Origin of the sequence: Vibrio harveyi (genome assembly GCF_030060435.1) — a bacterium.
Taxonomy (GTDB): Bacteria; Pseudomonadota; Gammaproteobacteria; order Enterobacterales; family Vibrionaceae; genus Vibrio; species Vibrio harveyi.
Genome location: NZ_CP125875.1, coordinates 1 through 57,671 on the forward strand (window position 1 = coordinate 1; position 57,671 = coordinate 57,671).

Below are 57,671 nucleotides of genomic sequence, written 5' to 3' on the forward strand. Positions count from 1 at the left end.
CAAAATCTTAAATTGAAGAGTTTGATCATGGCTCAGATTGAACGCTGGCGGCAGGCCTAACACATGCAAGTCGAGCGGAAACGAGTTATCTGAACCTTCGGGGAACGATAACGGCGTCGAGCGGCGGACGGGTGAGTAATGCCTAGGAAATTGCCCTGATGTGGGGGATAACCATTGGAAACGATGGCTAATACCGCATAATACCTTCGGGTCAAAGAGGGGGACCTTCGGGCCTCTCGCGTCAGGATATGCCTAGGTGGGATTAGCTAGTTGGTGAGGTAATGGCTCACCAAGGCGACGATCCCTAGCTGGTCTGAGAGGATGATCAGCCACACTGGAACTGAGACACGGTCCAGACTCCTACGGGAGGCAGCAGTGGGGAATATTGCACAATGGGCGCAAGCCTGATGCAGCCATGCCGCGTGTGTGAAGAAGGCCTTCGGGTTGTAAAGCACTTTCAGTCGTGAGGAAGGTAGTGTAGTTAATAGCTGCATTATTTGACGTTAGCGACAGAAGAAGCACCGGCTAACTCCGTGCCAGCAGCCGCGGTAATACGGAGGGTGCGAGCGTTAATCGGAATTACTGGGCGTAAAGCGCATGCAGGTGGTTTGTTAAGTCAGATGTGAAAGCCCGGGGCTCAACCTCGGAATAGCATTTGAAACTGGCAGACTAGAGTACTGTAGAGGGGGGTAGAATTTCAGGTGTAGCGGTGAAATGCGTAGAGATCTGAAGGAATACCGGTGGCGAAGGCGGCCCCCTGGACAGATACTGACACTCAGATGCGAAAGCGTGGGGAGCAAACAGGATTAGATACCCTGGTAGTCCACGCCGTAAACGATGTCTACTTGGAGGTTGTGGCCTTGAGCCGTGGCTTTCGGAGCTAACGCGTTAAGTAGACCGCCTGGGGAGTACGGTCGCAAGATTAAAACTCAAATGAATTGACGGGGGCCCGCACAAGCGGTGGAGCATGTGGTTTAATTCGATGCAACGCGAAGAACCTTACCTACTCTTGACATCCAGAGAACTTTCCAGAGATGGATTGGTGCCTTCGGGAACTCTGAGACAGGTGCTGCATGGCTGTCGTCAGCTCGTGTTGTGAAATGTTGGGTTAAGTCCCGCAACGAGCGCAACCCTTATCCTTGTTTGCCAGCACTTCGGGTGGGAACTCCAGGGAGACTGCCGGTGATAAACCGGAGGAAGGTGGGGACGACGTCAAGTCATCATGGCCCTTACGAGTAGGGCTACACACGTGCTACAATGGCGCATACAGAGGGCGGCCAACTTGCGAGAGTGAGCGAATCCCAAAAAGTGCGTCGTAGTCCGGATCGGAGTCTGCAACTCGACTCCGTGAAGTCGGAATCGCTAGTAATCGTGGATCAGAATGCCACGGTGAATACGTTCCCGGGCCTTGTACACACCGCCCGTCACACCATGGGAGTGGGCTGCAAAAGAAGTAGGTAGTTTAACCTTCGGGAGGACGCTTACCACTTTGTGGTTCATGACTGGGGTGAAGTCGTAACAAGGTAGCGCTAGGGGAACCTGGCGCTGGATCACCTCCTTATACGATGATTACTCACGATGAGTGTCCACACAGATTGATAGTTCACAAGCGCAAGCTTGTAGCTAACATAGCTCTTTAACAATTTGGAAAGCTGACAAAACAAACTTTTAAGTTTGTTTGTAAAGTTCTCAATGTTTGTCTTTATGACAAACACCAATACAACACATTCAAGTGTTCTTGGAATTTGAGTCCGGCAAAATCGAGTCTGCATCATGTATAAAAATTGCAGACAACTTTGGTGACTTGTTCATCAACTCGAAACTCCTTCGGGTTGTATGGTTAAGTGACTAAGCGTACACGGTGGATGCCTTGGCAGTCAGAGGCGATGAAGGACGTATTAACTTGCGATAAGCCCAGATTAGGTAGTAAAAACCATTTGAATCTGGGATTTCCGAATGGGGAAACCCACTAGCATAAGCTAGTATCGCTGCGTGAATACATAGCGCAGCGAGGCGAACCGGGGGAACTGAAACATCTAAGTACCCCGAGGAAAAGAAATCAACCGAGATTCCGAAAGTAGCGGCGAGCGAAATTGGACTAGCCCTTAAGCTTTTTATGCGTCAGGTGAAACTTCTGGAAAGTTGTGCGATACAGGGTGATAGCCCCGTAACCGGCAACGCATTTAAAGTGAAATCGAGTAGGGCGGGACACGTGATATCCTGTCTGAATATGGGGGGACCATCCTCCAAGGCTAAATACTACTGACTGACCGATAGTGAACCAGTACCGTGAGGGAAAGGCGAAAAGAACCCCTGTGAGGGGAGTGAAATAGAACCTGAAACCGTGTACGTACAAGCAGTAGGAGCACCTTCGTGGTGTGACTGCGTACCTTTTGTATAATGGGTCAGCGACTTATATTCAGTGGCAAGGTTAACCATCTAGGGGAGCCGTAGGGAAACCGAGTCTTAACTGGGCGTTCAGTCTCTGGATATAGACCCGAAACCAGGTGATCTAGCCATGGGCAGGTTGAAGGTTGAGTAACATCAACTGGAGGACCGAACCGACTAATGTTGAAAAATTAGCGGATGACTTGTGGCTAGGGGTGAAAGGCCAATCAAACCTGGAGATAGCTGGTTCTCCCCGAAAGCTATTTAGGTAGCGCCTCGGACGAATACTACTGGGGGTAGAGCACTGTTAAGGCTAGGGGGTCATCCCGACTTACCAACCCTTTGCAAACTCCGAATACCAGTAAGTACTATCCGGGAGACACACGGCGGGTGCTAACGTCCGTCGTGGAGAGGGAAACAACCCAGACCGCCAGCTAAGGTCCCAAATTACTACTAAGTGGGAAACGATGTGGGAAGGCTCAGACAGCCAGGATGTTGGCTTAGAAGCAGCCATCATTTAAAGAAAGCGTAATAGCTCACTGGTCGAGTCGGCCTGCGCGGAAGATGTAACGGGGCTAAGTAGTAAACCGAAGCTGCGGCAATGTACTTTAGTACATTGGGTAGGGGAGCGTTCTGTAAGCGGTTGAAGGTGTGTGGTAACGCATGCTGGACGTATCAGAAGTGCGAATGCTGACATGAGTAACGATAAAGGGGGTGAAAAACCTCCTCGCCGGAAGACCAAGGGTTCCTGTCCAACGTTAATCGGGGCAGGGTAAGTCGACCCCTAAGGCGAGGCCGAAAGGCGTAGTCGATGGGAAACGGGTTAATATTCCCGTACTTCTTACAATTGCGATGGGGGGACGGAGAAGGCTAGGTGGGCCTGGCGACGGTTGTCCAGGTTCAAGTGCGTAGGCTTAAGAGTTAGGTAAATCCGGCTCTTTTTAAGGCTGAGACACGACGTCGAGCTACTACGGTAGTGAAGTCATTGATGCCATGCTTCCAGGAAAAGCCTCTAAGCTTCAGATTGTAAGGAATCGTACCCCAAACCGACACAGGTGGTCGGGTAGAGAATACCAAGGCGCTTGAGAGAACTCGGGTGAAGGAACTAGGCAAAATGGTACCGTAACTTCGGGAGAAGGTACGCTCTCGACGGTGAAGTCCCTTGCGGATGGAGCTATTGAGAGTCGCAGATACCAGGTGGCTGCAACTGTTTATTAAAAACACAGCACTGTGCAAAATCGTAAGATGACGTATACGGTGTGACGCCTGCCCGGTGCCGGAAGGTTAATTGATGGGGTTAGACTTCGGTCGAAGCTCTTGATCGAAGCCCCGGTAAACGGCGGCCGTAACTATAACGGTCCTAAGGTAGCGAAATTCCTTGTCGGGTAAGTTCCGACCTGCACGAATGGCGTAATGATGGCCACGCTGTCTCCACCCGAGACTCAGTGAAATTGAAATCGCTGTGAAGATGCAGTGTACCCGCGGCTAGACGGAAAGACCCCGTGAACCTTTACTACAGCTTGGCACTGAACATTGACCCTACATGTGTAGGATAGGTGGGAGGCTTTGAAGCACGGTCGCTAGATTGTGTGGAGCCGTCCTTGAAATACCACCCTTGTAGTGTTGATGTTCTAACGTCGACCCCTAATCGGGGTTGCGGACAGTGCCTGGTGGGTAGTTTGACTGGGGCGGTCTCCTCCCAAAGCGTAACGGAGGAGCACGAAGGTGGGCTAATCACGGTTGGACATCGTGAGGTTAGTGCAATGGCATAAGCCCGCTTGACTGCGAGAATGACGGTTCGAGCAGGTGCGAAAGCAGGTCATAGTGATCCGGTGGTTCTGAATGGAAGGGCCATCGCTCAACGGATAAAAGGTACTCCGGGGATAACAGGCTGATACCGCCCAAGAGTTCATATCGACGGCGGTGTTTGGCACCTCGATGTCGGCTCATCACATCCTGGGGCTGAAGTCGGTCCCAAGGGTATGGCTGTTCGCCATTTAAAGTGGTACGCGAGCTGGGTTTAGAACGTCGTGAGACAGTTCGGTCCCTATCTGCCGTGGGCGTTGGAAGATTGAAGGGGGCTGCTCCTAGTACGAGAGGACCGGAGTGGACGAACCTCTGGTGTTCGGGTTGTGTCGCCAGACGCATTGCCCGGTAGCTAAGTTCGGAATCGATAACCGCTGAAAGCATCTAAGCGGGAAGCGAGCCCTGAGATGAGTCTTCCCTGATACTTTAAGTATCCTAAAGGGTTGTTCGAGACTAGAACGTTGATAGGCAGGGTGTGTAAGCGTTGTGAGGCGTTGAGCTAACCTGTACTAATTGCCCGTGAGGCTTAACCATACAACACCCAAGGGGTTTTGATGGACTCGATGTAAGAACATTGAATGTGTGTAAGTAGAACTTAAAATCAGTTTTCCAGATTAAAGAATTTGCTTGGCGACCATAGCGATTTGGACCCACCTGATTTCCATTCCGAACTCAGAAGTGAAACGAATTAGCGCCGATGGTAGTGTGGGGCTTCCCCATGTGAGAGTAGGACATCGCCAGGCTTTATTTCCGACTTGTCTGAATACAGACGAGTCACCATAAAGTTCTAAATAAATTTAGAGTTTTATGTTGACTTTCAAAGTGGAAAGCGTATTATACGCACCTCGCTTAAGTGCTAAGGCACTGAAAGCCAAGCTCTTTAACAATATAGACCTATCAATCTGTGTGGGCACTCGTTGATGATAATCCAATTAGATACTTCGGTATCAAATTAGGTTTCAATGAAACGAAGTGACCATTGAATCGAAAGATTCAGCACAGTCAATTCAAACATTACTTATGTAATGTTCAGTATTCATTGAGCCGAACAAAATCTTAAATTGAAGAGTTTGATCATGGCTCAGATTGAACGCTGGCGGCAGGCCTAACACATGCAAGTCGAGCGGAAACGAGTTATCTGAACCTTCGGGGAACGATAACGGCGTCGAGCGGCGGACGGGTGAGTAATGCCTAGGAAATTGCCCTGATGTGGGGGATAACCATTGGAAACGATGGCTAATACCGCATAATACCTACGGGTCAAAGAGGGGGACCTTCGGGCCTCTCGCGTCAGGATATGCCTAGGTGGGATTAGCTAGTTGGTGAGGTAATGGCTCACCAAGGCGACGATCCCTAGCTGGTCTGAGAGGATGATCAGCCACACTGGAACTGAGACACGGTCCAGACTCCTACGGGAGGCAGCAGTGGGGAATATTGCACAATGGGCGCAAGCCTGATGCAGCCATGCCGCGTGTGTGAAGAAGGCCTTCGGGTTGTAAAGCACTTTCAGTCGTGAGGAAGGTAGTGTAGTTAATAGCTGCATTATTTGACGTTAGCGACAGAAGAAGCACCGGCTAACTCCGTGCCAGCAGCCGCGGTAATACGGAGGGTGCGAGCGTTAATCGGAATTACTGGGCGTAAAGCGCATGCAGGTGGTTTGTTAAGTCAGATGTGAAAGCCCGGGGCTCAACCTCGGAATAGCATTTGAAACTGGCAGACTAGAGTACTGTAGAGGGGGGTAGAATTTCAGGTGTAGCGGTGAAATGCGTAGAGATCTGAAGGAATACCGGTGGCGAAGGCGGCCCCCTGGACAGATACTGACACTCAGATGCGAAAGCGTGGGGAGCAAACAGGATTAGATACCCTGGTAGTCCACGCCGTAAACGATGTCTACTTGGAGGTTGTGGCCTTGAGCCGTGGCTTTCGGAGCTAACGCGTTAAGTAGACCGCCTGGGGAGTACGGTCGCAAGATTAAAACTCAAATGAATTGACGGGGGCCCGCACAAGCGGTGGAGCATGTGGTTTAATTCGATGCAACGCGAAGAACCTTACCTACTCTTGACATCCAGAGAACTTTCCAGAGATGGATTGGTGCCTTCGGGAACTCTGAGACAGGTGCTGCATGGCTGTCGTCAGCTCGTGTTGTGAAATGTTGGGTTAAGTCCCGCAACGAGCGCAACCCTTATCCTTGTTTGCCAGCACTTCGGGTGGGAACTCCAGGGAGACTGCCGGTGATAAACCGGAGGAAGGTGGGGACGACGTCAAGTCATCATGGCCCTTACGAGTAGGGCTACACACGTGCTACAATGGCGCATACAGAGGGCGGCCAACTTGCGAGAGTGAGCGAATCCCAAAAAGTGCGTCGTAGTCCGGATCGGAGTCTGCAACTCGACTCCGTGAAGTCGGAATCGCTAGTAATCGTGGATCAGAATGCCACGGTGAATACGTTCCCGGGCCTTGTACACACCGCCCGTCACACCATGGGAGTGGGCTGCAAAAGAAGTAGGTAGTTTAACCTTCGGGAGGACGCTTACCACTTTGTGGTTCATGACTGGGGTGAAGTCGTAACAAGGTAGCGCTAGGGGAACCTGGCGCTGGATCACCTCCTTATACGATGATTACTCACGATGAGTGTCCACACAGATTGATACGGTTTATAAAAAAGAGACGATACTGGGTCTGTAGCTCAGGTGGTTAGAGCGTTCGCCTGATAAGCGAGAGGTCGGTGGTTCGAGTCCACTCAGACCCACCAATTCCCTTCCCAAGGAATTGGCATACAGTATCGACACCTTGATGGGGCTATAGCTCAGCTGGGAGAGCGCCTGCCTTGCACGCAGGAGGTCAGCAGTTCGATCCTGCTTAGCTCCACCATCTTTAAGCGCATTCGATGAGTGCTTTTAAAAATGGTTTCGAAAGAAATCTAGCTCTTTAACAATTTGGAAAGCTGACAAAACAAACTTTTAAGTTTGTTTGTAAAGTTCTCAATGTTTGTCTTTATGACAAACACCAATACAACACATTCAAGTGTTCTTGGAATTTGAGTCCGGCAAAATCAAGTCTGCATCATGTATAAAAATTGCAGACAACTTTGGTGACTTGTTCATCAACTCGAAACTCCTTCGGGTTGTATGGTTAAGTGACTAAGCGTACACGGTGGATGCCTTGGCAGTCAGAGGCGATGAAGGACGTATTAACTTGCGATAAGCCCAGATTAGGTAGTAAAAACCATTTGAGTCTGGGATTTCCGAATGGGGAAACCCACTAGCATAAGCTAGTATCGCTGCGTGAATACATAGCGCAGCGAGGCGAACCGGGGGAACTGAAACATCTAAGTACCCCGAGGAAAAGAAATCAACCGAGATTCCGAAAGTAGCGGCGAGCGAAATTGGACTAGCCCTTAAGCTTTTTATGCGTCAGGTGAAACTTCTGGAAAGTTGTGCGATACAGGGTGATAGCCCCGTAACCGGCAACGCATATAAAGTGAAATCGAGTAGGGCGGGACACGTGATATCCTGTCTGAATATGGGGGGACCATCCTCCAAGGCTAAATACTACTGACTGACCGATAGTGAACCAGTACCGTGAGGGAAAGGCGAAAAGAACCCCTGTGAGGGGAGTGAAATAGAACCTGAAACCGTGTACGTACAAGCAGTAGGAGCACCTTCGTGGTGTGACTGCGTACCTTTTGTATAATGGGTCAGCGACTTATATTCAGTGGCAAGGTTAACCATCTAGGGGAGCCGTAGGGAAACCGAGTCTTAACTGGGCGTTCAGTCTCTGGATATAGACCCGAAACCAGGTGATCTAGCCATGGGCAGGTTGAAGGTTGAGTAACATCAACTGGAGGACCGAACCGACTAATGTTGAAAAATTAGCGGATGACTTGTGGCTAGGGGTGAAAGGCCAATCAAACCTGGAGATAGCTGGTTCTCCCCGAAAGCTATTTAGGTAGCGCCTCGGACGAATACTACTGGGGGTAGAGCACTGTTAAGGCTAGGGGGTCATCCCGACTTACCAACCCTTTGCAAACTCCGAATACCAGTAAGTACTATCCGGGAGACACACGGCGGGTGCTAACGTCCGTCGTGGAGAGGGAAACAACCCAGACCGCCAGCTAAGGTCCCAAATTACTACTAAGTGGGAAACGATGTGGGAAGGCTCAGACAGCCAGGATGTTGGCTTAGAAGCAGCCATCATTTAAAGAAAGCGTAATAGCTCACTGGTCGAGTCGGCCTGCGCGGAAGATGTAACGGGGCTAAGTAGTAAACCGAAGCTGCGGCAATGTACTTTAGTACATTGGGTAGGGGAGCGTTCTGTAAGCGGTTGAAGGTGTGTGGTAACGCATGCTGGACGTATCAGAAGTGCGAATGCTGACATGAGTAACGATAAAGGGGGTGAAAAACCTCCTCGCCGGAAGACCAAGGGTTCCTGTCCAACGTTAATCGGGGCAGGGTAAGTCGACCCCTAAGGCGAGGCCGAAAGGCGTAGTCGATGGGAAACGGGTTAATATTCCCGTACTTCTTACAATTGCGATGGGGGGACGGAGAAGGCTAGGTGGGCCTGGCGACGGTTGTCCAGGTTCAAGTGCGTAGGCTTAAGAGTTAGGTAAATCCGGCTCTTTTTAAGGCTGAGACACGACGTCGAGCTACTACGGTAGTGAAGTCATTGATGCCATGCTTCCAGGAAAAGCCTCTAAGCTTCAGATTGTAAGGAATCGTACCCCAAACCGACACAGGTGGTCGGGTAGAGAATACCAAGGCGCTTGAGAGAACTCGGGTGAAGGAACTAGGCAAAATGGTACCGTAACTTCGGGAGAAGGTACGCTCTCGACGGTGAAGTCCCTTGCGGATGGAGCTATTGAGAGTCGCAGATACCAGGTGGCTGCAACTGTTTATTAAAAACACAGCACTGTGCAAAATCGTAAGATGACGTATACGGTGTGACGCCTGCCCGGTGCCGGAAGGTTAATTGATGGGGTTAGACTTCGGTCGAAGCTCTTGATCGAAGCCCCGGTAAACGGCGGCCGTAACTATAACGGTCCTAAGGTAGCGAAATTCCTTGTCGGGTAAGTTCCGACCTGCACGAATGGCGTAATGATGGCCACGCTGTCTCCACCCGAGACTCAGTGAAATTGAAATCGCTGTGAAGATGCAGTGTACCCGCGGCTAGACGGAAAGACCCCGTGAACCTTTACTACAGCTTGGCACTGAACATTGACCCTACATGTGTAGGATAGGTGGGAGGCTTTGAAGCACGGTCGCTAGATTGTGTGGAGCCGTCCTTGAAATACCACCCTTGTAGTGTTGATGTTCTAACGTCGACCCCTAATCGGGGTTGCGGACAGTGCCTGGTGGGTAGTTTGACTGGGGCGGTCTCCTCCCAAAGCGTAACGGAGGAGCACGAAGGTGGGCTAATCACGGTTGGACATCGTGAGGTTAGTGCAATGGCATAAGCCCGCTTGACTGCGAGAATGACGGTTCGAGCAGGTGCGAAAGCAGGTCATAGTGATCCGGTGGTTCTGAATGGAAGGGCCATCGCTCAACGGATAAAAGGTACTCCGGGGATAACAGGCTGATACCGCCCAAGAGTTCATATCGACGGCGGTGTTTGGCACCTCGATGTCGGCTCATCACATCCTGGGGCTGAAGTCGGTCCCAAGGGTATGGCTGTTCGCCATTTAAAGTGGTACGCGAGCTGGGTTTAGAACGTCGTGAGACAGTTCGGTCCCTATCTGCCGTGGGCGTTGGAAGATTGAAGGGGGCTGCTCCTAGTACGAGAGGACCGGAGTGGACGAACCTCTGGTGTTCGGGTTGTGTCGCCAGACGCATTGCCCGGTAGCTAAGTTCGGAATCGATAACCGCTGAAAGCATCTAAGCGGGAAGCGAGCCCTGAGATGAGTCTTCCCTGATACTTTAAGTATCCTAAAGGGTTGTTCGAGACTAGAACGTTGATAGGCAGGGTGTGTAAGCGTTGTGAGGCGTTGAGCTAACCTGTACTAATTGCCTGTGAGGCTTAACCATACAACACCCAAGGGGTTTTGATGGACTCAATGTAAGAACATTGAATGTGTGTAAGTAGAACTTAAAATCAGTTTTCCGAATTAAAGAATTTGCTTGGCGACCATAGCGATTTGGACCCACCTGACTTCCATTCCGAACTCAGAAGTGAAACGAATTAGCGCCGATGGTAGTGTGGGGCTTCCCCATGTGAGAGTAGGACATCGCCAGGCTTGTATTTTATTTTCACTTTTTATGAAAAAGTGAAGACAAAAACTTAGACTTTAGGTCTAACCAGTGCGGAGCGGTAGTTCAGTTGGTTAGAATACCGGCCTGTCACGCCGGGGGTCGCGGGTTCGAGTCCCGTCCGCTCCGCCACTTATTCAGACAAAGCCCTAGCAGAAATGCTAGGGCTTTTTCGTTTGCGCTATTATTTTGGTTTACGACCAACGAGTCCCGCTCGTGTGCAGTCCAATTGAGTGCAAGTCCAACCGCTCCGCCACTTATTTAGAAACCCAGCCTCCGGACTGGGTTTTGTCATTTCTAGAGTACGATTCCCTCTTTCTAGAAAACGAGCCCGCAAAAGTTTCAGATAACCTGCAATTTCTTCCGATGTCCCTACCTTAATTACTGTTATTCAGAAAAACACCACACAACGATGTGGTTCGACAGAACAACTTTTGTTTTTAGATACTCATTGACTTTTCAACTAGAGCTCAGTGGCTCGTAAATTTGCTTGAGCATTAATGTTTGGACTTCGTCACACTCACATAGAGCGTCTTGTCCTCGCTAGTAAAGATCTCGAGGTTTGCAAAAGTGAATCTGATAGATTTTGCTAGCTATCTTTATGCATTCCTGTAGATTTTTCTCAAGTTGAAGCTATTCATTACCACTTTGGCTGTATTTGGTTGATCGAACTATAAAAGGTGCTGGGCTAGGGAATAGAGTATTGTCTAGAGGTCTAGTCGCGAACAAAGTATAAAAAAGGCAGCCAGTTGGCTGCCTAATTCTAAGAATTATCGTGGTACTTATTCTTGAGATGCTTTTGCTTCTTGTGGTTCCGATGAAACTTCTGCTTCCATGTTTTTCTCTGCTTGTTTCGCTTTCTCAATCATTGGTGTAATGGTTGAGCCTTGGATAAGGATTGAGAACACCACTACTGAGTAAGTCATTACCATGATGATCTCTTTTACATCAATCAACTTCTCTGGAATTACTAAGATGCCTGAGGGAATTGATAGTGCCATTGCCAATGCAAGACCGCCGCGCAAGCCACCCCAAGTTAAGATCTTAATAGACCAAGGATTATATTTTCTATAGCGCTTAAATCCGATGTAAGAAATGAACACGCTTAGATAGCGAGCAGCCAGTACTAGTGGTACTGAAATTGCCATCATGATCCAGTCTTCTTTGTGGAATTCGAACAGCAGCATCGACATACCAATAAGAAGGAATAGCACGCCATTTAAGAACTCATCGACCAATTCCCAAAAGTGGTCTAGATGATCTTCACTCTCTTTAGAGAAGCCAATGAAGCGCGTCCAGTTACCGATCATGATGCCCGATACCACCATCGCAAGTGGTCCAGATACGTGAAGGTATTCTGCAAATGCGTAACCAGCGGTTGGTACACCTATAGTAAGTAGTAGTTCCATTGAGTGGTCATCAGTTGCGCTGATTAGGTAATGGAAAATTAAACCTAGTACGAAGCCGTAAACGATGCCACCAATCGCTTCTTGAATGAATAGCATTGTCACACTACCTACCGTTGGAGCTTCAGTACCGAAGGCGATGGTGAATAGTGTTACGAAAATAACCAGACCAAAGCCGTCGTTAAACAGAGATTCACCTTCGATCTGTGTAGAGATTCGTTTTGGTGCATTAAGCTTTTTAACAATGGCGAGTACTGCAATCGGGTCGGTTGGGGAGATAAGCGCACCGAATAGCAGGCAGTAGACGAGGTCGAATTGAATGCCGATAGCTTGGCAGAAGCCGTAAAGTACAAAACCAATAAAGAAGGTTGAGAAGAGTGTTGCACCTAAAGCGAGTACGGTGATTTCCCATTTTTGGTCTTTGAGGTTAGGGAGTTTTATACCCAAACCACCGGCAAAAAGTAGGAATCCGAGGATACCTTTAAGAAGAAAGTCCTCGAAGTTAATGCTGGTAACCGTTTCGGTCGCTATCTCGGTGAGATGAAACCAATCATTTTGACCTGCGATTAGAATGAGGAGTGAAAGAATCATCGAACCGGCAGTGATTGCGATGGTGGTTTGCATCTTTCCTATCTTACTGTTTACAAAGGCAATAACCATTGCGGCTGCAGATAGAAAACATAAAGTATGATAGACCGACATAGAGCTCTCTATTTGTAACATTTTATGAATGGAATTCTCGGACGATGTTGACTAAATAGCAAACATTTTTTCGAGATTATTTTGTAACTCGACGGAGACAAAATAATCAGTAATTCGCATTTTAGACGTCTAGACTCCTTTAATTTGTGTGATAGGATGGAGAGATAACTAAAGGAATGAGGCTGTACTGTGGGAAGTAATGTAAGACAACAGATTGAAGCTCAATTAAAGCAACGTATCTTGCTGATCGATGGTGGTATGGGCACCATGATTCAGGGATATAAACTTGAAGAGCAAGACTATCGAGGAGAGCGCTTTGCGGATTGGCATTGTGATCTAAAAGGCAACAACGATTTGTTGGTGCTCACTCAGCCTCAATTGATTAAGGAAATTCACAGCGCTTACTTAGAAGCAGGCGCTGATATTCTTGAAACCAACACCTTTAACGCGACGACGATTGCGATGGCTGACTATGAGATGGAAAGCCTGAGTGAGGAAATCAACTTTGCCGCTGCAAAGCTTGCGCGTGAAGCCGCTGATGAGTGGACGGCAAAAACGCCAGAGCGCCCACGTTATGTCGCGGGTGTGCTTGGTCCAACAAACCGTACTTGTTCTATCTCCCCTGATGTAAACGATCCGGGCTATCGTAACGTCAGCTTCGATGAGCTTGTTGAAGCTTATTCAGAATCAACTCGAGCGCTGATCAACGGTGGCTCTGACCTTATTCTGATCGAGACTATCTTCGATACACTTAACGCGAAAGCTTGTGCCTTCGCGGTTGATAGCGTCTTCGAAGAACTAGGCATCGAGTTGCCAGTTATGATCTCCGGTACCATTACCGATGCTTCTGGACGTACGCTTTCTGGTCAAACAACGGAAGCCTTCTATAACTCTCTTCGTCATGTTAACCCTATTTCATTTGGTTTGAACTGTGCGCTTGGTCCTGACGAACTGCGCCCGTACGTAGAAGAGCTTTCTCGTATTTCTGAATCTTTTGTTTCTACTCACCCAAACGCGGGTCTACCGAATGCTTTTGGTGAGTATGACCTTTCGCCAGAAGATATGGCGGAACACGTTAGAGAATGGGCGGAGAGTGGTTTCCTTAACCTAATTGGTGGTTGTTGTGGTACCACGCCAGAGCATATTCGCCATATGGCAATGGCAGTTGAAGATGTGAAACCTCGTGATTTGCCTGAGCTTACGGTTGCTTGTCGTTTATCCGGTCTTGAGCCTCTTACTATTGAAAAAGAGACGCTGTTTATCAACGTGGGTGAACGTACTAACGTAACTGGTTCTGCTCGATTTAAACGTCTGATCAAAGAAGAACTCTATGATGAAGCGTTAGAGGTCGCCCGACAACAAGTTGAGAACGGCGCTCAGATCATCGACATCAACATGGATGAAGGCATGTTGGATGCAGAAGCCTGTATGGTTCGCTTCCTAAACCTATGCGCATCTGAGCCTGAGATCTCTAAAGTGCCTATCATGGTCGACTCTTCTAAATGGGAGGTTATCGAGGCGGGTCTGAAGTGTATTCAGGGCAAGGGCATCGTAAACTCCATCTCTTTGAAAGAAGGTAAAGAGAAGTTTGTTGAGCAAGCAAAGCTGATCCGTCGCTATGGTGCTGCAGTTATCGTTATGGCGTTTGACGAAGTTGGTCAGGCAGAAACACGTGAGCGTAAGCTAGAAATCTGTACTAATGCTTATCGTATCTTGGTTGATGAAGTCGGCTTCCCACCAGAAGACATCATCTTTGACCCGAACATCTTTGCGGTTGCGACGGGCATCGAAGAACACAACAACTATGCCGTGGATTTCATCGAAGCGGTTGCTGACATCAAGCGCGACTTACCTCACGCGATGATCTCTGGTGGTGTGTCTAACGTTTCCTTCTCATTCCGCGGTAATAACTACGTTCGTGAAGCGATTCACGCGGTGTTCCTATACCACTGTTTTAAAAATGGTATGGACATGGGCATCGTTAATGCGGGTCAGTTGGAAATTTACGATAACGTTCCTGATAAGCTGCGTGAGGCGGTAGAAGATGTGGTTCTTAACCGTCGTGATGATTCGACTGAGCGACTACTAGATATTGCAGCAGAATACGCAGGTAAAGGCGTTGGTAAAGAAGAAGATGCGTCTGCACTAGAGTGGCGTACTTGGGCGGTAGAAAAACGTCTAGAGCATGCGTTGGTTAAAGGCATTACTGAATTCATCGTTGAAGATACCGAAGAAGCTCGCCTTAATGCATCCAAACCGCTGGAAGTAATCGAAGGTCCGTTGATGGACGGTATGAACGTGGTGGGTGACTTATTTGGTGAAGGTAAGATGTTCCTTCCGCAGGTAGTGAAATCAGCGCGTGTTATGAAGCAGGCAGTAGCGCACTTAGAACCTTTTATTAATAAAGAGAAACAAGCGGGCTCTTCCAACGGTAAGATCTTACTGGCTACGGTTAAAGGTGATGTGCACGATATCGGTAAGAACATTGTTGGTGTGGTACTGCAATGTAATAACTACGAGATCATCGACCTTGGCGTAATGGTGCCATGTGAGAAGATCCTCAAGGTAGCCAAAGAAGAAAACGTCGACATCATTGGTCTTTCTGGTTTGATCACTCCGTCCCTTGATGAAATGGTGCATGTCGCCAAAGAAATGGAGCGTCTTGATTTCGATCTTCCACTTCTGATTGGTGGTGCAACAACATCGAAAGCGCACACGGCGGTTAAGATTGAGCAGAACTACAAACATCCTGTGGTTTACGTCAATAACGCTTCTCGTGCGGTTGGTGTATGTACATCATTACTTTCAGACGAACTTCGTCCTGGCTTTGTTGAGAAACTGGACGTGGACTATGAACGCGTACGTGATCAGCATAATCGTAAGAAGCCGCACACCAAGCCTGTTACTCTAGAAGAAGCACGAGCGAACAAAGTCGCGATTGATTGGGATAAGTACACGCCTCCTGCTCCTGTGAAGCCGGGCATTCATATCTTTGATGACTTTGAAGTGTCTACTTTGCGTAAGTACATCGACTGGACGCCTTTCTTTATGACTTGGTCGTTAGTCGGCAAGTATCCAACAATCTTTGATCATGAAGAAGTGGGTGAAGAGGCTCAACGCCTGTACAAAGATGCTAACGAACTACTAGATCGTGTTGAGCGTGAAGGGTTACTCAAAGCGCGAGGTATGTGTGGTCTATTCCCTGCTGCAAGCGTGGGTGATGATATCGAAGTTTACACCGACGAGTCGCGTACTGAAGTGGCGAAAGTGCTGCATAACTTGCGTCAGCAAACGGAGAAACCGAAAGGCTTCAATTACTGTCTGTCTGATTATGTTGCACCGAAAGAGTCTGGTAAGCACGATTGGGTTGGTGCTTTTGCTGTAACCGGCGGTATCGGTGAGCGTGAACTTGCCGACGAATACAAAGCACAGGGTGATGATTACAATGCCATCATGATTCAAGCGGTAGCGGACCGTCTGGCGGAAGCATTTGCTGAGTATCTACATGAGCGTGTGCGTAAGGATATTTGGGGTTACGCTGCGGATGAAGATCTGTCGAATGAAGACCTGATTCGTGAGAAATACCAAGGTATTCGTCCTGCTCCTGGCTACCCAGCATGTCCAGAGCATACTGAGAAAGGACCGCTTTGGGAGCTTATGAATGTTGAAGAAAACATTGGAATGTCACTGACATCGAGCTATGCGATGTACCCAGGTGCATCCGTTTCGGGTTGGTACTTCTCGCACCCTGACTCTCGTTACTTTGCGATCGCTCAGATCCAAGAGGATCAGCTGCAAAGCTATGCTGATCGCAAAGGCTGGGATAGGATCGAAGCGGAAAAATGGTTAGGTCCCAACATTAACGGTTAACCAAACCAGATCGAAACGAAAAGGGCTGCCATGTGCAGCCCTTGCTTATTAGTGGATGAAAGAGTTTTTATTGCTCGAACAATTCAGTATGCAGTTTTTGAATCGCTTGGCGAGATACCGACTCGTGAACAAGGAAGCACAGGTTATGTGGACTTGCTCCGTAACAGATCATACGTAGGTTGAAGTCTTCTAGCGTGCCAAATACTTGCTTCGCGTAGCCTTTGCTTTCACTCATGTTGTTACCAATCAGAGCGACGAGACATAGGTCGTGTTCTACTTCTACTTTACATAGCTCTTCAAGCTCTTCACGCGCGGCTTGTGGTAACTGAGGAGCACCGCCAGACGTGTCTGTTTGGTCAAGAGTGAGTGACACACTGATTTCAGATGTGGTGATCAGATCTACAGAGATTTTGTGCTTCGCTAGGATCTCAAATACTTTGGCTAAGAAGCCGTATGCGTGGAACATGTTAGCACTGCGTAATGTCACCATGGTTTGGTTGCAGCGCAGAGCAAGTGCTCGGAATAAAGGTGAGCTCTCTACTTGGTGGCGGATCCATGTACCACCTTTTTCCGGTTCTTTAGACGAGCCTACGAATACAGGGATGTCGTGACGAAGTGCCGGAACTAGCGTTGAAGGGTGTAGAATTTTTGCGCCGAAGTTTGCCATCTCTGATGCTTCGCTAAAGCTGATCTCTGGGATTGGCGCTGCTTTTGAGGCGATACGTGGGTCTGTGGTATAGATGCCCGGTACGTCGGTCCAAATCTCTAGACCTGCTGCTTTCACACCTTCTGCAATGAGTGCTGCACTGTAGTCACTGCCGCCACGACCAAGCGTGGTGGTATTACCTTCTTCATCTGAGCCAATAAAACCTTGGGTGATAACCACGTATTCTTGGCAAAGTGGTACTAACTTTTCTTGTGCTAGCTGCGAAATTGTCTCGACATTAGGTTCAGCTCGACCAAAATTACCATCGGTTTTTAGCACGTCGCGAATATCAAAACGAACTGCGTTCACACCACGCTCACGCATTAGTTGTGCAAGGATATGAGTCGACATTAATTCACCACAAGCGACTAAATGGTCTGTCAGTTTGGTGCTTGCTTGGATTGAAGCAGCCTCTGCCAAGCTCGTGACGGTATCAAGAATCGAATAAACCTCAGCTGCTGCTTCGGTTGCGTTTTCTAGCTGCGACAGAATCGATTCGTGGATACCTGCTAGTTTCTGAAGTACTTCTGCTCGATGTTCTTGGTCTTGAACACCATTTGCCAGCTCAACCAATAAGTTAGTGACACCTGAGCAAGCGCTGCTGACGACAAGACGAGTATTTGGGTTGTTTTCTATGATAGTGGAGCAACGACTCATTGCCTCAAAGTTGGCAACACTGGTTCCACCGAATTTTGCTACGTTAAATGCGCTCACTGCGTTCTCCCACGACTTCCTGAAAAAATAACAACAATTAATTGGTTGCCCAATACATCCAATGTTTGGTGAGGAAAGGAACAGAGCAAATAGAGAGGTAGTTAGAATGTAATTTGAAAATTTACCCTCAGAAGCTCTTCATCATACGGCGCTGATGACAGTTGATGGGACTCAACCCAAGTCAACCGACAAGTCAAATCCTGCAACTTTGACTTACCTCGGCACTACTCCCCCTGAGTGATTGGTATTGGAATTGCGGCTCCACAAATCACCTGCCTGGGTAGTGCTCCTCTTCTGCATAAAGCTTAAACATTGAACGGTTTTGCTGTCACATTGTCAACCAATATCTCAACCATTATGAAAGTTTTTATTAACGAATTTGTGACAGTGGTTTGACCTCTATACTTAGGGCTAATTGCCGATAGAGGAAAAATCTATTAGGGTGAAAACTCCGATGCCTGAGCCAGCATTTTACATAGAACTTTTATAACGCTCAGGATGAATGACTGCAATCAAGGAGCTGACATGCCGATCCAAAGCTTTATTCCCCCACATCGTATTTTAATGGGACCTGGTCCATCTGATATTTCACCTCAGGTTTTACAAGCGCTTAGCCGTCCAACGGTTGGTCACCTAGACCCACTTTTCATTGCTATGATGGATGAACTAAAACAACTGCTTAAATACGCTTTCCAAACGGAAAATGAATTTACTATCGCAGTCTCTGCGCCGGGTAGTGCAGGTATGGAAACGTGCTTTGTCAACTTGATTGAAAAGGGCGACAAAGTCATCGTCTGCCGCAATGGTGTTTTCGGTGAGCGTATGCGTGAAAACGTGGTTCGTGCTGGTGGTGAAGCGGTTGTCGTCGATGATGAGTGGGGAACGCCTGTATCGGTCGATAAAGTTGAAGAAGCATTAAAGCAGCACCCTGATGCGAAGATTCTTGCTTTTGTTCATGCAGAAACGTCGACGGGCGCGGTGAGTGACGCTCAAGTCTTGGGTAAGCTTGCGAAGCAATACGGTCTGCTATCGATTGTCGATGCCGTGACTTCGCTTGGTGGTGTACCTCTCAAAGTCGATGAATGGCAGTTAGATGCTGTGTATTCTGGCAGCCAAAAATGTTTGTCTTGTGTTCCCGGCTTATCGCCAGTGACTCTTTCTCCGGCTGCTATTGAGAAGATTCAATCCAGGACGACACCGGTTCAAAGCTGGTTCTTGGATCAAAGCTTAGTATTAGGTTACTGGAGTGGAGAAGGCAAACGCAGCTATCACCACACTGCACCGGTGAACAGTTTGTATGCGCTACATGAAGCTCTACTTATCCTTAAAAATGAAGGCTTAGAAAATGCATGGGCGCGTCACCAGTTAATGCATGAGAAGCTTAAAGCGGGTCTGCAAAAACTAGGTTTTGAATTCGTGGTAGAAGAAGAATATCGACTACCGCAATTGAATGCGATTTATGTCCCTGAAGGAATTGATGAAGCAAAAGTGCGCAATCACTTACTTGAAACCTACAACCTAGAGATTGGTGCAGGTCTTGGTGCACTTGCTGGTAAAGCATGGCGAATTGGACTGATGGGCTATGGTGCTCGACCTGAAAATGTTGCTTTGTGTTTGCGAGCTTTAGAAGAGTCACTGACTGAGTAAATCGCCTCGGTAATGAGGTAAAGAAAAGCGAAGGTTATTCCTTCGCTTTTTTGTATTTATTGCTCAGCGCTGGACGTTGGTGTTGGTGAGATAGCTTGAGAAGGTGGCTGATAGTTGACGCCACTGAAATCAATTTTAGGGAACAAGAACTGTGCCTCAGCGCGAATTTGTTCTGCCTTGCTTGTGTCATCCAACCCTTGATATGCCAGTATCAAGTTGTTGTAAAACGCTGGGCGTGGCTTGTCTTTAATGATTTCCAGAGACCAATCAATGTAAGGCTGAATCAAGGTTGGATCTTGTTTATATAAGCCGATGTTTAAGAAAGTACTGTATACATCCCAATCGAAACGATCTTTCCAAACCACAGGATTTGTCACCTGATTTAAGATGTCCGGGTTGGTCGGGCGCGTTGTTTCAAACTTGGTTAAGACATAGTTGGTGTGCAATGCGCTAACCATATAGAAAGTAAATACTGCTGGAATGACGAGGCTACATACTCGCAATAAACTTTTGGTTACTTTGCTAAACGGTGCTTGGCGGTAACGAGAAACTCGTTGGTCGACCCAATAAAGCAGAATCACAAAGATCAGCCAATGCACCAATGAATGATAGAAGGGATATTCTAATTGCGAGTGCAGCACGATTGGAATAAACAGTGCCAGCAGTGCTAAGCGAGTACCGCGTTTGGCTTGGTAGATGCGATATAGCACTAACGCCATTGCCAAAAAGATCCCCAGAATTGGCAACAATCCGCCCTCTACCGCCCAGTACAACAATTCATTGTGCGGGTGATCCATCGATGGCAAGCCCGCAGGATAGCTTTCATTGAGTGCATGCTGACGCGCTGTGTATAGCATGTATTCTGACTCAAACTTGCCGTAACCGTACCCAGTGAATGGCTTCTCAATCACCATGTCCAATGTTTGTGGGAAGGTGTAAGCACGTGGTGACTCCATATTCACCTTTTCACTGGCAAGACCGTTTCCATCTGGGAAGGCAATATTCATCACCACAATCGACAGCGCGAGACCTGTTGCCATCGCCATCACCCATCGAACAAAACGTGCACGCGTTGCAAAGCGATACATGTATGGAATCACCAGCAAAATAGCAATGATGGATGCTAGCCAACCAGTACGAGAGGCAAGGGCAACGATAAGAGGCAGTGTCAGTACAGGTACGGCGTACAACAGGTAAATATCGCTGAGTTTACGAGAATATTTGTAAGGCTGTCTGGCGAGTAGATAGCTGGCAATCACTAAACCAGTTGCAAGGAAGCTCGCCATGACATTTGGTTGCTGGAAGATGCCATAAGGGCGGTTAGCTACCGTGTCGTATCCAAATACGTTTCCTGGTTTAAGGTAAAGGTATTGCGTTAAACCGAAAATTGCTTCGATAACAACGGCAAGGACAATAAACCACAACAAGCGCTGGCGATGCTTGTTACTGAAGTGGAACTGCTGCAGTACAACGAAGAACAACATGCCGCACCACAGACCAATCAGTTTATTTGCTGCGAGCGCACTATCCGCATTGGGGTAGAAGATAGGTAGCGTCATGATGATACAGCTGATCAACAGACCGATTGTTAATTTGGAATAGCGTAATACACGATTGGTCGCAAGTTGGTAGCAACCAATACCAAGTGCAAAGCTGAACGCAATCCACGTGGTCGCATTAAAAGACAGTGCTAGTCCAGAGCCACCCGGATTTGGCATAAAGAAGTGCATCGCCAACAGAAAGAGAGCTGCTAACGCGATGAGAAACTTGCGGTTAAGAGGAACTTGCACTTTACCTGGAGAAAGCTTAGTTCCACTGACGTGTATAGTTGCCATAGTTATTGTGTTGTTTTGAATGAAAAAAGACCAGCATTGGCTGGTCTTTGTACTTTACCTGTTTTTTCTACTTCAACATAGGCTTAAGGAAGCGAGCTGTGTGCGAACCTTCGATCTGAGACACATCTTCAGGCGTTCCTTGTGCGATGATCTCACCGCCGCCTTGTCCGCCTTCGGGACCTAAGTCGATAATCCAGTCTGCCGTCTTAATTACATCGAGGTTGTGCTCAATGACGACAACGGTATTTCCGTGGTCTCGCAGACGGTGCAGTACAGTTAGTAGCTGCTGGATATCGTGGAAGTGCAGACCGGTTGTCGGCTCATCCAAAATGTATAAGGTTTTACCAGTATCACGCTTAGACAGCTCTCGAGCCAGTTTCACACGCTGAGCTTCACCACCTGACAACGTAGTTGCTGCTTGACCTAAGCGAATGTAAGACAAACCAACATCCATTAGCGTTTGCAGCTTACGAGCAATCGCTGGCACTGGGTCGAAGAAAGTACGTGCATCTTCTACCGTCATTTCTAGTACTTCATCAATGGTCTTGCCTTTGTAACGAACCTCAAGTGTTTCGCGGTTGTAGCGTTTACCTTTACACACATCACAAGGAACGTAAACGTCAGGTAAGAAGTGCATTTCCACTTTGATTACGCCGTCGCCCTGACAGGCTTCACAGCGACCACCACGAACGTTAAAGCTAAAGCGCCCCGGTTTGTACCCGCGAGAGCGCGACTCTTGCGTACCCGCAAACAGTTCACGAATCGGAGTAAATATGCCTGTGTAAGTGGCAGGGTTTGAACGTGGTGTGCGACCGATAGGGCTTTGGTCAATGTCGATAACTTTATCGAAGTGCTCTAAACCTTTTATCGCTTTGTATGGTGAAGGATGCGCCGTTGTTGCACCGTTTAATTGAGTATGGGCAATCTTAAAGAAGGTATCGTTGATCAGAGTCGACTTACCTGAACCGGATACACCGGTGATACAACTGAACAAGCCAACAGGAACGGAAAGATCGACATTCTTTAAGTTGTTACCTGTCGCGCCAAGTAGTTCAACGGTTTTCTTTGGATCGCGTGGCGTACGCTCTTTTGGTACCGCAATCTCTTTCGCGCCACTGAGGTACTGACCAGTCAGTGAGTTCGGATTGGCGATAATCTCGTCCATCGTACCTTCAGCGACCACGTTACCACCGTGTACACCTGCGCCTGGACCGATATCGATCACGTGATCAGCGCAACGAATCGCATCTTCATCGTGCTCAACCACTAATACTGTGTTACCCAAATCTCTTAAGTGGGTTAGGGTTTTCAATAGGCGTTCGTTATCACGCTGGTGGAGACCAATCGATGGCTCATCTAGAACATACATGACGCCCACTAAACCAGCACCAATTTGGCTTGCTAAACGAATACGTTGAGCTTCACCACCCGATAGGGTTTCCGCGCTGCGCGATAAGTTGAGGTAGTTCAAACCCACGTTAACTAAGAACTGCAAGCGGTCGTTGATTTCCTTCATCACTTTTTCAGCGATTTGGGCGCGTTGACCTTCTAGTTGCAATGAGTGGAAGAATTCCAATGCGTCGGCGATGCTGAGTTCAACAATCTCCGGTAGTGTCGTATCGGCGATAAAGACGTTACGAGCTTCAAGGCGTAGACGAGTACCGCCACAGCTTGAGCAAGACTTCGTAGAGATGTATTTCGCAAGCTCTTCACGTACCGAGTTAGATTCAGTATCGCGGTAACGGCGTTCAAGTGTGTTCAGGATCCCTTCAAAAGGATGGCGCTTAACGCGAATGTCACCACGATCGTTAATGTACTTGAACTCTACTTCAGTACGCCCCGAGCCTTTAAGAATGATGTCTTGGGTTTTCTTTGGTAGAGAGTTAAATGGTGCGTGAAGATCGAAGCCGTAATGATCCGCCAGCGCTGTCAACATCTGGAAGTAATAGTAGTTCTTTTGATCCCAACCGCGAATCGCGCCTTGTGCCAAACTCAGCGTTTCATCTTGAATGACTCGGCTTGGATCAAAATATTGCTGCACGCCCAAACCATCACAGGTGCCACACGCGCCAGCAGGGTTGTTGAAAGAGAACAAGCGAGGCTCAAGTTCTTGCATGCTGTAGCCACAAATTGGACAAGCAAAGTTGGCTGAGAAGATCACTTCTTCGCCCTCGCCGTCCATTGGTGCCACAACCGCAATACCACCAGAAAGCTCTAGCGTGGTTTCGAAGGATTCAGCTAAACGTTGCTGCAAATCTGGGCGAACTTTAAAGCGGTCCACAACTACTTCAATAGTGTGTTTCTTGTGTAGTTCTAGCGGCGGTGGATCAGAAAGATCGCAAGTTTCACCATCGATACGTGCGCGGATGAAACCTTGAGCTGCTAGGTTCTCCAGTGTCTTAACGTGCTCACCTTTACGCTCTTTCACGATAGGAGCAAGTAGCATCATTTTGCTGCCTTCTGGCAACTCTAAGACTTTATCGACCATTTGGCTGATGGTTTGTGCTGCTAGAGGCGTATGGTGTGTTGGACAACGAGGTTCACCAACGCGTGCGTAAAGCAGACGCAGGTAGTCGTACACCTCAGTAATAGTACCAACAGTAGAGCGTGGGTTATGTGATGTTGATTTCTGCTCAATCGAGATTGCAGGAGACAAACCTTCTATGTGGTCAACATCTGGTTTTTCCATAAGAGACAAAAACTGGCGTGCGTAAGCTGATAAGGATTCGACGTAACGTCTTTGACCTTCAGCATACAAAGTATCGAATGCGAGAGAGGATTTACCAGAACCACTCAAACCAGTAATGACAATCAGTTTATCGCGGGGGATAGTGAGGTTGATGTCTTTGAGGTTATGGGTGCGGGCACCACGAACTTCTATTTTATCCATCGTTTTTGCTCTATGTATAACCAAGTGACGCAAGTATTACATAGTGTGAGAAATGTGCAAAGAAAATACTGGACAAAAAAACAGTAAAAGAAAGCCCAGCATTAAGCTGGGCTTTAGAATCAGTAAGTTTGAGTTATTTACACTTCTTTCTTCGTTGCGTGTTTACCTAGCTCAGACTTTTTTTCGTCTTTTAGGTATAGGTTTTCGAAGCAGTAGTTTGTGGCTTCGATGTAACCTTCTACGCTACCACAGTCGAAACGTTGACCTTTAAATTTGTACGCCAATACACAACCTGCTTTTGCTTGCTTAAGCAGTGCGTCAGTAATTTGGATTTCGCCGCCTTTACCCGGTTCCGTGTTTTCGATCAGTTCGAAAATGTCTGGAGTTAGGATGTAACGACCGATGATCGCTAGATTACTTGGCGCAGTACCTTGTTCTGGTTTCTCAACCATGTCGTCTACGCGGTAGATGTCATCTTTAATCATCTCACCAGAGATTACGCCGTATTTATGAGTTTCTTCTTCTGGTACTTCCTGAACAGCAACGATTGAACAACGAAACTGTTTGAATAGCGCCACCATTTGAGCCAACACGCCTTCCTGCTCGTTCACACAAAGGTCATCGGCAAGTACTACTGCAAATGGTTCATCACCGACCAATTCGCGACCAGTAAGGATTGCGTGACCTAGACCTTTCATCTCACGCTGGCGGATGTAAGTGAAGTTTGCAGAGTCAATGATTTCACGGATATCAACCAATAGTTCTTCTTTGTTTGTTCCGCTGATTTGGTGTTCCAGTTCGTAGTTTTTATCGAAGTGGTCCATGATTGAGTGCTTACCACGACCTGTTACGATGCACATGCCATTCATGCCAGCTTGGATGGCTTCTTCTACACCGTACTCAATCAGTGGCTTGTTCACTACAGGCATCATTTCTTTAGGCATAGACTTAGTCGCTGGGAGGAAGCGCGTACCATAGCCAGCTGCAGGGAACAGACATTTTTTAATCATTGGGGGAATATCCTTTCTCATTTTTTAATCAAGAATCTGGGCATCACTTTAACACGAGAGATGCATATGAATCATGAATTAAGTAGGAAAAAGTACGTCAATTTGAGCCTAAATAAGCATGAGCCATCACTGTATGAGCGAAATTGTGTTGTTCATCTGATTTATGACAACAGGTTTTGGTCTGCCCAAGCGATAGCTTGAACGCGATTCTTTACGGAGAGCTTTTTGAATATCTGATAAAGGTGAGATTTAATGGTGAATTCGCTGACGAACAATTCTTCTGCCATTTGATTGTTAGATGCTCCTGCCTGAAGACAACGTAAAACTTGCAACTCACGGATGGTTAAGTCCACGGTTGCTGGGGCGGTGTGCGTGCTGAGGACATTGCGATAATAGTGAAGCAATTGACTAGTGACATTTCTTGGCAACCAGTTCTGACCATTCACGATTTCTCTCAAGCCTTCACCTACCTGCTCTAGAGAGTCTTCCTGATAAAATACGCCTTTTAGTTGCCCAAAAGACAACAACTCATCGGTGGTTAAGCGTTTAGGAACATTGAATATGACCGTTTCAAAATTCTTCCAAATTAAAGGCAAGTTTTTGATCGATTGTACGAGTGTTTTATGTTCACTAAAGTCAATCAACAGGATTTTATTGCGATGCTTTGGATTGGCTTCCATCAGTGCTTGTGTGGAGATGACAGGGATATCAATATCAGTGTATTTCACGAGCGCTTCGACTTTTTTCTCTGCGTCGTCTTCCATACTGATTAAAAACAATTTTCTCGCATAAGCTGATTTTTTCACGCGCCCTAATCTCCTTGAGTGAAGTTCCATGAGGTCAAAAACGCAAATACGGTGTCATCAATCACAATTTGGAGCTATAGCGTTAGAGAGGAAATGCGTTGAGATTCAAAGGTTCGCGAAACGATATCTGCAAAACGAATCAAAAATGCTACGCCTAGAGGTTGGAGTGAGATTTTGATTCCACAATTTCTAATCTCAGAACACAATGGGATTAGGCTTTAATCAAAACACCAAAGCGTGTATTCTTATGCGCTAAAATTTTATATATAGATCCAGAGTGAAACGGAGCACATCATGGCCAGCCGTGGAATTAACAAAGTTATTTTGGTGGGGAATCTAGGTAACGACCCTGAAATTCGTTACATGCCTAATGGCGGTGCAGTAGCAAACATCACGATTGCAACTTCTGAGTCATGGCGTGATAAAGCGACTGGCGAACAGCGCGAAAAAACAGAATGGCACCGTGTTGTGTTATTCGGCAAGCTTGCTGAAGTAGCGGGTGAGTACCTACGTAAAGGTTCTCAAGTTTACGTTGAAGGTCAACTTCAAACTCGTAAATGGCAAGACCAAAGTGGTCAAGATCGCTACTCAACAGAAGTGGTTGTTCAAGGCTTCAATGGCGTAATGCAAATGCTTGGCGGTCGTGCTCAAGGTGGCGCTCCAATGGGTGGCGGTCAACAACAGCAGCAACAAGGCGGCTGGGGTCAACCTCAACAACCGGCTCAACAGCAGCAATACAACGCTCCTCAGCAACAGCAACAACAGGCTCCGCAGCAACAACAGCCGCAATATAACGAGCCGCCAATGGATTTTGACGACGATATCCCGTTCTAAAATCTAATTGATATTGAATTTAAAAGGCCGCGAATTTCGCGGCTTTTTTATTCCCGTTATGTTCTGTCATTGTGGTTCACATTATTTCCGTATCGCCACAAAAAGGCAGCAACTCTCAAATATCGAATGATGCCTTGTTTCTTTCCGCCTCAGCTTCTCACATTCATACGAATGCGATTGTTTACTGAACGCTTATCAAGTATAAACATTTCAACAAGGTATATGATGAATAGAAAAGGAATTTGGTATTCATGAGGTATACCCCAACTCTTAAGCTAAGCACGCGGCTGGTGGCTTTTGTCACCATGATCGTCATTTGCGCAATGTTTATCTTGTTTGTCGGCGGCACCCTCTCTTTTAAGCGACTAGGGCAAGAGTATCTCAACCATTATTTGGAAGGGATCGTTGAAGTGGTTGATAAAGAGATGGAAGACCCTGACGCAGCATATTCCATGCAGCGTTGGATGCCAAAGATGCTACAGGCAAGTAACATTGTTGAGATGACGCTCTCGACGAATAACGCCGTCGTATACCGCTTCAAAGACACCTCCCACAAGATAGACAGTTCCATGTTGTTTGAGCATGAGTTTCAGCTCACTCACAACCAAGACTATGTCATCTACTTTAAGGCTATTCCTCCTTATTTAGGCTACGGCTATTCAATGCAAGCTTTGTGGTCGATTACGCTCGCGGTCATCTTGATCATCTTCTGCTTGATGCGTGGTGTTGCATGGCTCAAAGAACAACTTGCTGGCTCTGAAATGCTCGAAGAGCGCGGTCGTATGATCTTAGCTGGGCGGGTTGAGCAATACGCGAAAGGTGATGAGCGAGAATGGCCATACACGGCAAGCGAAGCATTGGATGTATTAATTGAAGAGCTGCAAGATGCCCGCCAAGAGCGCAGTCGCTTTGATACCTTTATTCGTACTCAAACTTTCCTCGATAAGTTAACTGGTACAGCAAACCGAGTTTTGTTTGATAGTAAGCTTGAATCGGCGCTGTTAGAAAGTGGGGCTCGTGGCGCAGTGATGCTGATACGAGTTCAAGACTGGAAATCTGTAGAAGAAGAACAGGACAAACAAACTTGCGATGAATTTATCGTTGAGATTGGTAGTTTGCTGTCCAATTTAGTTCAACGTTATCCCGATGTCGTATTTTCTCGTTACTACGATGCTGACTTTGCACTTTTCTTACCTCACCAAGCAGCGAAAGATGTCGCAAACTTGGCGTCTCAATGTATTCGTCAATTAGAAAAACTCCATCCTCCTTATCCATTGGATTCTGATAACTGGTGTCATATCGGAATCACCATGTACAAAGAAGGAGAGCGTCATAGCCAAATCATTGATGAAGCAGAAACCGCATTGCGTAGTGCCCAATTGCAGAACAACAATAATTGGAGCCGTTTTAAAAAGTGGAATCATGATGAAGAAGCACGAGGCAGTGTGAGATGGCGTACGCTATTTGACACAGCACTCACGTCTGAAAATGTGATACTCTACGCACAATCAGCCTATTCAATAAGTGATGTGGCGCATAAAAAACCATTGCACGAAGAGTTAACATGTCGGATTCGCGATCCGGAAAATGGCATTGTTAAAGCTTCTCGTTTTATTTCTGCCGTTCGTCAAGTCGGCTATGAAGCGCAAATGGATCGCGCCGTTATTGGTACATTCTTAAAAGACTTTAAACACAACTTTGATAGCTCTAAGCAATATGTGCTTAATCTTCATGTTGTGCCTTTTGGGCAGCGAGAATATTTCAAGTGGTTCCGTGATGAACTCTTACAATTGTCACGGGAGCAAAGAAAGTGTCTCATTTTTGAGTTTGTGGAAGCACAATTTGTAAGACACTTAGACTTTATGCGACCAGTCGCTAAAATGCTGTCCGGTTTAGAATGCTACGTAATGATTGGGCAGGCCGGACGTACCATTGTCAGCACGCATTACTTAAAAGAAGTAGACATTCGTTATCTCAAGCTTCATCGCAGCTTGGTAACAAAGATCGATCAGAGACATGAAAACCAGTTGTTTGTTCGCAGTATGTTGGGTGCGGCCGCAAACAGCAAAACAAAAATAATAGCAGTGGGTATTGAGAATAAGCACGAGTTGAACACGCTTAATGAGTTGGGTGTTCACGGTGGGCAAGGGCGTTACTTCTCTTCTGAAGAGCAGTACCTTCCTCGTTCTACACCGGCGCCGACTTCTCAATCTGAATCCCAAGTTAAACTGGGACGAAGAAATCGCTGGCGAAAAAAATAAAGATAATAATCATGGATTTTAAAGCAGTACTCGACAAGCTCAAGCGATCATCGGTCGGTGGTCGCACTTGCTTTTTGGTTATTCAGCCAGACGCAGTTTATTTATCATCACCGACGAAAAGCAGCCGACCATCTAAATTTGAGATCTCAGAATCAAATTGGGAACGTGCCTGTGAACAGGCATTAAGTGTAGCTGCAAGCTCTTATGATTCGTTAACGGTTGTGTTAGCTCACAACTACTATCAGATGTACCAAATCGACAAGCCTGCTATGCCTCGCAATGAGTGGCCATCGGCGTTGCCGTTTTTGTTAAAAGAGCTGATATCTGAGCGTGCTATTGACATTATTGCCGATGCAGTAGAGCTACCAAACTCGAATAAAGTCCAAGCTTATGTTCTTTCTCGCAAAATTCTCGATAAGATTGTACTGCTTGCGAGTCGAGTTCAACTGAGCCTTGAAGCGATTATTCCTGAAGATGACATCTGGGGTGATACCTCAGGTGAACTTGGTAATTTCTTATTGCTACAACGCAGCGCACGCGGACACTTCCGTATCAGCGCATTCGTTGATCATACTATCGCTTTCCACCGTTCTATTCGCAGTGTAACGCCACCACTAACGGGCGTACCTTCGAGTGACTTGCAAATGGATAGCTTGTCGCTAGAGCTACAGCGTTCAATCGATTACCTCTCTTCTCAACTGCGTCATGTTCAGTTGCACCAACTGAAGGTGTGTTGTGACGATGAAGATGAACAAGAACTGGTGGAATCGCTTAACTACCGCTTAAGCACCAAAGTCTCTCCGCTGCTTACTGAAGAACACGAGCTATCTGGTCATGTATTGGCAGATACGGCGTTAGCTACGTCCAGTGAGCGACGTGTCAATCTTTATCCAGACTTCCTTAAACCGAAGAAGAATTTATTAACCCTCAAAAACGTTGCTATTTCTTGGGGTGTTGCGGCTGCGTTGATCTTTGTTTCTTACGGTTATGTGACTTGGCAAAGCCAAGGTGTAGAAGATGAAATTGCGATTGTGAAAAGCAAGGGCGATATCATGAAGTCAGAACTTCAACACCAACAAGCCAAATTACGTAAGCATCAGCCAGACACCAATAAGATCGCGGCCAAAGCGCGTTTAGAGCGTGAAGTAAAAGCGAAGCGTGACTCATTAAAAGCCGTTGGTAAGTACGATGATTCACAACGTACAGGCTATTCTGGCGTAATGCAGGCTTTAGCCAAGTTGGGCAGCAACAATATTTCTTTGTCTGCAATTCGTATTGATGCATCGACTTTAGATCTCCAAGGTTTGGCGAGATCGCCAAGCGCAGTTCCGAATTGGGTAAGCCAGTTCAAAAATGAAATTAGCCTTGTAGGGCGCACGTTTGATGACGTAAAAATCGGACGTAATGAAGACAACATCGTGACCTTTGAATTGAAGACGCGCGGAGACAAAGAGAAATGAATGAGTTTTGGTCCTCGTTAGAAGAGCGCTTCGATGAAATGAGCGGGCGTGAAAAAGTACTCATCGCACTGTGTGGTTTAGTGACGGTAGTGATGTTGCTTTTCACTTTGGTCTTGGAGCCAAAACTGAATGAGGTTACGAGTAACGATAAGCAGCTACGTAACTTAAAACAGACGAATCAACAGACAGAAATCGAGATCTTACGTATTCAAGCGCAGTTGAAAAAAGATCCGAACGCGGAAATTGATCAAGCTATCTCTCAATTGCTTATGGAAAGCCAACACCTTTCAATGCAACTTTCAGAGATCATCGAACATTTGATTACTCCTTCGCAAATGGCAAGTTTGTTGGAGAGTGTCTTAGAGCAGCAAAGTGGTATTCATTTGGTATCTCTACAAACTTTACCTGCTGAACCAATTACAGAAGACAAAGAAGCGTCGCAATACTCGGGTTATTACGTACACCCTGTGCGCATGGAGCTGACTGGCGATTACTTTTCAATTGCTAACTATCTGACGAAATTAGAAGGTTTACCAGCGAGTTACTACTGGCGAAGCTTTAGCTACAACGTGGAAGAATATCCAAAAGCAAAACTTGTACTGGAAGTTTACACCTTAGGTTCACGAGAGGAGTTTATTGGTGGTTAAGCAGATCATAATCTCCCTAATGCTGACAGTTGTTGCTGGGCATAGCTGGGCAAGCCAAGACCCAACAGCACCATTAGGCTGGCAAAAGCCAGTCACAGAGCAAACAAAGCCGAAAGCAAAACAATATCGCTTGCCAACACTGAACAGTATTGTATGTAAACCAAATACTCAATGCGTGGCGATTTTGAATAACCGTATTGTTGAGCCGGGAGCGAAACTCAATGGCTACCGTGTAGCCAGTATCAACAGTGAATTTGTAACTTTAAAGCGTGGTGACCGTCAGTGGAAACTAGAGCTTTTTGGTTTAAACGTAAAAAAATAATAACCAGAGCCTGATCAGATATGCGCAAATTAGTTGTAGGAATCGTGGTTGCTTCCTTAATGGGTTGTTCTATGGGTCATCGAGATCCAGTGGAAGTGAAGCAAGCACTTAATGAGTCTATCAATGAAGCAAATAGCCGTGCACTAGAAGAGATCCCTTCTTCTGTAGAAGCCGATCTTATGCCGAACTTAGACACTAGCGTGTCTTCAGAGCAAGGCACTTTAAAGCGTTTTAGAATCCAAGCGAACGCAGTAGAGGCTCGTAGCTTCTTTGCCTCTTTGGTGAAAGGAACTGAATACAGTGTGGCTATCCACCCAGCAGTGCAAGGCAACATCACCGTTAACCTTTCCGACGTCACCCTAGATGAAGTGCTCAACGTTGTACAAGACATGTATGGCTACGATGTTGTGAAATCAGGCAAAGTGATTCAGGTTTATCCTGCTGGTATGCGCACAGTGACCATTCCTGTTGATTATCTTCAGTTCAAACGTTCTGGCCGCTCACTGACCAGTATCGTGACAGGGTCTGTGACATCTGCGGGCACTTCTAGCTCTGGTGGCAGTTCTGACGATTCAGATTCTTCTGATTCAAATAACAACAACGGTGATAGCTCAACCACATCGACTGGCGGTACACGCATTGAAACCATCACCGAAAGTGATTTTTGGCCGATGCTGCAACAAGCCGTTGCAAACCTAATTGGCTCAGGTCAAGGCCAAAGTGTTGTTGTTACGCCACAAGCGGGTGTGATCACCTTACGTGCTTTCCCTGATGAAATTCGTGAAGTTCGTGAGTTCTTGGGCGTTTCTCAGGAGCGTATGCAGCGCCAAGTTATCCTAGAAGCGAAGATTTTAGAGGTGACGCTAAGTGATGGTTACCAGCAAGGTATCAACTGGTCGAATATGACTGCTTCTATTGGTAATTCAGGTAGCGTAGTTATCAACCGTCCAGGTCCTACAGGTGGTCTACCTCCATTGGATGCGATTGGTTCACTTTTAGGTGGGCAAACTAATATCACCATCAGTGATGGTAACTTCTCAGCCGTGATGAACTTTATGGCGACGCAGGGCGACTTGAACGTGCTTTCTAGCCCACGTATTACCGCAGCAAATAACCAGAAATCAGTTATTAAAGTCGGTACCGACGAATACTTTGTAACCGAACTTTCTAGTAATGCGGGTAATGGTGAAAACTCTAATGCGGTTCCTGAAGTTGAGTTGACGCCTTTCTTCTCAGGGATCTCTCTAGATGTTACGCCACAGATTGACAACAAAGGTAACGTATTCCTGCATGTTCACCCTGCCGTAATTGAAGTGGAAGAAGAGATTAAGAAGCTAAACCTTGGTGGTGACTTCAACAACGTTCAACTCCCGCTGGCAAAAAGCTCGATTCGAGAATCTGACTCAGTGATTCGCGCAAAAGATGGCGATGTGGTGGTTATTGGCGGCTTGATGAAACAGCAAAATATCGAGCAAGTGTCAAAAGTACCGTTCCTAGGTGATGTGCCTGCACTTGGTAACTTGTTCCGAACTATCAATAACGTATCGCAGAAAACAGAACTCGTCATTCTTTTGAAACCAACAGTTGTGGGCGTAAATACATGGCAGAAAGAGCTAGAGCGCTCACGTGATTTACTGCAAGAGTGGTTCCCTGACGCTGAGTAATTGGCGTTAGGAAGTCTCTGTTTAACGTGGTGTTGTAATTCGAGTATGTATCTGTCGCATTTTGGATTTCGAGTTCAACCTTTCTCACTAACCCCAAATACAGAAATGTTTCTGGGGTTGGTACCTCATTATGAGGCGATTCAGACCATTATGGCAGCCGTCAAAATGGGGGAAGGGGTCATCAAAATAACAGGTGAAGTGGGCACGGGTAAAACCATGGTGTGCCGAAAACTGATTGAGCAAATTGAATCACAAGTCGAATTAGTTTATTTGCCAAATCCGGTTCTAAGTGGTGAGCAATTGCAGTTTGCTGTGGCCAGAGAGCTTGGGATTGAAGATACTGATCCACTTAAAGTCGTTTCACTGATCCAAGAGCGGCTGATCCAAGTCCACGTGTCAGGGAAAAAAACGGTACTGATTGTTGATGAAGCACAAGCTCTGTCTTCTGAGGCGTTAGAAACCTTGCGCTTGTTTGGCAACTTGGAAACGGAACAAGATAAGCTGATTCAATTGGTCTTGTTTGGTCAGCCCGAATTAGATGAGCGATTAGAGACTCACGAATTGCGCCAATTTCGTCAACGCATTACGTTCAGTTGCCAACTGCGTCCTCTCTCGATCGAAGAGGGCGTTGCCTACATCAACAATCGTCTAGATAAAGCGGGTAATGGGGCGCATATCTTCTCTATTGAACAAAAGAAAGCCATTTGGCGCTCGGCGATGGGCATCCCGAGATTGATTAATCAGATCAGCCATAAAGCTTTACTTACTGCGTTCAATGACCGTTGTACGCTTTTGAAAAATCATCATGTTTACGTTGCCATGCATGACACTTTTGACGCACGTAAACCTAAGTTTAAATCTCCCGTATTTTGGGGATGGAGTCAGCCTTGAGTGCCATCAATAAAGCATTATCAGAACTTGCTGAAAAAGAATCGCCTTCGGAACTAACCAAGGCAGAGATCCCGAGTATTTCTCGAAGCAAACCATGGCTATGGCTTGTGGGGGGCTTTTCGTTGAGCTTAGCTGTCGGTGGCTGGGCGGTATCTCAAGGTCCCGCTCCTATTGAAGAGATTGCAACAGTTTCGTCTTCAACGACTAATATGGAGAATGTTCCACCTTTGCCCGTAGTTGAAGTAAGCCAATCTCCAACCAGTAAGACAACGCCACAATTAAATGATGTGGTGTACACGCAACGAATTGAAAAACCGAAGGTAAAAGTCGCATTATCTGCTGCGAAATCAACGCCAGAGGTGGATGATTATGTTCCTCGTAATGAGGTGAGCAGCACGGTCGAGCAGCCAGTGTTGTTGGCGAGTCTGAGCAATAATGTGACGAATTCATCGAATGTTGAGCAAGAGCATTCGATGAGAATTGAGCAAGTAGAACTGACCCATCAAGAGTTAGCTGAAAAAGCGTTGGCACGTGCGGATAAAGCGATGGATGCGAATGACATGAAAACCGCATTATCATCTTTTAATGAAGCACTTCGTTACCAACCAACGAACCTTGAAGCTCGTCAAAAGCTAGCCGCATTATATTTTGGCAAAGGTGACACGCGCAAAGCCTACGAAATCCTACAAGCTGGTATCTCGCTAGATACGAATAACCAGTCACTTCGCTTAGCGTTATCAAAGTTATTGGTGAAAGCAGATCAACCAGAAGCGGCGCTGAGCCCTCTAGTGCATCTGCCTCCTGCACCAAGCCGTGATTATCTAGCGATGCGTGCCGCTTTGGCACAAAAGCAAAAACAAAACCAAATTGCTCTAGAAAGCTACCAACTGCTGACGCAGCGCGAACCTGACAACGCGCGCTGGTGGCTTGGTTTAGGTATTCAGCAAGAGCGAGCATTGGATTTTTCGGCTGCTATTGCCGCTTATCAACAAGCTTTGGGGAAAGTGGGTATTTCGAATCAGTCTCAGGCATTTATTCGTGACCGTTTGAACATCTTAAAACAACTGGAGAACGCGCAATGAAAATTCAGTTGAGAAAGCGCTTGGGTGATCTACTTGTTGAAGAGGGGATTGTCTCTGAAGAACAAATTCAGCAAGCATTGAGTGCTCAGCACAGCACAGGACAAAAACTGGGTGATGCGTTGATTGACCTTGGTTTTATCAGCGAAAAGCAGATGCTGGAGTTCTTATCTCAGCAGCTCGGTTTGCCATTGATTGATTTGAGCCGAGCCCCGATTGATGCCGATGCTGTACAAGTTTTGCCCGAAGTGCACGCGCGGCGCTTGCGTGCCATGGTCGTTGCTCGAAACGGTGACACGCTACGCGTTGCAATGAGTGACCCTGCGGACTTGTTTACTCAAGAATCCCTGATGAACTTGCTTGGTGAATATGACCTAGAGTTCATCATTGCGCCAGAACGTCAGTTAGTCGAAAGCTTTGACCGTTACTACCGTCGTACAAAAGAAATCGCCTCGTTTGCTGAGCAGCTTCAGGCTGAGCACCAAGACGTTGAAGGCTTTGACTATGGTATTGATGAAGGTGATAGTGAAGAAGTTACCGTCGTAAAACTGGTTAACTCGATGTTTGAAGATGCGGTGCAAGTCGGCGCGTCAGATATTCACATCGAGCCTGATGACAAAGTGCTTCGCTTACGTCAACGTGTTGATGGTGTATTGCACGAGACGCTTCTAAATGAAGTTAACATTGCCTCTGCGCTGGTTCTGCGCCTTAAACTGATGGCGCACTTAGATATTTCTGAAAAGCGTTTGCCACAAGATGGTCGCTTTAATATCAAAGTTCGTGGTCAATCGATCGATATTCGTATGTCGACACTACCAACGCAATACGGTGAGTCGGTGGTGATGCGTTTGCTCAACCAATCTTCTGGTTTGCGCAAACTTGAAGACTCTGGCCTACCTCCAGAACTGCTTGCTCGCTTACGGCGACAGCTTTCTCGTCCTCACGGTATGATTTTGGTTACGGGACCGACAGGTTCTGGTAAAACCACCACGCTTTATGGCGCGCTGAGTGAGTTGAATGAACCGGGTAAGAAGATCATCACTGCAGAAGACCCGGTGGAATATCGCCTACCACGTATTACTCAGGTTCAGATCAACAGTAAGATCGACCTAACGTTTTCTCGCGTGCTACGTACCTTCCTGCGTCAGGACCCGGACATCATCCTCGTTGGTGAGATGCGTGACCAAGAAACAGTAGAGATTGGTTTACGCGCTGCACTGACTGGTCACTTAGTGTTAAGTACGTTACACACAAACGACGCAGTAGACAGTGCGCTACGTATGATTGATATGGGTGCGCCTGGTTATCTAGTTGCGAGTGCGGTCCGTGCTGTGGTTGCTCAGCGTCTGGTTCGTCGTGTTTGTCCCGACTGTAAAACCACGGATGTATTGGATGAATCGCGCCAGCAATGGTTGGCTGGTCGCTTCCCGAATCAAGTCGGCACCACTTTCCACAAAGGTGCGGGTTGTCAAAACTGTAACTTGACGGGCTATCGAGGTCGAATCGGTGTGTTCGAAATGCTTGAGCTAGAGAATGAAATGATGGACAAGCTGCGTGCTAATGACGCGGTAGGGTTCGCTCAAGCAGCGAGACGTTCCGAGAATTACAAGCCACTACTTGCTTCAGCGATGGAACTGGCATTGCAAGGTATTGTTAGTTTGGATGAAGTGATGACCCTAGGTGAAGGGGATGCTTCTGGTAAAACCGACCCAATTTTCATGTAGGTAAGTGAATGCCAACTTTTCGTTATCAAGGTCGCACTTTAGACGGCTCATCCACCAGTGGCAAAGTTGATGCTGTGAATTCTGAAGCTGCAGCGGAAGCATTGATGAATAAGGGGATCATTCCTCTTAACCTGCGTTTGGAAAAAGAAGCGGTAAAGAGCAAAGTTAGCCTGTCTAAATTGTTCGTACCGGCGATTCCGCTTGAAGTGATTATCCTGTTTTCTCGCCAGCTATTTAGTTTGACGAAGGCTGGTGTACCACTGCTGCGTTCTATGCGTGGTCTGCTGCAAAACTGCGAAAACAAACAGCTCAAAGAAGCGCTTGAAGATGTGGTAGCGGAGCTGAGCAATGGTCGTGGCTTGTCCTCGGCAATGCAGCCACATTCCAAGGTGTTCAGCCCGTTGTTTGTTTCTATGATCAACGTTGGTGAAAACACAGGTCGACTAGACCAAGCTTTATTGCAATTGGCGAATTACTACGAGCAAGAACTGGAAACTCGTAAGCGAATTAAAGCAGCAATGCGTTACCCAACATTCGTTATTGTGTTCATCACTATAGCGATGTTTATTTTGAACATTTTGGTGATCCCAGAGTTTGCATCGATGTTTACCCGTTTTGGGGTGGAGCTTCCTTTGCCAACCAGAATCCTGATTGCGACCTCTAACTTCTTTGTGAATTTTTGGGGACTACTCATTGCGGCAATCGTTGGGGCATTCTTTTTATTTAGAGCTTGGGTTGCAACCGCAGATGGTCGAGAGAAGTTCGATAAGTTCCGTCTACGATTGCCAATCGTGGGCGATATCGTAAACCGAGCACAGCTATCTCGTTTCTCAAGAACCTTTTCGTTGATGCTGAAATCCGGTGTACCTCTAAACCAGTCTTTAGCTCTGGCTGGTGAGGCGCTTGGCAACAAGTTCTTGGAAAACCGAATTTTAGAAATGAAGTCTGCTATTGAAGCGGGCAGTACCATTTCTGTCACGGCAATCAACAGTAAAATTTTTACGCCTTTGGTTATTCAAATGATAGCGGTTGGTGAAGAGACTGGTCGTATCGATGAGCTTCTCTTAGAAGTGTCGGACTTCTACGATCGAGAAGTGGATTACGACTTGAAGACACTGACCGCTCGAATTGAACCACTACTTTTGGTCATTGTGGCAGGCATGGTTATGGTGCTCGCACTGGGTATTTTCCTTCCAATGTGGGGGATGCTGGACATCATCAAAGGCGGCTAAACCAGTGGTTGAAAATCAGAGTCGCGCAACGCTTATCCTTGCAGGTGTTATTGGGTTAATTTTGCTGGTGGCGTTTGTGCATAGCCTCAAGCCAGTAGAGCAGCAAGCGCAAGTCACTGGAGCCAAGCTTGCCAAGGTTTGGATGCAAGATAGCGTGCAACGTTATCATCAGGCGTGGATGGTTCATGGTGAGCCCAAACATATGTCGATGGATGGGTTTGAACTCGATATGACAGAAGCAGGTCTAGTGTCGCCATTTCGTCAAGACGGGGTTTTGGATTGTGGCTTTTGGTTAGCGGTGCATTACCCGCAACGTAAAATTATGGCGAGCGAGTTGTTAGAAATTCGTGGAGCAATTAAAAGTAATAGTTATACATGTCACTATACTTATGAAAATGGACAGAGAGTTGTCGTTATATCTGACGCTAATTACCTGAAAATAGACGTCGAAATGTCGGCGGAGTGAATTTTTTGACACTTAAGTACTATAAATAGGAATGAAAGTCGGTATAATGCAAACATTACCATAAGAAAAAGGTTGTAATTGAAAGTAAACCATTTGGTTATTCACTTTTTAGCGCAGCTTTTACTTAACAATGGCGAATCGTCATTCTGCTCAAGCGGTAGAGAAAGTACTCACCTAACTAATTTCGCTTAGTGTGTTGAGACGCAAAACCGTTTTGACAATATCCAAAATGGTCGTGTGACCGATAAACTTTGCAGTCACTCTGCATGCTTACATAGAGAGAGTAAACAATGAAAAGACAAGGTGGTTTCACCCTTATCGAATTGGTAGTGGTAATTGTAATCCTAGGTATTCTAGCGGTAACTGCAGCACCACGTTTCCTTAACCTGCAGTCGGATGCTCGTGGTTCTGCATTGCAAGGTTTAAAAGGAGCAATGGATGGTGCTGCTGGAATTGTATACGGTAAGGCGGCAATTGAAGGAAAAGAAGCTACATTCGGTCAAACACTAGAGAATGACATTCAGACCGACTATGGATACCCAAAACCTGATGCTAACGGTCTGGTTAAGTCAGTTTCTGGTCTGAATGAAGATTGGGCGTGGGCATCAACAGCAAGTACTTCGGGTGCTGCTGGTACATTAGTTGCTACTTTCCCAACTTCTACACTGAAAGCTGGCAGCACTGGCAATACTGTAGATAAGATTAAAGAGACAGAGTGCTACGTTACTTATACCTCTGCGTCAGGTAAAGGTATCGATGACGGTGCTAAAACAACAGTAACTGACACTAAATGTTAATCAGTTAAGAAGTTCCTTGAAAGGTCAGCTAGTCTGACCTTTATCTCTTTATTTTGGTTAATCTCGGAATAGTGCATATGCGTAAATCATCGGGTCTTAGTGCAATAGAGTTTGTGGTTGTGCTGATTATCTTAGGTGTGATCGGTTATGTGGTATTACCAAGATTTATCAGCTTTGAACCAGAAACTTACGAAGCGAAGTGGGAGCAAACTAAGCAAACCGCTGAGCACGTTTCTGAAACGCTAAGCAATAAAGAAACCTACGATCGAATTGAAGAAGAATTGGAGCGCTCGAAAGGAGAGAAATAACTTGTTGGTGGTTATTTGTACACTTGCTCACACTTCGAATTTAAAACTTATAAACCTATCATTATTCTCATAATTTCATCGTATACTTACTTCGCTTGTCTTAAGCCTAAGGTTGGGTTATGAAAATTCGCAGCTCTACATTAGGGTTTACCTTGATGGAATTGATCTTAGTGATCGTTCTCTTATCTATTCTCTCCCTATTTGCTGCCAGCCGTTTTATAGGCAAAGGCAGTGTGTCTGCATTTGCACTTCAAGAACAAGCCATTTCTGTGATTCGCCAAGTTCAAGTGAATCGCATGCAGTCGAATATCAATATCCCAAACAAGTCTTATCCTGAAAGATGTCTACCCAGTAGCTACAAAGCTGGAGAGGACTCTAGCTACACTAACTTTTGTCTATCGATTACGAGTACTTGTATAGGATCTAGTGCAGCGTGCAATCTGGTTAGTAAGGAACGAGATGCTCGAAGCGATGTTGTTGTCGATAACTCAGCACAGTTTTCTATTATTAATGGTGCCTCTAGTCCCATTGAATTTGATCTATTGGGTAATCCTCTCAATGTTTCCTCTGCTGGTATTTCTATTCTTATTCAAGATAAAAACGGTCAAAGCCAGTGCCGAGTATTGATCAACCCTCAGGGTTATGTTTCGGAGGGAGCATGCTCATGAGAAAGCACATTGGTATGACGCTTATTGAGATGATCATTGCCATCGTTCTTATGGGGATTGCGATGGTAGCGTTTACGTCTTTTTTAGTTCCTCAAATTCGTGATTCAGCAATGCCTCATTATCAAATGCGTGCGGCTGCCTTAGGGCAGGGATTTATGTCGCAAATATTGGCGCGCGGCTTTGATGAAAACAGTGACTTCGATGGTGGTACTGTTCGATGTGGTGAGAACGGTGTGAATTGCACTGAGGTGAGTAAATTAGGTGCTGATAGAAAACTCGACGGTTCTTTGGAGGCAACGCCTAATGATTTTAATGATGTAGATGACTATATCGGGTGTTGGAGTACGTCTACAACGGTAGGTCAATGCCAAGGAGCGAAGCGTGGGAGTATTGCTGATGTGTTAGGGAAGAGCGGTGAAGATAAATATCGCAATTTCCGTGTTGAGGTCGGAGTTGCGTACGACAACTTATCTACGGCAAAAACGACAGGCATCACTAACTATAAAAAAATCACTATTACTATTTTTGCAAGCAACACTCAGCCATTAACACTCACTGCCATAAGAGGAAACTACTGATGAAAGCTCGTGGTTTTACCTTAATGGAAATGATCGTCACCATTGTGATCGGGAGTTTTATCATGCTGGGTATTGCGGGTTATGTTCAGCTTGGTATGAAAGGTTACGCGGATACAATTGACCGACAACGTATGCAAACTCAAGCCCAGTTTGTGTTGGAGAAAATGTCTCGAGAAATTCGCCATGCGGTACCGAATAGTTTTCATGAGCCTGATGACACGACGAAGTGTTTAGAGTTTGTACCTATTGAGTATTCAGGGTTCTACACACTGACAAATAACGACTTGGAGTTCTTATTGGGCAATGACGCCACGTTAAACCCAATGCCCGCTAACGCTTGGATGGTTATTAATCCGAGTCGTTATGAAGATCTGCAACCTTCTTCTTCACAAAGTTTAAATGTTGGTGGTCTAGCCAAAACTGGTGATGTCTTTGTTATTAGTGGGGCTGCCAGTACGATTGGGGGCTCTTCTATTTCGAGCCGTCATTACGTCTATCAAGATAAGTCTGAAGTACGTTACTGCTTCGAAAATAATCAAATAACGCGCAATGGAATTACAGTCGCGGATAGTGTCGATACTTCTGTAAGTGATATGCACTATCTAGAGCCAACGCTGCAGCGTGGTGGTCTTGTACACATCAATTTAGAGTTCACTCAAAACGGGGAGCGTAGTGTTTACCAACAAGACGTGCAGGTGCTCAATGTTCCGTAGAAATGTCCAACAAGGTAGTGTTCTGATCGTCGTGTTGTTTGTCATCATAGTGATGGGGTACTTAGCTGCTTCTTTGATGAGAGTAAGTTGGTCAAACCAAAGTACATTAACGAAAGAATTCTTGGGCACCAAAGCTTGGTTTATTGCTCAATCTGCCAATGAGTGGGCACTAACTCAGCTTTATCCATTAAACACAGATGGCTCCGTCATCGCTGATGTTTGCTCTAAGATTGAAAACGGTAATACATCTCCTCCTACACAGATTACACAAGGCTCGGGTTGCCGAATCAATACTATGACATGTTCAAATATCGGTACCTTTAACGCAGGTACCTCTGAAGCTGAATCTCTTTTCAGAGTGCAAGCCACAGCAATTTGTGGTTCCGGGGTTGCACAAGTACAGCGCCAACAAGAGATTTGGGTTAGGGAGTAAATAAAATAATGAAAAAAATAATATTAATCATAATTACAATGCTTGCTTGCCTGCTTAATTTTCCTGCTCAAGCTGCTACTTGTGATGTGTGGGGAAATAAAGACTTTACTGTAACCTTTAATGTGGTTGGTCCTGCATCAAATAGCTATGTGTATTTAGAGCACAGTGGACGCCATCCTCGCGAAGTGCTTTGGTATAATGGCTATGAATATGGTAATGCAAACTACTACTTCGATGAGCCTAATTTATTAGCAGGTCAACCTTATAACATTCGTCTTGAACATCAGGTTAGCCATAATTCTGGAACGTTAAAATATTATCGCAAGTTTGCTGGGGAAAGTGACTGGCAACTAATTAGTACAATAAATAATGTTAACTTGAAAAATGGTAAGTTAAGTCTTTATGAACAAGGAAGCCCAAGTGGACTTGATTGCGATGGCAGTCTACCTGCTCCAATAGAACCTGAATTACCTAGTAATATTTGTCAATATTTCCCTGAGCCAATTCAGGGGATGAAAGGTTATTCAGAAAATACACTTAATGTGCCAAACAAGAGTGCGCGTGTATTAGGTTGGTCGGAAGACTACAAAAGCTTCTATACGGTCACAAATAAAGAAGACCTATTTTATTACTCGTCAAATGCTCAACAACCAAATAAAGCTCAATATATTCTGGCGGGTTTTGATAAAGCGAACGTAGATGATGCTCGAGATAGACTGTATCGTTCCCCTATTTGTGGAAGTGATACGGGGTGTGATGTCGGTAATAATGATGGGCATCTAGAGGCGAGAAAAGCGTCTGAACCTACAGGTGTTCCTACCGATTTTGGCGACCATTCATTGTCGTTAGAGGCTCATAATATCGGCTATAAGTGTGACAATACTAGCTTGTGTAGCGCGACACGCTACTCTCTAAATGGCAAGAGTGGAATCGAGATTAAAATCGAAAAGAATCTTGATAGGTTATGGGTAAGTCAGAACAATTCGCCTTTTGATCAAATTAAAGTAATTTTACCCGACGGCACCAATGTTCGTAACTTCAGAGCTGAAGCGGGTCCGAGAGATGACTTGAGAATTGTTATTCCTCAAGATTCTACTGTCACTTTTGAGCGTTGGGAGCATGTTGGGCACACTAAGTATTCTTTTTATAACAATTCCAGAATCAACGTGAGTGGTAACTCAGTTGTTTTCTCTAATCCTATCGATGTTACAACAAACTACTACGCAACAATTTATGCGCCAAATGCGTCAGTGAATTTTCAAACAAAATCTAAACAATTCTATGGGTTTATCTTAGCCGATACTGTTAATTTCAATAACCCAATTACGGTGCATGGTTCAGTAACAGCGCGTCATTTGACAATGAAGAAAAATGTCGTAATTCAAAAGCCTGATTATTCGTGCCCTGTGGAACCTCCAGTCCAGCAATGTAATTTACTTCCAATGGAAACGTTTAGTTCATCTAATGTTGATAACTGGTCTGTTATTGGTTACGACAGCAGCATTAAGCCGCAAGTAGTTAATGGACGATTTCGATTAAATGGTAATAGAGCTCGTCAAGCGACTGCTTCTGCTTACAACTACTTATTCCCATCCGATGAGAACTACTTAGAAGTTGAGTTCGATCACTTTGCTTATGGTGGTGGCTATAATGGTGCAGATGGCGTTGCGTTGGTTATCTCTGATGCTAATGTGCCTCCGCAAACAGGGGCTTTCGGCGGACCATTGGGTTATGGTATGAAGCTACACAAAAACCACTCTGGTGAGGTGTCTCATGATGTTGAGGGCTTTGCTGGTGGCTGGTTAGGCATAGGTATCGATGAATACGGCAACTTTTACCGAGAAGGTGGGGAAAACCTTGCTAGTCATGGCTCTGCAAACAGTGTTGGCGTGCGTGGCGCAGGCATTAAAGACAACAACGGTAAATGGCTAAAAGGTTACAAGTACATCAAAGGAAAGCAGTTTAACCAACCGTTAGATAATCGTTCGAGCACTCCTCATCGCTACAAGGTTATTTTGAACTCTCGCAATTCGGGAGCGATTACTCTATCCGTACAGCGAAAGGTTGGAGTTAATGGTCAATGGCATACAGTAATTAGTAATTTTGATGTATTAACTGAAGGGAACTTCAATTACACACCTGAAAACTTCCGTATTTCAGTTACTGCTTCCACGGGGGCACTTACAAACACACACGAAATGGATAACTTCCAAGTTTGTGCCGATAAATACCAGAAAATAACGGAAGGCATTCACCACTTCGAATTTGATTACGCTGGTACTGGCAGTATTTGTCAGGCGTCCGAGGTAACACTACGAGCATGTATGGATGCTTCTTGTTCGAAAACGTACCCATCTTCAGTATTGAGCTCGAACCCGGGAGCAACGGTTGATCCTGTGACGGTGTCCTTATTGCCGCAATCGGATTCTCTTGTCGCATGGGAAGGGGGAGATCATGTTACGTTCTCTGACTCTGTTTCGTTGAAGCTACAAGCGTTCCAATCAGGTTCAGCAAAACTTGGAATTGCAAGTAGCTCGGTTCCACAGTTTGGCTTCGACGGAGCGAAGTGTCGTATCGCTGGTGGTCCGCTATCTGAGCAAAACTGTAATATCGTATTTAACTCTGCGGCGTTGGGTGTAACGGTTCCAGATAAGGTCGCTGGTAAGCCATTCTTCAATACCAAAGGACAGGCACAATATAGCAATCAAAGTTCGCCTTATTTGGAGTTTTGTAGTTCACCAAGCCAACAGGGCGGTGACGGCGAAAATCGAGATGTTCAGTTATCCATTGAAAGAATCGAACCGACAAGCAATGCAGTATCAGTCCCCGCTTATGTCTCTTTCAAAAAGAGAGATGGTTCTTTCAGTAACGAGGTTACCGTTGGGACAAATACTGTTGAGGTTGCTGATGTCTACTTTAATAAGCAAGGTAAAGCTTACTTCAACTTAAAGTATCCAGAGGCAGGCAAAGTCGCGCTGAAGGCGAAAATAAAAGATGAAAAGGATTCGTTAGGACAGAATAGCTTTGTGAGTTTTCCAGCATATCTCAAATTGACGGTTGATGGTGGTCTGTGTGGTTCAGGCTCTTGTAGCCAGAAACTGGTTGCTGCTGGAGAAGAGTTCACAATGAAAGTGACGGCTTATCAATTTGGTGATGATAAGAAGCCAGCACAAAACTATCAACAATCAGGTTTAACGATTAGTCATAAAGTGTCTTACCCGCAGTTTGATAGTGCGATTCCTGGCACTTTAGGGACGACCACATACGATCATATCAATCTAACTAATGGTACGGGGTCAGTGACGCAAACTGTGTCCGAAGTTGGTGCTTTTGATTTTACGATTACACCACCTGAAACGTATCTCGGCAGTAAAGCTTTCACCATTACGCCAGCAGAAGAAAATATTGGTCGTTTCTACCCTAAGTATTTCCGAGTTGATGAAGCGAAAGGAAATCAATGGGCTTACCCGCATCAAGAAAACTTTGCTTATATGGGACAAGGCTTTGGCGTCGAGGAGTTTTATGTTGAGGCATTAAATGCGGATAAAGGCGCTTTAACAAACTACGCCTTCTTCTCTAGTGGCTTACAAGCAAAGTTTGGTTTGAAAGATACTAGCTCTTATCAGCCTCGTTTTATTTTGAACAAAACCTATACGGGGACTTGGGTGAATAATGGTGCTGCTTATGTCACTTCAAGAAGTCTAGGTAAGTTTACTGGTTCAATGACGGATGGGTTAGAGCTATCAAAAGGCTCTGTCCCAAGCTACCCAGATGGTCCGCTCAACTTCAACGAGAACGCGAAAGATACGGCGATATCAATCAAATCTGCGGATGATAATAAGGATCCAGTATCTATCGATGGTAGTGAGGGGGTATTGCCTACCCAACCTGACATCCGCTTTGGTCGTGTAGACCTAGATGATGTCGGTGGCAACCAAGGCTCGACGCTGAGAGTGCCATTACGAGTTGAATACTGGAATGGTAGCCGCTTTATTGCTAACCCAAATGACAGCCAAACCGATGTTACTGGTGTGAAGGCTAAACAAGAGCATATTTGGCCTAAAGGTGATAATGCGAAACCTAAGGATGTCACGTTAGGGGCTGGTGGAGAGGTCGCTTCTGGTTATTCTCGTTCTGTAACAGCAAAAGAAGCAGAGCCGTATCGCCAGCAAACTCGCGTATGGCTTAATCTTGAAGGTGGTGGCAATTCGCTCCCTTGGCTCAAATACGACTGGGATAAAGATGGCTCCGAAGAAAACCCATCATCGGTAGTTACGTTTGGTATTCATCGAGGCAATGACCGAGTGATTTATCGTGGTGAACCGGGCTTAACCGGACAATAACAAACTTCGGTTTCTTGCGTTAAGTAAGGAAACTGCAAGAAATTGAGGCTTTCTGCTCATGTTTGTGTACCAATGCCTTGCTGTGACAGCGAGGCATTGGTACATTTAGGACAATTTTTGTCTTCTAAATTTTTGCAGGATGAGCGAAGAATATGTTTAAAAAACTTCGTGGCATGTTTTCAAACGACCTATCTATCGATTTAGGTACTGCCAACACTCTAATTTACGTAAAGGGACAGGGTATTGTCCTTGATGAACCTTCTGTAGTTGCTATTCGTCAAGATCGTGTAGGTTCTGCAAAAAGCGTTGCTGCTGTAGGCCATGCGGCAAAACAGATGCTTGGTCGTACGCCAGGTAACATCTCAGCTATCCGTCCAATGAAAGATGGCGTTATCGCTGACTTCTACGTAACAGAAAAAATGCTTCAGCACTTCATTAAGCAAGTGCATGACAACAGCATCCTTAAACCAAGCCCACGTGTACTGGTTTGTGTTCCTTGTGGTTCTACTCAAGTTGAGCGTCGTGCGATTCGTGAATCTGCACTAGGTGCTGGTGCGCGCGAAGTTTACCTAATTGATGAGCCAATGGCGGCAGCAATCGGTGCAGGTCTGCGTGTCTCTGAGCCAACAGGTTCAATGGTGGTTGATATCGGTGGTGGTACAACTGAAGTTGCGGTTATCTCACTAAACGGTGTGGTTTACTCTTCTTCTGTACGTATTGGTGGTGACCGCTTTGATGAAGCTGTGATCAACTACGTACGTCGTAACTACGGCAGCTTGATCGGTGAAGCAACGGCTGAAAAGATCAAACACGAAATCGGTTCTGCTTACCCTGGTGATGAAGTTCAAGAGATCGAAGTTCGCGGTCGTAACCTAGCAGAAGGTGTGCCACGCAGCTTTAGCCTGAACTCAAACGAAATCCTAGAAGCATTACAAGAGCCACTGTCAGGCATCGTATCGGCAGTGATGGTTGCACTAGAGCAGTGTCCACCAGAGCTTGCGTCTGATATCTCTGAAAACGGTATGGTGTTAACAGGTGGTGGTGCACTACTGAAAGACCTAGACCGTCTACTAATGGAAGAAACTGGTATTCCAGTGGTTATCGCTGAAGATCCACTAACCTGTGTGGCTCGTGGCGGCGGTAAAGCACTAGAAATGATCGACATGCACGGTGGCGATCTATTCTCTGAAGAATAAAGTGCAGGGTGGAGTCCATATGGGCTTCACCTTCATTTCCGCTCTCTGTAATTTCAATCTGCTCCATACCTAGAATCTCTTCATGTCAGATTCTCAGGTTGCCAAGTAAGGCTCAATAATCATGGTAGCAATCAGGTTAAAAACAAGATGAAACCGATTTTTGGCAGAGGTCCATCTCTGCAATTGCGTCTGTTTTTTGCTGTCATCGTGTCGGCGAGCTTGATGCTGGCTGATAACCGTCTAGATACGTTTTCCAACGTCCGATACCTATTGAACAGTATGGTTGCGCCAATCCAATACGCAGCTAATTTGCCTCGTAGCATGTTCGATGGAATGTTCGAGAGTTTAAATACTCGTCAGGCACTGATTGAAGGCAATCGCAATTTGAAGCGCGAAGTGCTTCGCCTGAAGAGCGAGCTGATCTTGCTCGACCAGTATAAAGAAGAAAACCAACGCCTGCGTAAACTGCTCGGCTCTTCATTCGTCCGTGACGAGAAGAAAGTCGTCACAGAAGTGATGGCTGTGGACACGTCACCGTACCGCCACCAAGTGGTGATCGATAAAGGTCGTATTGATGGCGTTTACGTTGGTCAACCTGTTATCAACGAGAAAGGTATCGTTGGTCAGGTAACGTTTGTGGCCGCGCACAACGCACGTGTCTTGTTGTTAACAGATGCGAAAAACGCAATTCCAGTCCAAGTGATTCGTAACGATATTCGTGTTATCGCTTCCGGTAATGGTGAAGTGGATGAAATCCAACTAGAGCACATCCCAACCAGTACCGATATCCAAGTCGGCGATTTGCTGGTGACATCGGGTCTTGGGGGTATTTATCCAGAAGGCTACCCAGTCGCAACTGTTACGAATGTGGATCACGATACTCGCCAAGAATTCGCATCAATCAAAGCGGAACCTGTGGTTGAGTTTGATCGTCTGCGCTACTTGCTATTGATTTGGCCGAATGAAGACCGTCAACACAAAGTACTGCAGTCCAATGTAGAAGAAGGTTCAGAACAAGAGGTAACCGATGGCCAATAGTGTATTTAGAAGCCGAATGGTCATCGGCGTCAGCTTCTTCGTCGCGCTAGTCTTGCAAACTATTCCATGGCCAGGCGTTTTGGATTTACTACGTCCATCATGGCTGTTCCTTGTTACCTGTTATTGGGTGCTGGCACTGCCGCATCGTGTCAACGTTGGTACCGCTCTGGTTTTAGGTTTGCTTTGGGATATTTTGATTGGCTCGACGCTCGGGATCCGAGGGATGATGATGTCGATCGTTATCTACTTGGTTGCGTTGAACTTCTTGGTGATTCGTAACATGGCATTGTGGCAACAATCGATTTTGATTGCCTTTTTTACCGTGCTACTGGAACTTCTTATATTCTGTGGGGAATATTTGAACCAGGACGTAGTATTTAATCCATTATCTCTGTGGACTGCGGCAATAAACTGTATACTTTGGCCATGGATGTTTTTATTAATGCGACGCGTCCGTCGCGCATGGCACGTAAGGTAGCGTTGTGAAAAAGGGCTTATCCCTCGTTCTCGCATCGGGTTCTCCGAGAAGAAAAGAGTTGCTTGCTCAACTAGGTTATGACTTCGATATTGTGCTTCCTGATATAGAGGAAGCCAAACAAGATCACGAGCAAGCAAAAGACTATGTTTTGCGTCTCTCTCTGGAAAAAGCTCAAGCAGGCTTAGCGATGGCTAAGCCTGATTCCGTTGTATTGGGCTCCGATACCGTGGTGGTGTGCGATAACCACGTATTAGAAAAACCAAAAAATTTCGAAGATTCAAAACGCATGCTCAGCGATTTATCGGGTCGTCAGCATCAAGTGATGACTGCGGTGAGCGTCGTATCAAAAGAACAACAACACTCAGTGGTCGTTATCACTGACGTGTGGTTCAAAACTCTGACTGAAGAAGAAATAGAACGATACTGGCAGTCAGGCGAACCATGCGATAAAGCTGGAAGTTATGGTATTCAAGGACTCGGCGGGCGTTTCGTCACCCGAATCGAAGGCAGTTATCACGCCGTAGTAGGCTTACCTTTGTTCGAAACCGATCAGCTAATTCAAGAATTTTTATAATTGTTTTGAGGTGTGCACATGAGTGCAGAATTGCTGCTTAACGTGACCCCGAGTGAAACTCGTGTGGCCATGATTGAAGGTGGAGTACTACAAGAAGTTCATATAGAACGAGAATCGCGCCGTGGCATTGTTGGCAATATTTATAAAGGCAAAGTGAGCCGAGTATTGCCGGGCATGCAAGCGGCGTTTGTCGATATTGGTTTAGATAAAGCGGCATTCTTGCACGCGTCAGATATTGTTCCGCATACTGAGTGTGTGGCGGAAAACGAAAAGCAACAATTTCAAGTTCGTGATATTTCTGAGTTGGTTCGCCAAGGTCAGGATATTGTTGTGCAGGTGGTTAAAGACCCACTAGGTACCAAGGGCGCTCGCCTGACGACTGATATTACCCTCCCATCACGTTATCTTGTCTTTATGCCTGGGGCTAGCCATGTTGGCGTTTCTCAGCGTATCGAAAGTGAAAGTGAACGTGAGCGTCTAAAGAAAGTGGTTAACCACTACTGCGACGAGCACGGCGGTTTTATTATTCGTACTGCGGCAGAAGGTGCAGACGAAAAAGAGCTCTCTCAAGATGCGGCATTTTTGAAGCGCTTATGGCAGAAAGTCATGGAGCGTCGCTCGAAGTACAAAACCCGTTCGACCTTGTATGGTGAGTTAGGCTTGGCACAACGCATCCTGCGTGATTTTGTTGGCACTGAGCTAGACAAGGTTATGGTTGACTCTCGTCTTGAATACGAGAACCTTAAAGAGTTTACGTCTGAGTATGTTCCTGAGCTGACTGATAAGCTTGAGTTGTACGAAGGCGATAAGCCAATCTTCGATATGTACGACACAGAGAACGAAATCCAACGCTCTCTGGAACGTAAAGTTGAGCTTAAGTCAGGTGGCTACCTAATCATTGATCAAACTGAAGCAATGACAACGGTCGACATCAATACTGGCGCGTTTGTCGGTCGTCGTAATCTTGAAGAAACCATCTTCAACACTAATGTTGAAGCGACTCAAGCGATCGCTCGTCAGCTGCGTCTACGCAACTTAGGCGGCATTATCATTATCGACTTTATCGATATGGCGTCAGAAGAACATCGTAAGCGTGTACTAACTTCGTTGGAAACGGCGCTCTCAAAAGATCGAGTGAAGACCAACATTAACGGCTTTACTCAGCTAGGCTTAGTTGAGATGACTCGTAAGCGTACGCGCGAAAGTATTGAACATATCTTATGTTCTAGCTGTCCTACTTGTGAAGGTCGCGGTAGCGTGAAGACAGTAGAGACCGTGTGTTATGAGATCCTACGTGAAATTACCCGAGTGAACCGTGCTTATGATGCAGACAACTTTGTCGTATACGCGTCACCATACGTAGCGGAAACACTATTGGGTGATGAATCTCACGCACTGGCTGAACTCGAAGTATTTATTGGTAAGCAAGTTCGTATTCAAGCTGAACCCCTGTACATTCAGGAGCAGTTTGACGTCGTCATGATGTAATTGGAAAATTTGTGAATTCTGGTTTTAACCGTTTCGGGCGTTTCTGCGCGTGGACTTTAGTTACGTTATTGGTGCTTTTAGCCATCTTAGTAACCACACTACGCGTAGCATTGCCACAACTTAACCACTTCCAAGATGAGATCAAAACCTGGGTCAAGCAAGGCACAGGTTTTGACTTTTCTATTGCCAGCGTTGCTGGCTCTTGGCGTAATAGCCATCCCTCTATCGCACTGCAAGGCCTAGAAGCGAATCTGCCGAATAACCAAGACGCGCGCTTTGCCGTGGATGAAATTCATATTGAATTCGACTTGATTCAATCTCTCCTAAAGTTTAAGCCTGTGGTCGCAGATCTCACCATTGATGACTTGGCATTAGACATTCGTACCGTTGATTTGTTGTCTAAATCAGAAAATAACGACCCAGCAGCGAATGTCAGCCAAAGTGAATCAAAGCTGATTGATCAGTTGGACTCCTTGTTACTGCGTCAGTTTGAAGATTTCACGATTACCGACTCACGTATTTGGTACAAGTCAGTGTCTGGTGAAACACGCCGCTTGGACATCGAGCAATTACGTTGGAGCAACCAAGGTAAGCATCACTTAGCGGAAGGCACAGTGAGCATTGCGGACGCAAGTCTCAACTCATTGTTAGTGCGTGCTAACTTCAAAGATTATGGTTCGCTGCGTGATATCTCAGGTGAATTTTACGTAAGTGCAAAAGATGTGTCCGTGACGCCTTGGCTAACCACTTACATGCAAGATGAGTCTGGCGTTGAGTCAGGCAAAGTGAGTCTCAACACTTGGTTGACGTTGCAACACAGCCAACCAAGTTACGCTTATGTCGATCTGCAACCCTCTGAGTTAGTGTGGAATGAGAAAGGGCGTCATGAACTGCTGCTGGAGTCTGGTATTTTCAAGCTTTCACCAGATAAAGAAGGCTGGAAAGTAAATGGTCACTCACTGCAAATCCGCACCGATGACCGACCATGGCCTGAGCTGGATGTTGCCTTTGATTGGCAACCAGATGGCTGGCTACTCAACTTATCCCAATTAGACATTGAAGCGTTAACCCCGCTCGTTAAGTTAGCACCTAAATCAGAATCCACTACGGATTTGCTAGATAAACTAGCGCCGAAAGGACGAGTGGAAGACATTCGCCTGTCGATGAATGGTGGTTTAGACACGCTACGTTACTCAGCCGAACTGGATGAATTGGGTTTAACGCAGTGGGAGCTGCTGCCTGGCTTTAGTCATGTGCAAGGCAAAGTCTCGGGTAACCTAGAACAAGCAAAAGCGAAAGTGACGGTTATCGATGATGTCTTCCCATATGGGGACGTATTCCAAGCGCCTTTAAACATCAAACAGGGTGAAGTCGACATCGTTTGGCAGCAAGATGAAGATGGTTGGCGTTTGTGGTCTGATAAAGTGACTGCGGCGACACCAGATCTGCAAGTGCTGGGTGCGTTCCGTCTCGATTTCCCGAAAGAGCAAAGCCCATTTCTGTCGTTTTATGCAGAAGCTGATCTCTACAACGCTGGTGAAACGTGGCGTTACCTTCCAACTCTAGCACTTGGGCAAGATTTGACAGACTACCTATCTACTGCGATTCAGGGGGGTAAGGTCAATACTGCGAAGCTGCTTTGGTATGGCGAGCTAGGTGACTTCCCGTATAAAGAGCATAACGGCATGTTCCAAGCATGGGTTGGATTGAAGAATGCGAAGTTCAGCTTTGATACTGCTTGGCCAACCATTACAGATTTACAACTCGATTTGTTGTTTGAAAACGATGCCATGTACTTGGATTCGAAGTCTGCCACGTTAAATGGCGTGAAAGCGAAGCGAATCACAGGTCGTATTCCCGAGCTTGCAGAAGGTGGCCATATCGAGATCGAAGCGAAAGCAAGCGCACCGGGTAATGAAGTTCGTGACTACATGATGGCAACGCCACTGGTTGACTCTGTGGGGGCTGCGTTGACCGCACTGCAAGTTAGTGGTCCTGTTTATTCAGAATTCCAACTCAATATCCCATTTGATACCGAGAAAGACGCTCGCGCATGGGGCTATGCGGATCTTAAGAACAACCGCGTAGATATTGATGCGCCGCCGATGACGTTAGAGAACGCGACTGGCCGTATCAAGTTCGATAACGATGTAGTGACTACTTCTGGTCTATCTGCTGAATTATTGAAGCAGCCAATCTCACTGGACTTTCGTGGTGAGAACGCCGAGCAAGGCTACAATGTGACCATCAATACCCTTGGTGATTGGGAGGTAGACCCACTCAAACCTTACCTTGGCGAGCGTTGGTTAAGCCTTGTTTCAGGTCATGCACCATGGCAAATGGACATCGATCTACAACTCAACGATGTGGGTTTTACCTATCAAGTGGATGTGCTTGCTCAGCTTAGTCAGTTAGCAAGTGAATATCCGTACCCGCTTGGGAAAAAGCGGGGCGAAAAAGGGCAAGCGAAGCTCCAAGCTTCTGGAAACCAAGAAAGTGTTTCGGCTCGTTTGCAGATCCCAAATGCGAAATACCAAACGGAAATCGACATTTCAGGCGATGTCCCAGTATTGACCGCAACAAATCTCGTTGTGGGGAACGGCGGTTTCAAAATCAGCCCTGTGGTAGGACACGACGCTTCAATTCGTTTGGATGATTTGAGCCTCGATAAGTGGGCGGATTTAATGCACGTTCCACAAAGTACCACACAGTCTGTTTTGTCGAGCATGAAAACACCGACTGTTCCACTTCCAACGCGTATTAGCATGGATGTGAAGAATTTGGAGCTTGGTGGTATCGAGTTTCACGATGTGGATTTGAATGCACGTAAGAAGAATCTAAGCTGGCAGCTCGATGTTGATAGTCAAGAAGTGAAAGGCAAAGCCAATTACCTCAAACCGTATGATTTGTCCGTCTCATTGGAGCATTTACACCTGTATATTCCAGGTTTTGATGAGATGACGAAAGAGCGCAGTTCTCTGTTCGCTAGTGAAGATCAGAGCGCACCACTAATCTCAAACTTTGACCGCAAGTTTCATGCAGAAATGCCAAACTTAACTTTGAACATTGATGATTTCTGGTTGCAAGGTTACAAGGTCGGCAAGGTAAACGTGGATGTCGAGCGTGGCAATAATCGACTTGAATGGAAGAACGTAACTTTCAGTAGTGGTCAAAACCGTATTGATATGAGCGGTTGGTGGGAGCTAACCAAAGAGCGAAGTCATTCAAACCTATCCATGAAAGTTAAGGGTGATAACAACAGTGATTTGATGGAGCGCTTTGGGATAACCTCTGGCATCCAACAAGCGCCGTTTGAAATCAATGCCAACCTAGACTGGGATGGCGCGCCGTGGTCGATGAAGACTCAAAGTTTGCAAGGTGACGTCTCTACCGAATTTGGTAAAGGCGTGATCACCGAAGTGAGTGGCGCGGCGCGATTGCTTGGTCTGTTTAGTCTTGATTCGATCATTCGTAAGATGCAGCTCGACTTTACCGACGTGTTCGACAAAGGGATGGCATTCAACTCAATCACGGGTACAGGCAAAATCCAAGATGGTGTATTTATCACCAACGATATTGTGATGGATGCACTGGCCGGTGAAATGAAGATTCGTGGCATCGCCGATATGAACACCCGCTTGGTGGATGCGGAAGTGAATTTTACTCCGGACATTACTTCAGGTTTACCTATGCTGACTGCCTTTGCTGTAGCGCCTCAAACGGCGTTGTACGTACTGGCGATTTCGACGGTTATCTCTCCAGTAGTGGAAGTCTTCACGCAAGTAAACTACGAAGTGAAAGGTCCTCTGGATTCACCTACTGTAAAAGAGATTTCACGAAGCAAAGGTGAATACAAGTTGCCAGAAAAACTGCGTGAGCAAGCGAAGTAATTGCGCGGTTAGTCTTCTGACGAACAAGGAATTGAATACATGGAACGTGTTGGCATCATTCAAATGACATCAGGTCCAGATATCGAGGAGAATCTGGACTTCATTGCCAAGCAATGTGCATTGGCTGCTGAGCAAGGTGTGAAGCTGGTTGTGACACCAGAAAACGCTACGCAGTTTGCCAATCGAGAGGTGTATCACCAGAACGCAGAAACTTTGGGTGACGGTCCTATCCAGCAGTGTTTATCTGAGATCGCACAACGCAATCAATTAACGCTAATAGTCGGAAGCATGCCGATTCGCACTGAACAAGGCGTGACTACCACGACATTTGTTTTCTCACCGCAAGGCGAGCGTATTGCTCATTACGATAAGCTGCATATGTTTGACGTGGATGTAGCCGATGGGTATGGCAGCTATCGTGAGTCGGATACCTTTAGTGCAGGTAATCGCATCGTGACGGCAGAGACCAATATTGGTACGGTAGGCTTAAGTATTTGCTACGACGTACGCTTTCCTGAACTGTTTAAAGCACTACGCTTAGCAGGAGCACAAGTTATCGTTGTGCCCGCTGCGTTTACCGCCGTCACGGGAGAGGCGCATTGGGAAGTACTGCTAAGAGCGCGTGCGATTGAAACCCAGTGCTGGATTCTTGCCTGCGGGCAAACGGGGACGCATCCTTGTGGTCGTCAAACCTGGGGGCACTCCATGGTGATTGATCCTTGGGGGCGCGTTCACCAACAATTGAATGACCAAGTAGGACTGCTGGTGGCAGAGATAGATTTGTCACACAACCAGCAAGTAAGGCAGAATATGCCGCTGACTCAACACAGTCGCTTTCAAAATGAATTGAAACGGAAATAAAAGAGCTAACTATGAGCATAAACCAAATAGAACAGGCACTCCTTGCCCCAAACGGTCTGACAGAGCAAGACATCGCTGACACACTAGCGAGCATTGCGACGCGCCAGATCGATTATGCGGACATTTACTTTCAGTCCAGCTGGCATGAGTCTCTGGTTCTAGAAGACAGTATCATTAAAGATGGCTCTTTCAATATTGACTGTGGTGTCGGAGTACGAGCAGTCACAGGCGAGAAAACCGGTTTCGCCTACTCAGACCAAATTCAACTAGAAGGTTTGAAGCAAAGTGCGATTGCAGCGCGTGGTATTGCGCAGCAAGGTCAAAACGGCAAAGTGCACGCATTCAAGCGTTCTGATAACCAAGCTTACTACGATGCGGTAAACCCACTAGCAAGCTGGGAAAAGCAACAAAAAACTGAACTGTTATTGTCTCTGGATGCGTACATTCGTACCAAAGAGCCACTCATCAAAGAAGTGTCGATAAGCATCAGCGGTGTGCACGAGCAAATGCTAGTTGCAGCAACCGACGGTACTTACGCTGGCGATATTCGCCCGCTTGTTCGTCTATCAATCAGTGTTCTTGCTGAAAAAGGCGATCGCCGTGAACGCGGTAGCGCTGGTGGTGGTGGTCGTTTCGGTTACGACTTCTTCCTATCTGAAACGAACGGCGTGAAACAAGCCTTCCAATTCGCAGATGAAGCGATTCGTATGGCGCTAGTGAACTTAGAAGCAGAAGCAGCACCTGCAGGCATGATGCCTGTGGTACTTGGTTCTGGTTGGCCTGGCGTACTGCTGCACGAAGCAGTAGGTCACGGTTTAGAAGGTGACTTCAACCGCAAAGAGTCATCAGTGTTCTCTGGCAAGATGGGTGAGCAAGTGACGTCTCCACTTTGTACTATCGTGGATGATGGCACGCTGAAAGACCTGCGCGGCTCATTGAACGTGGATGATGAAGGTGTGAACGGTCAATACAACACGCTTATCGAAAATGGTGTGCTGAAAGGCTACATGCAAGACAAGCTAAACGCACGCCTAATGGGTGTGAACCCTACAGGTAACGGCCGTCGTGAGTCTTACGCACATCTACCAATGCCACGTATGACTAATACTTACATGCTACCGGGCGAACACACACCAGAAGAGATCATCTCTACGGTGAAGAAAGGTCTGTACGCACCAAACTTCGGTGGCGGTCAGGTGGACATCACTTCTGGTAAGTTCGTGTTCTCTGCATCGGAAGCGTACTTGATTGAAGATGGCAAAATCACTCGCCCAGTGAAAGGCGCAACGCTGATTGGCTCTGGCATTGAAGCGATGCAGCAAGTTTCTATGGTGGGTAACGACCTAAGCATCGACAGAGGTGTTGGTGTGTGTGGTAAGGCGGGGCAAAGCGTACCGGTTGGCGTTGGTCAACCAACATTGAAACTCGACTCCATTACCGTTGGTGGTACTGAGTAAACTTCATCTGAAATAGAATTAAAAAGAGCGCTCATTGAGCGCTCTTTTGTTTTTAGGGGGAGGGTATTCGCTATAGGTTCTCTTCAGCAAATTCAGCCAAGCGGCTGCGCACCACACCATTGAGGTGAATATTGGCACTGCCTTCAAAGTTTTTGAAGCGTTCTACCATATACGTCAAACCAGACGTCACTGGGGTTAGGTAGTGTGAATCAATCTGTGCCAAGTTACCCGAGCACACAATCTTGGT

General features: G+C 46.3%; 35 protein-coding genes, 3 tRNA genes, 6 rRNA genes and 1 riboswitch (1 of these 45 running past the window's edge). Of the genes, 37 read left to right on the forward strand and 7 right to left on the reverse strand.

What is annotated here, in order from left to right:
- The first annotated feature begins 9 nt into the window (after nt 1-9).
- The 9 genes from QMY49_RS00005 (at nt 10) to QMY49_RS00045 (ending at nt 10,568) form a co-directional block, all read left to right on the forward strand.
- Nucleotides 10-1,561 (forward strand): 16S ribosomal RNA (locus QMY49_RS00005).
- 277 nt (nt 1,562-1,838) lie between these two features.
- A 23S ribosomal RNA gene (locus QMY49_RS00010) occupies nt 1,839-4,728 on the forward strand.
- 92 nt (nt 4,729-4,820) lie between these two features.
- A 5S ribosomal RNA gene (gene rrf, locus QMY49_RS00015) occupies nt 4,821-4,937 on the forward strand.
- A gap of 315 nt (nt 4,938-5,252) precedes the next feature.
- Nucleotides 5,253-6,804 (forward strand): 16S ribosomal RNA (locus QMY49_RS00020).
- A 65-nt stretch (nt 6,805-6,869) separates the two neighbouring features.
- Nucleotides 6,870-6,946 (forward strand) — tRNA-Ile (locus QMY49_RS00025).
- Between the two features lie 43 nt (nt 6,947-6,989).
- Nucleotides 6,990-7,065, forward strand: a tRNA-Ala gene (locus QMY49_RS00030).
- A 259-nt stretch (nt 7,066-7,324) separates the two neighbouring features.
- Nucleotides 7,325-10,214 (forward strand): 23S ribosomal RNA (locus QMY49_RS00035).
- A gap of 92 nt (nt 10,215-10,306) precedes the next feature.
- Nucleotides 10,307-10,423, forward strand: a 5S ribosomal RNA gene (gene rrf / locus QMY49_RS00040).
- Together the 16S, 23S and 5S rRNA genes with 3 tRNA genes alongside form the textbook arrangement of a ribosomal RNA operon.
- 68 nt (nt 10,424-10,491) lie before the next feature.
- Nucleotides 10,492-10,568 (forward strand) — tRNA-Asp (locus QMY49_RS00045).
- 650 nt (nt 10,569-11,218) lie between these two features.
- On the opposite strand, the gene QMY49_RS00050 is transcribed toward QMY49_RS00045, so the two are convergent.
- The gene (locus QMY49_RS00050) at nt 11,219-12,544 is read right to left on the reverse strand and encodes a cation:proton antiporter (RefSeq protein WP_009698830.1); all 1,326 of its coding nucleotides are present in this window, start codon (nt 12,542-12,544) and stop codon (nt 11,219-11,221) included.
- A 189-nt stretch (nt 12,545-12,733) separates the two neighbouring features.
- Between QMY49_RS00050 and metH the strand changes: the two genes are divergently transcribed.
- Nucleotides 12,734-16,414, forward strand: a complete 3,681-nt coding sequence (metH, locus tag QMY49_RS00055; RefSeq protein ID WP_283312368.1) for a methionine synthase — start codon at nt 12,734-12,736, stop codon at nt 16,412-16,414.
- A 67-nt stretch (nt 16,415-16,481) separates the two neighbouring features.
- Here metH and lysC read toward each other — a convergent pair whose 3' ends face one another.
- On the reverse strand, nt 16,482-17,834 hold the full coding sequence (gene lysC, locus QMY49_RS00060) for a lysine-sensitive aspartokinase 3 (protein ID WP_005444309.1): 1,353 nt from the start codon (nt 17,832-17,834) through the stop codon (nt 16,482-16,484).
- Between the two features lie 123 nt (nt 17,835-17,957).
- Nucleotides 17,958-18,136, reverse strand: a riboswitch (Lysine riboswitch).
- Nucleotides 18,137-18,359: 223 nt separating this feature from the next.
- On the opposite strand from lysC, the gene QMY49_RS00065 reads away from it, so the two are divergent.
- Nucleotides 18,360-19,481 carry a pyridoxal-phosphate-dependent aminotransferase family protein gene (locus QMY49_RS00065; protein ID WP_029789691.1) on the forward strand — a complete coding sequence of 374 codons (1,122 nt, stop codon included), beginning with the start codon at nt 18,360-18,362 and terminating at the stop codon, nt 19,479-19,481.
- A 56-nt stretch (nt 19,482-19,537) separates the two neighbouring features.
- Here QMY49_RS00065 and QMY49_RS00070 read toward each other — a convergent pair whose 3' ends face one another.
- From QMY49_RS00070 to QMY49_RS00085, 4 genes are all read right to left on the reverse strand, one after another.
- A complete protein-coding gene (locus tag QMY49_RS00070) occupies nt 19,538-21,316 on the reverse strand; it encodes a PglL family O-oligosaccharyltransferase (protein ID WP_283312371.1) in 1,779 nt (592 codons plus the stop codon).
- A gap of 67 nt (nt 21,317-21,383) precedes the next feature.
- Nucleotides 21,384-24,206 carry an excinuclease ABC subunit UvrA gene (uvrA, locus tag QMY49_RS00075; RefSeq protein ID WP_009698825.1) on the reverse strand — a complete coding sequence of 941 codons (2,823 nt, stop codon included), beginning with the start codon at nt 24,204-24,206 and terminating at the stop codon, nt 21,384-21,386.
- A gap of 137 nt (nt 24,207-24,343) precedes the next feature.
- The gene (gene galU, locus QMY49_RS00080; protein ID WP_005444317.1) at nt 24,344-25,216 is read right to left on the reverse strand and encodes a UTP--glucose-1-phosphate uridylyltransferase GalU; all 873 of its coding nucleotides are present in this window, start codon (nt 25,214-25,216) and stop codon (nt 24,344-24,346) included.
- 161 nt (nt 25,217-25,377) lie between these two features.
- Nucleotides 25,378-26,022, reverse strand: a complete 645-nt coding sequence (locus QMY49_RS00085; protein WP_009698824.1) for a LuxR C-terminal-related transcriptional regulator — start codon at nt 26,020-26,022, stop codon at nt 25,378-25,380.
- Nucleotides 26,023-26,316: 294 nt separating this feature from the next.
- On the opposite strand from QMY49_RS00085, the gene QMY49_RS00090 reads away from it, so the two are divergent.
- The 26 genes from QMY49_RS00090 to tldD all read left to right on the forward strand — a co-directional run bounded on the left by QMY49_RS00090 (nt 26,317) and on the right by tldD (nt 57,424).
- Nucleotides 26,317-26,856: a single-stranded DNA-binding protein gene (locus QMY49_RS00090; protein ID WP_005444320.1), complete on the forward strand. Its 540-nt coding sequence runs from the start codon at nt 26,317-26,319 to the stop codon at nt 26,854-26,856.
- 251 nt (nt 26,857-27,107) lie between these two features.
- On the forward strand, nt 27,108-29,117 hold the full coding sequence (gene csrD / locus QMY49_RS00095; protein WP_009698823.1) for an RNase E specificity factor CsrD: 2,010 nt from the start codon (nt 27,108-27,110) through the stop codon (nt 29,115-29,117).
- Nucleotides 29,118-29,128: 11 nt separating this feature from the next.
- Entirely contained in the window at nt 29,129-30,577 is a 1,449-nt protein-coding gene (locus tag QMY49_RS00100; RefSeq protein ID WP_005444325.1) for an MSHA biogenesis protein MshI, read from the forward strand.
- A complete protein-coding gene (locus QMY49_RS00105; protein ID WP_005444327.1) occupies nt 30,574-31,224 on the forward strand; it encodes a type II secretion system protein M in 651 nt (216 codons plus the stop codon). The genes QMY49_RS00100 and QMY49_RS00105 overlap by 4 nt, the downstream gene beginning before the upstream one ends.
- The gene (locus tag QMY49_RS00110) at nt 31,217-31,546 is read left to right on the forward strand and encodes a hypothetical protein (RefSeq protein ID WP_009698822.1); all 330 of its coding nucleotides are present in this window, start codon (nt 31,217-31,219) and stop codon (nt 31,544-31,546) included. The genes QMY49_RS00105 and QMY49_RS00110 overlap by 8 nt, the downstream gene beginning before the upstream one ends.
- Nucleotides 31,547-31,566: 20 nt before the next feature.
- Nucleotides 31,567-33,210 carry a pilus (MSHA type) biogenesis protein MshL gene (gene mshL / locus QMY49_RS00115; protein WP_029789687.1) on the forward strand — a complete coding sequence of 548 codons (1,644 nt, stop codon included), beginning with the start codon at nt 31,567-31,569 and terminating at the stop codon, nt 33,208-33,210.
- Nucleotides 33,211-33,255: 45 nt separating this feature from the next.
- Entirely contained in the window at nt 33,256-34,101 is an 846-nt protein-coding gene (locus tag QMY49_RS00120) for an ExeA family protein (protein WP_017187907.1), read from the forward strand.
- Nucleotides 34,086-35,183, forward strand: a complete 1,098-nt coding sequence (locus QMY49_RS00125; protein ID WP_074050848.1) for a tetratricopeptide repeat protein — start codon at nt 34,086-34,088, stop codon at nt 35,181-35,183. The genes QMY49_RS00120 and QMY49_RS00125 overlap by 16 nt, the downstream gene beginning before the upstream one ends.
- Nucleotides 35,180-36,904 carry an MSHA fimbrial ATPase MshE gene (gene mshE, locus QMY49_RS00130; RefSeq protein ID WP_005444338.1) on the forward strand — a complete coding sequence of 575 codons (1,725 nt, stop codon included), beginning with the start codon at nt 35,180-35,182 and terminating at the stop codon, nt 36,902-36,904. Before QMY49_RS00125 ends, mshE begins: the two co-directional genes overlap by 4 nt.
- 8 nt (nt 36,905-36,912) lie before the next feature.
- Nucleotides 36,913-38,136 (forward strand): type II secretion system F family protein, encoded by a 1,224-nt coding sequence (locus QMY49_RS00135; protein ID WP_005444339.1) that lies wholly within the window; start codon nt 36,913-36,915, stop codon nt 38,134-38,136.
- A gap of 4 nt (nt 38,137-38,140) precedes the next feature.
- Nucleotides 38,141-38,602 carry a hypothetical protein gene (locus tag QMY49_RS00140; RefSeq protein WP_050922695.1) on the forward strand — a complete coding sequence of 154 codons (462 nt, stop codon included), beginning with the start codon at nt 38,141-38,143 and terminating at the stop codon, nt 38,600-38,602.
- A 290-nt stretch (nt 38,603-38,892) separates the two neighbouring features.
- A complete protein-coding gene (locus tag QMY49_RS00145; protein WP_050908036.1) occupies nt 38,893-39,399 on the forward strand; it encodes a type II secretion system protein in 507 nt (168 codons plus the stop codon).
- Between the two features lie 77 nt (nt 39,400-39,476).
- Nucleotides 39,477-39,707, forward strand: coding sequence for a type II secretion system protein (locus QMY49_RS00150; RefSeq protein ID WP_005432800.1), 231 nt, complete (start codon nt 39,477-39,479; stop codon nt 39,705-39,707).
- Between the two features lie 119 nt (nt 39,708-39,826).
- On the forward strand, nt 39,827-40,375 hold the full coding sequence (locus QMY49_RS00155) for a type II secretion system protein (protein WP_017817384.1): 549 nt from the start codon (nt 39,827-39,829) through the stop codon (nt 40,373-40,375).
- Nucleotides 40,372-40,953 carry a type II secretion system protein gene (locus QMY49_RS00160; RefSeq protein ID WP_009698817.1) on the forward strand — a complete coding sequence of 194 codons (582 nt, stop codon included), beginning with the start codon at nt 40,372-40,374 and terminating at the stop codon, nt 40,951-40,953. The genes QMY49_RS00155 and QMY49_RS00160 overlap by 4 nt, the downstream gene beginning before the upstream one ends.
- Complete coding sequence (locus tag QMY49_RS00165; RefSeq protein WP_009698816.1) at nt 40,953-41,666, forward strand: PilW family protein; 714 nt, start codon at nt 40,953-40,955, stop codon at nt 41,664-41,666. Before QMY49_RS00160 ends, QMY49_RS00165 begins: the two co-directional genes overlap by 1 nt.
- A complete protein-coding gene (locus QMY49_RS00170; protein WP_005533762.1) occupies nt 41,656-42,099 on the forward strand; it encodes a hypothetical protein in 444 nt (147 codons plus the stop codon). Before QMY49_RS00165 ends, QMY49_RS00170 begins: the two co-directional genes overlap by 11 nt.
- Nucleotides 42,100-42,107: 8 nt before the next feature.
- Nucleotides 42,108-46,442, forward strand: a complete 4,335-nt coding sequence (locus QMY49_RS00175; RefSeq protein WP_283312376.1) for a DUF6701 domain-containing protein — start codon at nt 42,108-42,110, stop codon at nt 46,440-46,442.
- 152 nt (nt 46,443-46,594) lie between these two features.
- Nucleotides 46,595-47,638 carry a rod shape-determining protein gene (locus tag QMY49_RS00180; RefSeq protein ID WP_005381144.1) on the forward strand — a complete coding sequence of 348 codons (1,044 nt, stop codon included), beginning with the start codon at nt 46,595-46,597 and terminating at the stop codon, nt 47,636-47,638.
- Between the two features lie 147 nt (nt 47,639-47,785).
- Nucleotides 47,786-48,676, forward strand: coding sequence for a rod shape-determining protein MreC (gene mreC / locus QMY49_RS00185; protein ID WP_005444357.1), 891 nt, complete (start codon nt 47,786-47,788; stop codon nt 48,674-48,676).
- Complete coding sequence (mreD, locus tag QMY49_RS00190; protein WP_005444359.1) at nt 48,666-49,154, forward strand: rod shape-determining protein MreD; 489 nt, start codon at nt 48,666-48,668, stop codon at nt 49,152-49,154. The genes mreC and mreD overlap by 11 nt, the downstream gene beginning before the upstream one ends.
- 4 nt (nt 49,155-49,158) lie before the next feature.
- A complete protein-coding gene (locus QMY49_RS00195; protein ID WP_009703017.1) occupies nt 49,159-49,728 on the forward strand; it encodes a Maf family protein in 570 nt (189 codons plus the stop codon).
- 18 nt (nt 49,729-49,746) lie between these two features.
- A complete protein-coding gene (gene rng / locus QMY49_RS00200) occupies nt 49,747-51,216 on the forward strand; it encodes a ribonuclease G (RefSeq protein ID WP_005444363.1) in 1,470 nt (489 codons plus the stop codon).
- A gap of 11 nt (nt 51,217-51,227) precedes the next feature.
- Nucleotides 51,228-55,106 (forward strand): YhdP family protein, encoded by a 3,879-nt coding sequence (locus tag QMY49_RS00205; protein WP_050935753.1) that lies wholly within the window; start codon nt 51,228-51,230, stop codon nt 55,104-55,106.
- Nucleotides 55,107-55,145: 39 nt separating this feature from the next.
- The gene (locus tag QMY49_RS00210) at nt 55,146-55,967 is read left to right on the forward strand and encodes a carbon-nitrogen hydrolase family protein (RefSeq protein WP_283312378.1); all 822 of its coding nucleotides are present in this window, start codon (nt 55,146-55,148) and stop codon (nt 55,965-55,967) included.
- An 11-nt stretch (nt 55,968-55,978) separates the two neighbouring features.
- The gene (gene tldD / locus QMY49_RS00215) at nt 55,979-57,424 is read left to right on the forward strand and encodes a metalloprotease TldD (protein WP_005444369.1); all 1,446 of its coding nucleotides are present in this window, start codon (nt 55,979-55,981) and stop codon (nt 57,422-57,424) included.
- Nucleotides 57,425-57,494: 70 nt separating this feature from the next.
- Here tldD and QMY49_RS00220 read toward each other — a convergent pair whose 3' ends face one another.
- On the reverse strand, nt 57,495-57,671 hold the 3' end of the coding sequence (locus QMY49_RS00220) for a PhoH family protein (protein ID WP_005444370.1). The gene runs 1,200 nt beyond the window's last position; only the last 177 of its 1,377 coding nucleotides appear in the window; its start codon lies beyond the right edge, outside the window — the gene reads right to left on this strand; it ends in the stop codon at nt 57,495-57,497.

Excerpts from the sequence above, each read along its gene's own strand:
- mshE (WP_005444338.1), top strand. The coding sequence starts at position 35,180 with ATGAAAATTCAGTTGAGAAAGCGCTTGGGTGATCTACTTGTTGAAGAG.
- QMY49_RS00175 (WP_283312376.1), top strand. The coding sequence starts at position 42,108 with ATGAAAAAAATAATATTAATCATAATTACAATGCTTGCTTGCCTGCTT.
- mreC (WP_005444357.1), top strand. The coding sequence starts at position 47,786 with ATGAAACCGATTTTTGGCAGAGGTCCATCTCTGCAATTGCGTCTGTTT.
- QMY49_RS00090 (WP_005444320.1), top strand. The coding sequence starts at position 26,317 with ATGGCCAGCCGTGGAATTAACAAAGTTATTTTGGTGGGGAATCTAGGT.
- QMY49_RS00135 (WP_005444339.1), top strand. The coding sequence starts at position 36,913 with ATGCCAACTTTTCGTTATCAAGGTCGCACTTTAGACGGCTCATCCACC.
- uvrA (WP_009698825.1), bottom strand. The coding sequence starts at position 24,206 with ATGGATAAAATAGAAGTTCGTGGTGCCCGCACCCATAACCTCAAAGAC.
- QMY49_RS00145 (WP_050908036.1), top strand. The coding sequence starts at position 38,893 with ATGAAAAGACAAGGTGGTTTCACCCTTATCGAATTGGTAGTGGTAATT.
- QMY49_RS00160 (WP_009698817.1), top strand. The coding sequence starts at position 40,372 with ATGAGAAAGCACATTGGTATGACGCTTATTGAGATGATCATTGCCATC.
- QMY49_RS00120 (WP_017187907.1), top strand. The coding sequence starts at position 33,256 with ATGTATCTGTCGCATTTTGGATTTCGAGTTCAACCTTTCTCACTAACC.
- QMY49_RS00125 (WP_074050848.1), top strand. The coding sequence starts at position 34,086 with ATGGAGTCAGCCTTGAGTGCCATCAATAAAGCATTATCAGAACTTGCT.
- QMY49_RS00070 (WP_283312371.1), bottom strand. The coding sequence starts at position 21,316 with ATGGCAACTATACACGTCAGTGGAACTAAGCTTTCTCCAGGTAAAGTG.
- galU (WP_005444317.1), bottom strand. The coding sequence starts at position 25,216 with ATGATTAAAAAATGTCTGTTCCCTGCAGCTGGCTATGGTACGCGCTTC.
- mreD (WP_005444359.1), top strand. The coding sequence starts at position 48,666 with ATGGCCAATAGTGTATTTAGAAGCCGAATGGTCATCGGCGTCAGCTTC.
- QMY49_RS00105 (WP_005444327.1), top strand. The coding sequence starts at position 30,574 with ATGAATGAGTTTTGGTCCTCGTTAGAAGAGCGCTTCGATGAAATGAGC.
- csrD (WP_009698823.1), top strand. The coding sequence starts at position 27,108 with ATGAGGTATACCCCAACTCTTAAGCTAAGCACGCGGCTGGTGGCTTTT.
- QMY49_RS00155 (WP_017817384.1), top strand. The coding sequence starts at position 39,827 with ATGAAAATTCGCAGCTCTACATTAGGGTTTACCTTGATGGAATTGATC.
- QMY49_RS00050 (WP_009698830.1), bottom strand. The coding sequence starts at position 12,544 with ATGTCGGTCTATCATACTTTATGTTTTCTATCTGCAGCCGCAATGGTT.
- tldD (WP_005444369.1), top strand. The coding sequence starts at position 55,979 with ATGAGCATAAACCAAATAGAACAGGCACTCCTTGCCCCAAACGGTCTG.
- QMY49_RS00210 (WP_283312378.1), top strand. The coding sequence starts at position 55,146 with ATGGAACGTGTTGGCATCATTCAAATGACATCAGGTCCAGATATCGAG.
- QMY49_RS00150 (WP_005432800.1), top strand. The coding sequence starts at position 39,477 with ATGCGTAAATCATCGGGTCTTAGTGCAATAGAGTTTGTGGTTGTGCTG.
- QMY49_RS00065 (WP_029789691.1), top strand. The coding sequence starts at position 18,360 with ATGCCGATCCAAAGCTTTATTCCCCCACATCGTATTTTAATGGGACCT.
- QMY49_RS00170 (WP_005533762.1), top strand. The coding sequence starts at position 41,656 with ATGTTCCGTAGAAATGTCCAACAAGGTAGTGTTCTGATCGTCGTGTTG.
- mshL (WP_029789687.1), top strand. The coding sequence starts at position 31,567 with ATGCGCAAATTAGTTGTAGGAATCGTGGTTGCTTCCTTAATGGGTTGT.
- QMY49_RS00100 (WP_005444325.1), top strand. The coding sequence starts at position 29,129 with ATGGATTTTAAAGCAGTACTCGACAAGCTCAAGCGATCATCGGTCGGT.
- QMY49_RS00180 (WP_005381144.1), top strand. The coding sequence starts at position 46,595 with ATGTTTAAAAAACTTCGTGGCATGTTTTCAAACGACCTATCTATCGAT.
- rng (WP_005444363.1), top strand. The coding sequence starts at position 49,747 with ATGAGTGCAGAATTGCTGCTTAACGTGACCCCGAGTGAAACTCGTGTG.
- QMY49_RS00165 (WP_009698816.1), top strand. The coding sequence starts at position 40,953 with ATGAAAGCTCGTGGTTTTACCTTAATGGAAATGATCGTCACCATTGTG.